The organism is Aeromonas crassostreae (genome assembly GCF_054052445.1).
In genome coordinates this window covers 108,654-150,088 of the sequence record NZ_JBSTYM010000010.1, presented here as the reverse complement: position 1 = coordinate 150,088, position 41,435 = coordinate 108,654, and the positions used below count along the sequence as shown (strand labels likewise).

Annotated in this window: 35 protein-coding genes and 1 pseudogene (1 of these 36 only partly in view); 19 read left to right on the top strand and 17 right to left on the bottom strand. The window is 65.0% G+C overall.

What is annotated here, in order from left to right; all coding sequences use genetic code 11:
- Positions 1-210 precede the first annotated feature (210 nt).
- The 3 genes from ACW5W4_RS10335 to ilvY form a co-directional block, all read right to left on the bottom strand.
- Positions 211-2,787, bottom strand: a complete 2,577-nt coding sequence (locus tag ACW5W4_RS10335; protein ID WP_456689298.1) for a bifunctional acetate--CoA ligase family protein/GNAT family N-acetyltransferase — start codon at positions 2,785-2,787, stop codon at positions 211-213.
- A gap of 76 nt (positions 2,788-2,863) precedes the next feature.
- The gene (locus ACW5W4_RS10330) at positions 2,864-3,055 is read right to left on the bottom strand and encodes a hypothetical protein (protein ID WP_456689297.1); all 192 of its coding nucleotides are present in this window, start codon (positions 3,053-3,055) and stop codon (positions 2,864-2,866) included.
- Positions 3,056-3,156: 101 nt separating this feature from the next.
- Entirely contained in the window at positions 3,157-4,050 is an 894-nt protein-coding gene (gene ilvY, locus ACW5W4_RS10325) for an HTH-type transcriptional activator IlvY (protein ID WP_408797187.1), read from the bottom strand.
- Positions 4,051-4,275: 225 nt separating this feature from the next.
- On the opposite strand from ilvY, the gene ilvC reads away from it, so the two are divergent.
- Positions 4,276-5,757 carry a ketol-acid reductoisomerase gene (gene ilvC, locus ACW5W4_RS10320; RefSeq protein ID WP_456689296.1) on the top strand — a complete coding sequence of 494 codons (1,482 nt, stop codon included), beginning with the start codon at positions 4,276-4,278 and terminating at the stop codon, positions 5,755-5,757.
- Positions 5,758-5,861: 104 nt separating this feature from the next.
- Here the strand turns inward: ilvC and pgi are convergent, their stop codons facing one another.
- Positions 5,862-7,511 (bottom strand): glucose-6-phosphate isomerase, encoded by a 1,650-nt coding sequence (pgi, locus tag ACW5W4_RS10315; protein ID WP_456689295.1) that lies wholly within the window; start codon positions 7,509-7,511, stop codon positions 5,862-5,864.
- Between the two features lie 420 nt (positions 7,512-7,931).
- On the opposite strand from pgi, the gene ACW5W4_RS10310 reads away from it, so the two are divergent.
- From ACW5W4_RS10310 to ACW5W4_RS10280, 7 genes are all read left to right on the top strand, one after another.
- Positions 7,932-10,304: a heavy metal translocating P-type ATPase gene (locus tag ACW5W4_RS10310; RefSeq protein WP_456689294.1), complete on the top strand. Its 2,373-nt coding sequence runs from the start codon at positions 7,932-7,934 to the stop codon at positions 10,302-10,304.
- Positions 10,305-10,452: 148 nt separating this feature from the next.
- Positions 10,453-10,842, top strand: a complete 390-nt coding sequence (gene cueR / locus ACW5W4_RS10305; RefSeq protein ID WP_041998926.1) for a Cu(I)-responsive transcriptional regulator — start codon at positions 10,453-10,455, stop codon at positions 10,840-10,842.
- Between the two features lie 126 nt (positions 10,843-10,968).
- The gene (locus ACW5W4_RS10300) at positions 10,969-12,123 is read left to right on the top strand and encodes a GGDEF domain-containing protein (protein WP_427262348.1); all 1,155 of its coding nucleotides are present in this window, start codon (positions 10,969-10,971) and stop codon (positions 12,121-12,123) included.
- A 30-nt stretch (positions 12,124-12,153) separates the two neighbouring features.
- Positions 12,154-12,417: a YihD family protein gene (locus ACW5W4_RS10295; protein WP_408797197.1), complete on the top strand. Its 264-nt coding sequence runs from the start codon at positions 12,154-12,156 to the stop codon at positions 12,415-12,417.
- A 196-nt stretch (positions 12,418-12,613) separates the two neighbouring features.
- Positions 12,614-14,065, top strand: a complete 1,452-nt coding sequence (gene ccoG / locus ACW5W4_RS10290; protein WP_456689293.1) for a cytochrome c oxidase accessory protein CcoG — start codon at positions 12,614-12,616, stop codon at positions 14,063-14,065.
- Positions 14,066-14,162: 97 nt separating this feature from the next.
- On the top strand, positions 14,163-15,152 hold the full coding sequence (locus ACW5W4_RS10285; RefSeq protein ID WP_041999267.1) for a serine/threonine protein kinase: 990 nt from the start codon (positions 14,163-14,165) through the stop codon (positions 15,150-15,152).
- 123 nt (positions 15,153-15,275) lie between these two features.
- Positions 15,276-15,884 (top strand): thiol:disulfide interchange protein DsbA/DsbL, encoded by a 609-nt coding sequence (locus ACW5W4_RS10280; protein WP_408797203.1) that lies wholly within the window; start codon positions 15,276-15,278, stop codon positions 15,882-15,884.
- A gap of 97 nt (positions 15,885-15,981) precedes the next feature.
- On the opposite strand, the gene phnE is transcribed toward ACW5W4_RS10280, so the two are convergent.
- The 5 genes from phnE to ACW5W4_RS10255 form a co-directional block, all read right to left on the bottom strand.
- Positions 15,982-17,541 (bottom strand): phosphonate ABC transporter, permease protein PhnE, encoded by a 1,560-nt coding sequence (gene phnE, locus ACW5W4_RS10275; protein WP_456689292.1) that lies wholly within the window; start codon positions 17,539-17,541, stop codon positions 15,982-15,984.
- Entirely contained in the window at positions 17,535-18,317 is a 783-nt protein-coding gene (locus tag ACW5W4_RS10270) for a phosphonate ABC transporter ATP-binding protein (protein WP_456689291.1), read from the bottom strand. Before ACW5W4_RS10270 ends, phnE begins: the two co-directional genes overlap by 7 nt.
- Positions 18,314-19,159 (bottom strand): putative selenate ABC transporter substrate-binding protein, encoded by an 846-nt coding sequence (locus ACW5W4_RS10265; RefSeq protein ID WP_456689290.1) that lies wholly within the window; start codon positions 19,157-19,159, stop codon positions 18,314-18,316. Before ACW5W4_RS10265 ends, ACW5W4_RS10270 begins: the two co-directional genes overlap by 4 nt.
- Before the next feature lie 113 nt (positions 19,160-19,272).
- Positions 19,273-20,451, bottom strand: a complete 1,179-nt coding sequence (pncB, locus tag ACW5W4_RS10260; RefSeq protein WP_456689289.1) for a nicotinate phosphoribosyltransferase — start codon at positions 20,449-20,451, stop codon at positions 19,273-19,275.
- A gap of 201 nt (positions 20,452-20,652) precedes the next feature.
- The gene (locus ACW5W4_RS10255; RefSeq protein ID WP_456689288.1) at positions 20,653-21,279 is read right to left on the bottom strand and encodes an isochorismatase family protein; all 627 of its coding nucleotides are present in this window, start codon (positions 21,277-21,279) and stop codon (positions 20,653-20,655) included.
- Between the two features lie 74 nt (positions 21,280-21,353).
- On the opposite strand from ACW5W4_RS10255, the pseudogene ACW5W4_RS10250 reads away from it, so the two are divergent.
- Together ACW5W4_RS10250 and ACW5W4_RS10245 are read left to right on the top strand one after the other, a co-directional pair.
- Positions 21,354-22,035: pseudogene (locus ACW5W4_RS10250) on the top strand (NUDIX hydrolase).
- 80 nt (positions 22,036-22,115) lie between these two features.
- Positions 22,116-22,586, top strand: a complete 471-nt coding sequence (locus ACW5W4_RS10245) for a DUF523 domain-containing protein (RefSeq protein WP_408797214.1) — start codon at positions 22,116-22,118, stop codon at positions 22,584-22,586.
- Between the two features lie 34 nt (positions 22,587-22,620).
- Here ACW5W4_RS10245 and ACW5W4_RS10240 read toward each other — a convergent pair whose 3' ends face one another.
- Both ACW5W4_RS10240 and ACW5W4_RS10235 read right to left on the bottom strand, forming a co-directional pair.
- Positions 22,621-23,535, bottom strand: a complete 915-nt coding sequence (locus tag ACW5W4_RS10240; protein WP_456689287.1) for an acyltransferase — start codon at positions 23,533-23,535, stop codon at positions 22,621-22,623.
- A gap of 124 nt (positions 23,536-23,659) precedes the next feature.
- On the bottom strand, positions 23,660-25,174 hold the full coding sequence (locus tag ACW5W4_RS10235) for a YifB family Mg chelatase-like AAA ATPase (protein ID WP_456689286.1): 1,515 nt from the start codon (positions 25,172-25,174) through the stop codon (positions 23,660-23,662).
- 385 nt (positions 25,175-25,559) lie between these two features.
- On the opposite strand from ACW5W4_RS10235, the gene ilvG reads away from it, so the two are divergent.
- From ilvG to ompA, 6 genes are all read left to right on the top strand, one after another.
- On the top strand, positions 25,560-27,206 hold the full coding sequence (ilvG, locus tag ACW5W4_RS10230) for an acetolactate synthase 2 catalytic subunit (RefSeq protein WP_456689285.1): 1,647 nt from the start codon (positions 25,560-25,562) through the stop codon (positions 27,204-27,206).
- Positions 27,203-27,460 (top strand): acetolactate synthase 2 small subunit, encoded by a 258-nt coding sequence (ilvM, locus tag ACW5W4_RS10225; protein ID WP_427262338.1) that lies wholly within the window; start codon positions 27,203-27,205, stop codon positions 27,458-27,460. Before ilvG ends, ilvM begins: the two co-directional genes overlap by 4 nt.
- A 12-nt stretch (positions 27,461-27,472) precedes the next feature.
- Positions 27,473-28,405 carry a branched-chain amino acid transaminase gene (locus ACW5W4_RS10220; protein ID WP_456689284.1) on the top strand — a complete coding sequence of 311 codons (933 nt, stop codon included), beginning with the start codon at positions 27,473-27,475 and terminating at the stop codon, positions 28,403-28,405.
- Positions 28,406-28,633: 228 nt separating this feature from the next.
- A complete protein-coding gene (gene ilvD, locus ACW5W4_RS10215; RefSeq protein ID WP_456689283.1) occupies positions 28,634-30,475 on the top strand; it encodes a dihydroxy-acid dehydratase in 1,842 nt (613 codons plus the stop codon).
- Positions 30,476-30,557: 82 nt separating this feature from the next.
- Positions 30,558-32,078: a threonine ammonia-lyase, biosynthetic gene (ilvA, locus tag ACW5W4_RS10210; RefSeq protein WP_456689282.1), complete on the top strand. Its 1,521-nt coding sequence runs from the start codon at positions 30,558-30,560 to the stop codon at positions 32,076-32,078.
- 215 nt (positions 32,079-32,293) lie between these two features.
- The gene (gene ompA, locus ACW5W4_RS10205; protein WP_456689281.1) at positions 32,294-33,424 is read left to right on the top strand and encodes a porin OmpA; all 1,131 of its coding nucleotides are present in this window, start codon (positions 32,294-32,296) and stop codon (positions 33,422-33,424) included.
- Positions 33,425-33,442: 18 nt separating this feature from the next.
- Here the strand turns inward: ompA and ACW5W4_RS10200 are convergent, their stop codons facing one another.
- Entirely contained in the window at positions 33,443-33,895 is a 453-nt protein-coding gene (locus ACW5W4_RS10200; protein WP_456689300.1) for an HPP family protein, read from the bottom strand.
- A gap of 94 nt (positions 33,896-33,989) precedes the next feature.
- Here ACW5W4_RS10200 and ACW5W4_RS10195 point away from each other — a divergent pair, with 94 nt between their 5' ends.
- Entirely contained in the window at positions 33,990-34,574 is a 585-nt protein-coding gene (locus ACW5W4_RS10195; protein WP_456689280.1) for a TetR/AcrR family transcriptional regulator, read from the top strand.
- A 265-nt stretch (positions 34,575-34,839) separates the two neighbouring features.
- Entirely contained in the window at positions 34,840-35,565 is a 726-nt protein-coding gene (locus tag ACW5W4_RS10190) for a head GIN domain-containing protein (protein ID WP_456689279.1), read from the top strand.
- A gap of 115 nt (positions 35,566-35,680) precedes the next feature.
- Here the strand turns inward: ACW5W4_RS10190 and ACW5W4_RS10185 are convergent, their stop codons facing one another.
- From ACW5W4_RS10185 to ACW5W4_RS10170, 4 genes are all read right to left on the bottom strand, one after another.
- Positions 35,681-36,187, bottom strand: coding sequence for a DinB family protein (locus ACW5W4_RS10185; RefSeq protein ID WP_456689278.1), 507 nt, complete (start codon positions 36,185-36,187; stop codon positions 35,681-35,683).
- A gap of 77 nt (positions 36,188-36,264) precedes the next feature.
- Positions 36,265-37,698: a hypothetical protein gene (locus ACW5W4_RS10180; RefSeq protein ID WP_456689277.1), complete on the bottom strand. Its 1,434-nt coding sequence runs from the start codon at positions 37,696-37,698 to the stop codon at positions 36,265-36,267.
- A gap of 414 nt (positions 37,699-38,112) precedes the next feature.
- Positions 38,113-38,961, bottom strand: a complete 849-nt coding sequence (fghA, locus tag ACW5W4_RS10175) for an S-formylglutathione hydrolase (RefSeq protein WP_408775731.1) — start codon at positions 38,959-38,961, stop codon at positions 38,113-38,115.
- 68 nt (positions 38,962-39,029) lie between these two features.
- Positions 39,030-40,157, bottom strand: a complete 1,128-nt coding sequence (locus ACW5W4_RS10170) for an S-(hydroxymethyl)glutathione dehydrogenase/class III alcohol dehydrogenase (RefSeq protein ID WP_427262327.1) — start codon at positions 40,155-40,157, stop codon at positions 39,030-39,032.
- Between the two features lie 127 nt (positions 40,158-40,284).
- On the opposite strand from ACW5W4_RS10170, the gene ACW5W4_RS10165 reads away from it, so the two are divergent.
- Entirely contained in the window at positions 40,285-41,190 is a 906-nt protein-coding gene (locus ACW5W4_RS10165) for a LysR substrate-binding domain-containing protein (RefSeq protein WP_456689276.1), read from the top strand.
- Positions 41,191-41,247: 57 nt separating this feature from the next.
- Here the strand turns inward: ACW5W4_RS10165 and ACW5W4_RS10160 are convergent, their stop codons facing one another.
- Positions 41,248-41,435: the end of an ABC transporter permease gene (locus tag ACW5W4_RS10160; RefSeq protein WP_456689275.1), read on the bottom strand. 778 nt of this gene lie beyond the right edge of the window; 188 of the gene's 966 nt are visible here — the last part of the coding sequence; its start codon lies off the right edge, out of view; its stop codon occupies positions 41,248-41,250.

Here is a 41,435-nt window from a genome sequence, read left to right as displayed (position 1 = left end):
TGGTAGTGTGGCATTCGCCATGCGAGAGTAGGACACTGCCAGGCACCCAATTAGCGATGATGCGACCGCATCGTCGGCCACGCGAGAGCAGGACGCTTTTAGCAGGCAGCCAACACGAAAAACCCCGCTCATCGAGCGGGGTTTTTTATTGCCTGAAATCAGTCACTTTCAGGCTATTAGTGACCAATTCTTCGCTTTTCTTACTTCTTTTCACGACTCCTGTTCGGTGCAGGGCAACGCCATATTGACCACCCCATCTTCCAGCTGGATGTCGATCTTGAAGCCGAGTCGCTTGGCCAGATTGATCATGCCGCGATTGCTGGGCATGGTCATGCCAGAGAGCTGGCCTATCTGCGCTTCCCTGGCGTAGCGCACTATCTTCTCCATCAGCAGGGTGCCCAGCCCCAGCCCTTTCATATCCGAACGCACCAGAATGGCAAACTCGGCATCTCGCTTGTCCGGGGTCGAGATGGCTCGCACCACCCCCAGGATCTGCTGGTTGCAGGCGCCGTCCTGGCCGACCGCGACGAAGGCCATCTCCCGGTCGTAATCGATCTGGGTCATGCGGGCCAGCTCCTCGTGACCCAGCTCCCCCACGTCGGCGAAGAAGCGCTTGTACCTATCCTCATCGGAGACCTTGAGCACGAACTGCTTGTGGGCCGGTTCATCTTCCGGCCGGATCGGGCGCAGCAACACATGGCTCTGATCCTTGAGCCAGGCCCCCTCTTCCAGCTCGGTGGGATAGGGGCGTATGGCCAGAGTCGTTCCCGCTTCAGGCTCCGGCTGGGCCAGGATCAGACCGGCATCGAGTACCACCATCTCGTTGCCGCAGGCCTGCAGCGGATGCAGATCCAGCTCGCGGATTTCCGGGAAGGCGAGCAGCAGCTCGGAGAGCTGGCACAGCACCTGGGCCAGCGCCGGAATGTCCAATGGCTCCGTACTGGCTTGTTCGCGGATCTTGCGGCTCTTGAGGGCTTCGATGATCTGGTAGCGGGCCAGTGCCTGGTTGAGCGGCGGCAGGGCGGCCACCATCTCCTGAGGGGCGGCGCCGGACTCCCCCAGCAGGATCACGGGGCCGAACACGGGATCCTGCTGGATGCGGATCCTCAGTTCAAGGCCACCGCTGCGTCTGGCCATGCGCTGCACCAGCAGACCTTCGATGCGGGCGCCGGGATCATGCTGGCGCACCCTGTCCAGAATGGCATCGGCGGCCTGGGCCACCTCGGCCGAGGTACGCAGGTTCAACATGACCCCGTGTACCGAAGACTTGTGGGCGATGTCGGGGGATCTCAGCTTGACCGCCACCGGGTAACCTATCTGCTCTGCGGTCAGGGCCGCCTCTATGGCGTCCGTGACGATCCAGGTTGGCAGGGTGGCGAGACCGCTGGCCTGGAGGAGCGGCTGCACCAGATGGGTATCCAGCCTCAGCTGCTTGCGCTCCAATGCCTGCTGGATCAGCTTCTTGCAAAGCGCGAGGTCCACCTTGTCTCCCTGCAGGGAGGCCGGCGTTTCCATCAGCTGCTTCTGGTTGCGGCGGTATTCCACCATGTGCATGAAGGCGTTGACCGCACTCTCCGGGGTCCGGTAGGTGGGAATGCCCGCCTCGCTGAACAGGCGGCGTCCCTCCTGGGCCGAGAACTCCCCCGCCCAGTTGGTGAGCAGGTTGAAGCGTCTGGCCCTGGGGTGCTGCTTGAGGTAATCGATCAGGCTGCGGGCCAGTTCCACTCCCCGCGCCGTGAGGGAGGGGGCATGGATCAGCAGGATGGCGTCGGCCTCGCCCCCTTGCAGCACGGCATCGAGGGCGCGGCAGTAACCCTGGATATCGGCATCGCTGCCTATGTCCTGGGGGCGCCCCGCCAGCTTGCCGCCCCGTTCTTGCAGCACGTCAGCCGCCATGTTGGCCAGGCCGCGGCCATTGGAGATGATGGCGAGGCGCTCCCCCTTGAGAGCCAGGGAGTGGCTGAGGGTCTCCACGGCGGCGAACAGCTCATGGGTATCGCGCACCCGCAGCATGCCGGCGCGGCGAATGGCCGCGTCATAGACGTTGTCGAGGCCGTTGACCGGATCATGGCGACCGCTCTTGAGCACCAGGATGGGCTTGTTGCGCGAGGCGGCGCGGGCGGCGGAGAGAAAGTGTCTGGCATCGTGCAACTTGTCCATATAGAGCAGGATGGCGCGGGTCACGCTGTCGCGGGAGAGCTGGTCGAGCAGCTGGCCGAAGTCGATGTCACAGTGATCGCCGAGGGAGACGAAGGCGGAGAAGCCCACCTCGTGTTGCTTGGCCCAATCCAGGATGGTGGTACTCACGGCCGCCGATTGGGAGAGAAAGGCCACCTGACCCGGTTTGGCGGCGATGGGGGAGAAGCTGGCGTTGATGCCCTGTCCGGGCAACAGCAGGCCCATGCTGTTGGGGCCGAGCAGGCGGATGCCGTACTGGTGGCGCAGCCGCTGCAGCTCGCGTCGCTCCTCATCGTTGAACTCCCCGGCCAGTATGATGACGGCGCCGGTGCCACGCTGGCCCAGGGCCTCTACCAGGGGCAGTACCCGCTCGCGCCGGGTGCAGATGATGGCCAGATCCGGGGCCAGCGGCAGGCTGACCACATCCGGGTAGGCCAGCACACCGGCGATGGCCTGGCTGTCGGTACTGACCGGCAGTATGGGCCCCTTGAACTGGCCCGCCAGCAGATGGCGGATCAGCACATGGCCCGCCTTCTGGGGGTTGCTCGAGGCACCGATCACGGCGATTGACTGGGGTTTGAAGAGCCGATCCAGGCCACTGGGTTTCATGGGGAGGCATCCGTTGCTGGGCACAGAGCCTGAGTCTAACCTGTCTCGGCGGCGGCTTCTGTGACCAGATGCGCCATCAGCGCTTGCCGAGCTCGGCGGCGACCAGATAGAACCTCAGTTCCCCCTGGATGCGTCGCACCGCCGCCAGATGGCGATCCTGCAGATAGATCTCCTGCTCCTGTTCCAGGCAGGCCCTGGGCAGGCCCATGCTTTGCAGATACTTCTCAAACAGCACAGGGCTCCTGATTTCGACGAGATGATCCTTCATGGGCGACTCCTTGCTCTGGTGCGGGTTGAGGGAGCCTAGTGTAGTCAAAAGGGTCAGGGGGGCTAGCTGTCAGATCTGTCACCAAGATGGCGGCTGGGCGGCTAGCCGTAGTTGTGCTGGCTCTTGGCTGTGTCCCAGAATGCCTTGACCAGAGGCTCTTCCAGCCGCTTCTTGAGTACCCCCATGCCCACATCGAAGGGTTTCAGCGCCGGCTTGGGGTCGACGATGCGCACCTTTTCCCCCATGGGGCTGTGGTCGATAACGGCGGCGGGCACCAGGCCGACACCGCAGCCGAGGGCCACCATGGCGACGATGCCTTCATTGCCTGCCACCTCGGCATAGATGTTGGGGGCTATGCCCTTGTTGCGAAACCACTGATCGCAGCGTTTTCGTGCCAAGCCCTGTTCGGAGAGGATGAGGGGCAGCCTCTCCCAATCCGGCTCACCCTGGCGAAACCACTGGCTCAGTTGTGGCGCCGTGCGGGGGGCGATAAACACCAGGGGCACCTGCTGCAGGCTGGCGAATTCCAGCTTGGCGGGCAGGGCGTCGGGGCGAGCGGCGATGGCGATGTCCACCTCCTCGCCGAGGATCTTCTCCACCGCCAGGGCCGGGTCGCCGGTCTCCAGCTTGATTTCCAGCTGGGGGTAGCGGCGGCGAAAGCGCTCCAGCACATCGGGCAACAGGAAGTAGCTGGCGGTGACCGAGCAGAACACCCGCAGCCGCCCCTGCAAGGGTTCGTCGCTGCGTTTGAGTTCCTGCTTGAGCTGGCGCCACTCCTGCAACAGGTTGCCACCGAACTCCCGCAGCTTCTCCCCGGCGGGGGTGAGGCGCACGCTGCGGTTGTCCCGCTCGAACAGCACGCAGCCGGTTTCCTGCTCCAGGCGCTGGATGGCGCGGCTCAGGGTGGAGGGGCTGACCGCCATGGCATCGGCGCTCTTGCCAAAATGAAGGGAGTCGGCGAGGTGAAGAAACAGCTCGAGATTGCGAAGGTCCATCGTTGAAATCCTGAAAAACGGCCCATGGGCCGCATATATCCGCCCGGGCAGAGTGCCAGATGTCATGCTCCGGGTGGGAAGGCGGTCTGAGATTGCGAAGAATAACATTTCAATTCCTGCAACGTACTGTTTCGAATATATCAGTTCAAGCAATATCTGTCCCGCGCTATAGTGGTTTGGTCAACGCCCATAGCGGCACGGAATCAACCGAACGGAGCAATCACCATGGCGAACTATTTCAACACCCTGAACCTGCGTCAGCAGTTGGCCCAACTGGGCAAGTGTCGTTTCATGCAGCGGGCGGAATTCGCCGATGGCTGCGAGGTACTGAAGGGCAAGAAGGTGGTGATTGTGGGCTGTGGCGCCCAGGGTCTGAACCAGGGCCTGAACATGCGCGACTCCGGGCTGGACATCTCCTATGCCCTGCGCAAGGCCGCCATCACCGAGAAGCGCGCCTCCTGGCAGAAGGCCACCGACAACGGCTTCGTGGTCGGTACCTATGAAGAGCTGATCCCGAGCGCGGATCTGGTGCTGAACCTGACTCCGGACAAGCAGCACTCCGACGTGGTGAAGACAGTCATGCCGCTGATGAAGCAGGGCGCCGCCCTGGGTTACTCCCACGGCTTCAACGTGGTGGAAGAGGGTCAGCAGATCCGCGCCGACATCACAGTCGTCATGGTCGCACCCAAGTGCCCGGGGACCGAGGTGCGTGAAGAGTACAAGCGTGGTTTCGGTGTGCCGACTCTGATCGCCGTCCACCCGGAGAACGATCCCCAGGGTGAAGGCATGGCCATCGCCAAGGCCTGGGCCTCCGCCACCGGTGGCGACCGTGCCGGCGTGCTGGAATCCTCCTTCGTGGCGGAAGTGAAATCCGACCTGATGGGCGAGCAGACCATACTGTGCGGCATGCTGCAGGCCGGTTCCCTGCTCTGCTACGACAAGCTGGTTGCCGAGGGCACCGACCCGGCCTACGCCGGCAAGCTGATCCAGTTCGGCTGGGAGACCATCACCGAGGCCCTGAAGCAGGGCGGCATCAGCCTGATGATGGACCGTCTGTCCAACCCGGCCAAGCTGCGCGCCTTCGAGCTGTCCGAGCAACTGCGCACCCTGATGCGTCCGCTGTTCGAGAAGCACATGGATGACATCATCGCCGGCGAGTTCTCCCGCGGCATGATGGCCGACTGGGCCGAGGATGACGTCAAACTGTTCACCTGGCGCGAAGAGACCGGCAAGTCCGCCTTCGAGAATGCCCCGGCCTATGCGGGCAAGATCGCCGAGCAGGAGTACTTCGACAATGGCGTGGTCATGGTGGCCATGGTCAAGGCGGGTGTCGAGCTGGCGTTCGAAACCATGGTGGCCTCCGGCATCTATGAAGAGTCCGCCTACTACGAGTCTCTGCACGAGCTGCCGCTCATCGCCAACACAGTCGCCCGCAAGCGTCTGTACGAGATGAACGTGGTCATCTCCGATACCGCGGAGTACGGCAACTACCTGTTCGCCAACGCCGCCGTGCCGCTGCTGCGCGAGCACTTTATGCCGACCCTGCAGGCCGGCGATCTGGGCAGCGCCCGTGCCGAGAGCAAGGCGGTGGACAACCTGGCGCTGCTGGCCGCGAACGAGGCGACCCGCAACCACCCCATCGAGCAGATCGGCCAGACCCTGCGCGGCTACATGAAAGACATGAAGCGCATCGCCGTCGGCGGCTGAGTGTCAATCAGGGGCGGGGGTGACGACTCCCGCCCATCCGCCAACGGGCAATAAAAAGCCCCGCTCATCGAGCGGGGCTTTTGCATTCAGAAAGGCCGGATAAATCAGGCTTTCCACGCTTTCCAGGTGTTGATCAGACCGTTGGTGGAGCTGTCGTGGCTGGTGACCGCCTCGGCAGTACCCAGCTCCGGCAGTATCTTGTTGGCCAGCTGTTTGCCCAGCTCCACGCCCCACTGGTCGAAGCTGAAGATGTTCCAGATTGCGCCCTGTACGAAGATCTTGTGCTCGTACATGGCAATCAAAGAGCCAAGCGTCTTCGGGGTCAGGCTCTTGAACAGTATGCTGTTGGTCGGGCGGTTGCCTTCGAACACCTTGAACGGCACCAGATCCTTGACCTGCTCCAGCGTCTTGCCGGCGGCCAGGAACTCGGCCTCCACCGCTTCCTTGCTCTTGCCGAAGGCCAGTGCCTCGGTCTGGGCGAAGAAGTTCGCCAAGAGCTTCGGATGGTGGTCACCGATGGGGTTGTGGCTGATGGCCGGCGCCAGGAAGTCGCAGGGGATCAGCTTGGTGCCCTGGTGGATCAGCTGGTAGAAGGCGTGCTGGCCGTTGGTGCCCGGCTCGCCCCAGATGATGGGGCCGGTCTGATAGTCGACCTTGTTGCCATTGCGATCCACGTACTTGCCGTTGGATTCCATGTTGCCTTGCTGGAAGTAGGCCGGGAAGCGGTGCATGTACTGGTCGTAGGGCAGGATGGCTTCGGATTCGGCGCCATGGAAGTTGTTGTACCACAGGCCAATCAGCGCCAGCAGCACAGGCACGTTCTGCTCATAGGATTTGGTTGCGAAGTGCATGTCCATCTCGAAGGCGCCTTGCAGCAGGGCCTCGAAGTGCTCGAAACCGAGGGAGAGAGCGATGGGCATGCCGATGGCGGACCAGGAGGAGTAGCGGCCGCCAACCCAGTCCCAGAACTCGAACATGTTGTCGGTGTCGATGCCGAACTCGGCCACGGCCTTGCCGTTGGTGGAGAGCGCAGCGAAGTGCTTGGCCACCTGGGCCTTGTCACCGGCGATGTCGACGAACCAATCGCGGGCGGTCAGGGCGTTGGTCATGGTCTCCTGGGTGGTGAAGGTCTTGGAGGCCACCAGGAACAGGGTGGTTTCCGCATCAATCTCTTTGAGAGTCTCGGCGATGTGGGTGCCATCGACGTTGGAGACGAAGTGCATCTGCAGGTGGTTTTTGTAGGGGCGCAGCGCCTCGGTGATCATCACAGGGCCCAGATCGGAGCCGCCGATGCCGATGTTGACCACGTGCTGGATCGCCTTGCCGGTGTAGCCCTTCCACTCACCGGAGATGATTTTCTCGCAGAAGCCCTTCATCTTGGCCAGCACGGCGTTCACTTCCGGCATCACGTCCTTGCCGTCGCACTCGATGGGGCGGTCGGAGCGGTTGCGCAGGGCCACGTGCAGTACGGCGCGGCCCTCGGTCATGTTGATCTTGTCGCCATTGAACATGGCATCGATCGCGCTGCGAAGATCGGTCTCTTTGGCCAGATCAATGAGCAGCTTGAGGGTCTCCTCTGTGATCAGGTTCTTGGAGTAGTCGACCAGGATGTCGCCCTGATAGGTGAGGGAGAACTTGTCAAAACGCTGGGGATCCTGTGCGAACAGATCCTTGAGTCGAGTCTCTTTGTTCGCTGCAAAATGGGCTTCCAGCGCCTGCCAGGCCTGGGTCTGGGTTGGATTGATGTTTTTCATAGACTTCCTGAGATTCCAAGTTGTGTTTGAACCTTGCAGGCAAGGCTCCCGCCAAACCTTATTATTGTGGCTAGTATACCGAGCCGGTGAGTGGACTCATGTAACAGAGTGTCTCGCCCTGGCCGCGTCCAGTGTACATTCAAAACCCTCGAATTATGAGCCTGCCCCATGACGGCGGCATTGAGCCTGCTCATCTTTTATCCCCCCTGGCTGGTTGGTGAATGAGTGAATGAGTGAATGAATGCATGATGGCCCCTCCATTGCCTGAGCCAGATCAGCGCCATGGCTGCCCGTGGCCTGACCTGAGCCGTCCTCAACCCCATCCGGTATCGTCATCTTTTATTTGGGTATGGATGCTTGAGCTTACCCTTACAGTAAAGGTTAATGTTGGTGCATGAGTCGCATCACAGGAGACTTATCATGACCACAACCATCCAGCTACCTATCCAAGGCATGAGCTGTGCCAATTGCGCGAGCCGCATTGGGGCGGCCCTCAATCGCATCGATGGCGTCGAGGCCAGGGTCAATTTTGCCCTGGAGCAGGCCGCCGTCACCCTGCAGGATGAGGCCTCCCTGCCCGAGGTGGTGGCGAGCATTCGTCAGCAGGGCTATGAGGTGCCGGGCGAGCGAGTCGAGTTTCAGGTGAGCGGCATGAGCTGCGCCGCCTGCGCCGGCCGCATCGAGCGAGCCCTTTCTGCCCTGCCGGGCGCCCTGTCGGCCGAGGTCAACTTCGCCACCGAGCGCGCGCTGATCACCTTGCTGCCCGGGCCCCTGAGCCCGGCCGCGGTACGCGACCAGATAGTCGCACTGGGCTTTGGCGCCGAGCAGGTGCGCGGCAGCGTCTCCGCCCGTCAGCAGCAGTTGCAGGCGCGGGAGCAGCAGGAGCGACAGGAGGCACGGCACGCCCTGCATCAGGTGCTGATCGCCACCCTGCTCACCCTGCCCCTGTTGGCGGGCATGGTGACCATGGCCGGCCTGCTGAGCTGGCATCTGCCGGCCTGGGCCGAGTGGGCGCTGGCCACACCGGTGCAATTCTGGATCGGTGGGCGCTTCTACCGCGGGGCCTGGCTGGCCCTGAAGAACAGGGCTGCCAACATGGATGTGCTGGTGGCCACCGGCACCAGCGCCGCCTACTTCTACAGCCTCTATCTCTGGCTGAGCCTGGGGGCGCAGGCCTCGGGTCACCTCTATTTCGAGGCCAGCGCCCTCATCATCACCCTCATCTCCCTCGGCAAGCTGCTGGAGGCCCGCGCCCGGCGCAGCACCCAGTCGGCCATTCGCGAGCTGATGGCGCTGCGCCCCGAGCGTGCCACGGTACAGCGGGGTGGGGACTGGGTCAGCGTGGCGGTGGACGAGGTGCTGCGTGGCGATCTCATCCGGGTATTGGCCGGCGAGCGGGTGCCGGTAGACGGCACCATCACCCAGGGCAGCAGCGAGCTGGATGAATCCATACTCACCGGCGAGAGCATGCCGGTGCCACGGGGCATGGGCGAGCCCGTGCTGGGGGGCGCCATCAATGGCTCCGGTGTGCTGACCATAGCGGCGACGACGGTGGGGGAGGATTCCAGCCTCAACAAGATCATCGCCCTGGTCGAGCGTGCCCAGATGGGCAAGGCGCCCCTGCAACAGCTGGTGGACAGGGTCTCCGCCGTGTTCGTGCCCCTGGTGATGGCCATCGCCCTGCTCACCCTGCTGCTGTGGTGGGCCTGGGCCGGAGACTTCGGCCATGCCCTGCTGGCGGCGGTGGCCGTGCTGGTCATCGCCTGCCCCTGCGCTCTCGGCCTGGCGACTCCGGCGGCCATCGTAACGGGCACCGGGGTGGCGGCGCGCCACGGCATCCTGATCAAGGACGTGGACACCTTGCAGAAAGCCCATGGCATCAAGGCGGTCATCTTCGACAAGACGGGTACCCTGACCGAGGGCAAGCCGGTGTTGCAGAGCTGGAGCGGTGACGCCGACTCCCTGCGTCTTGCGGCGGCGTTGCAACAGGCGAGCGAGCACCCCCTGGCCCGCGCCATGACTGCCAGCCAGGCGCAGGCCTCCCTGCCCGAGCCGCAAGGGGTCGAGGTGCGGGTCGGCAGCGGCATTGTGGGGGAGGTCGAAGGGAAAAGGGTGGCCATCGGCAATCCGGCCCTGATGGCGAGCCTGGGGCTGACCGTCGACCCCATTGAGGAGACGGATGGCGCGACCCGGGTCTGGGTGGCCATCGAGGGCCGGCTGGCCGGGGTGGCCGCCCTGGCGGACAAGTTGCGTCCAGAGAGCCGTCAGGCGGTGGCGAACCTGCGGGCGCGCGGCATCGACAGCTGGCTGGTGAGCGGTGATGCCCCCGGCCCCGTTGCCCGGATTGCCGGCGAGCTGGGGCTGACTGGGGCATTCGATTCCGTCTTGCCCGCCGGCAAGGTCGACAAGGTCGAGGCGCTGCGCGAGCAGGTGCAGGGGCGGGTCGCCATGGTCGGTGACGGGGTCAACGATGCCCCCGCCCTGGCGGCGGCCGATGTCGGCATCGCCATGGGGTCCGGCTCGGATGTGGCCATGGAGACGGCGGCCATCACGCTCATGAGAGCAGATCCCCGGCTGGTGGCCGATGCCATCGACATCTCGGCGGCGACCTGGCGCACCATACGTCAGAATCTGTTCTGGGCCTTCGCCTTCAACGTGATAGGCATTCCCCTCGCGGCGCTCGGCTACCTCAGCCCCGAGCTGGCGGGGGCCGCCATGGCCCTCAGCAGCGTGACCGTGCTCAGCAACTCCCTGCTGCTCAAGCGCTGGTGCCCCAAGGCCGGGCAGGCATGAAGGGGCGGGGAGCCAGCAAGAGGACCCTCGCCCCCTCGGCAGTCACAGACAGGAAGCGGCAGCGGCGGGCCATGGCGGACGCCCTGCATCATCCATTGTTCGGTAGCTAGTCCAGGCCCGGAAGCGGGCCCGATATCAGGAGTCATAGATGAACATCAGCAAGGCCGCCCAGGCCACCGGCCTCAGCGCCAAGACCATACGTTACTACGAGAGCATCGGCCTCATCACGGCGCCCCTTCGCAGCGATAACGGCTATCGCAGCTACGGGGAGGAGACGGTGCGCGAACTGCACTTCGTCAAGCGGGCGCGGGAGACGGGCTTCAACCTGGAGGAGTGCCAGGAGCTGCTGGCCCTGTACCGTGACAAGCACAGGAGCAGCGCCCAGGTGAAGAAGCTGGCCCAGGAGAAGATCGTCGACCTCAAGGCCCGCATCCAGGGCTTGCAGACCATGTTGAGCAGCCTGGAGGGACTGGTAACCTGCTGCCACGGTGATGACAGGCCAGAGTGCCCCATTCTCGACGAGCTGGAGCGGGGCTGAGTCGGGGTCGCTCGCCGCCCCTTGGCCCGACCCAGGCTGATGGAGTGGTTAATAAGTGGCCATTTGTTGTTGGCTGCCGGGGGCTGGGATAGACTAGGCGGCTATCGCAAACGGAGTACCTCCCCCTTGAGCCAGAGTGTGACACGACAGGTCAGGCAGGCCATCATGGTCCAGCTCTATACCCATGCCTCGTTCAGTCTGCCCTGTCTGGCGCTGTTGGCCCTGGCGTGGTCCATGCTGTTCCATGACTATTTGCCCGCCCTTGAGGCGTGGAGCTGGTTCGGCCTGGTGCTGCTGTCGCTCTGCGCCCGGGTCTGGCACCTGCGCTGGCGTCGCGCCAGGCTGGACAGCACCCCCCTGGCCCAGCTCGAGATCGAGCTGTTCGTCGGCGTCACCATCACCTCCATCATCTGGTCCCTCGGCGTGCTGCTCTACATGGGGGCGTTGCCCGACGCCTATCGCGCCGCCATGATGATGCTGGCCAGCCTGATCCTGACCGGCAGCGCCATCATGTTGTTCGGCAGTCGGCGCGCCTTCTATGGCGCCGTCTTGCCCCTGGGGCTCACCATCTTGTTCGAGCTGGGCCAGGGCAATGAGCAGGAGCGGATCGTCGCCTGCATGCTGGCCGGCTACCTGTTCATCTTCCTGCCGACCCTGCTGCGTCGCCTGCGCCGGGATCAGGCCGCGTCTCTGTACCACAGCTTCTCCAATGCCAATCTGGTGGCCGAGCTCAAGCAGGTCTCCGAACACCTCAAGCTCGCCTCCCGTCGGGACGGCCTGACCGGGATCGCCAACCGCGCCCATCTGGATCACTGTCTGGCCAAGGCGTGGCGCCGCTGCCATCGGGCCCAGGCTCCCCTCTCCCTGGTGCTGGTGGACGTGGATTACTTCAAGCAGTTCAACGACCACTATGGCCATCAATCCGGTGACGAGTGCCTGCAGCAGGTAGCGGCCCTGCTCGCCAAGGTGCCGCGGCGCGAAGACGATCTGGCGGCCCGTTACGGGGGCGAGGAGTTCGCCCTGCTGCTGCCTTGCACCAGCATGCAGGGCGCCTTGCAGGTAGCCGAGCAGGTGCGCGACGCCCTCAAGCAGATCCATATTCCCCATCAGAAGTCCCTGGTCAGCGGCCGGGTGAGCTGCAGTTTCGGAGTGGCGACCCTGGTGCCGGATAACCATGCCACTATTGCGGATTTAGTGCAGAAAGCGGATGCGGCCCTCTATCAGGCCAAGCATAATGGGCGGGATCGGATCGAAGTCGCCTTGATGGGAAAGGTGGCTTGACTCACTCCTGACAGATTAAAGAGGTCGTCTATGCAATGTCATCGTATCGAAGAGCTGCTCGAGCTGCTGCAACCCGCCTGGATCAAGGAGCAGGATCTCACTCTGATGCAGTTTGTTGCCAAGCTGGCCGGGGAGGCCGGTTTCGAGGGGCCGCTGTCGGAGCTGACCGATGACATGCTGATCTATCACCTCAAGATGCGTGAATCCGACAAGCAGGCCATGATCCCGGGGCTGGCCAAGGATCATGTGCCCGATTTCAAGGAAGCCCTGCTCAAGGCGCGCGGCATCAAGTGATCCCGAGTCCGGATTGAGGGGACGAAGAGGGTTCAATAGAATCTTGCTAAGAGGCAGGTCGTCAACCGGCGATGTGCCTTTTTTGTTGCCGTGAATTGCGAGCGCGCTCCAATATTCGACACATTAAACCCACACTGTTATCAGGCTGTTTAAGATATAATCCGCGCCATAACAACTGACGGAGTGATGGGTAGCAATGGCCGAGCAGGAGAAGATCGACATCAAGGATGTCACCGACAAGGGCGTGACCGGGACCTTCAACCCGAATGCCTTCAAGTCCGGCGATGACAGGTTCAATCCGGGCAATCGCATCTATGTGAGGGCCCAGACCGGGCGCTGGCAGCGGCTGCGCAAGCTGATGGGCTGGTTCTTCATGGTGCTGTTCGTCGCCCTGCCCTGGCTCCGTTACGATGGGCGTCAGGCCATACTGTTCGATCTTGAGCATCAGCAGTTTCATATCTTCGGCGCCACCATCTGGCCCCAGGATCTCACCCTGCTGGCCTGGGTGTTCATGATAGCCGCCTTCGCTCTCTTCTTCGTGACCACCTTCCTCGGTCGGGTCTGGTGTGGCTACCTCTGCCCGCAGACAGTGTGGACCTTCATGTTCATCTGGTTCGAGGAGAAGTTCGAAGGCTCGGCCAACAAGCGCCGCAAGCTGGATGCCGCCCCCTGGAGCACCGACAAGCTGTTGCGCAAGGGGGCCAAGCACCTGGCCTGGATCCTGCTGTCGCTGGGCACAGGCCTCACCTTCGTGGCCTATTTCCAGGATGCCACCCAACTGGTGCCCCAGTTCTTCAGCGCCGCCACCTCGGGCTGGGTCGCCTTCTGGGTCATCTTCTTCGCCGCCTGCACCTATGGCAACGCCGGCTGGATGCGCGCCATCATGTGCATTCACATGTGCCCCTATTCCCGCTTCCAGTCCGCCATGTTCGACAAGGACACCTTCATCGTCGGCTATGATGCCAAGCGCGGCGAGAACCGGGGCCCCCGCGCCCGCAAAGCGGATCCCAAGGCGCTGGGGCTGGGGGACTGCATCGACTGCGATCTCTGCGTGCAGGTCTGCCCGACCGGCATCGACATCCGCGATGGCCTGCAGTACGAGTGCATCAACTGCGGCGCCTGTGTCGATGCCTGCGACAACACCATGGAGCGGATGGGCTATCCGAAGGGGCTGATCAGCTACACCACGGAGCACAAGCTGGAACACGACAGCACCCATGTGGCGCGTCCCAAACTGATTGGCTATGGCCTGGTGATGGTGATCATGCTGGGGGTCTTCGTCTACAACGCCATGTCCATCATGCCCATGGGGCTGGACATCATCCGTGACCGCAACCAGCTGTTTCGCGAGAACAGCGAGGGGCTGATAGAGAACACCTACACCCTCAAGATCCTCAACAAGACCCTACATGACCAGGGATTCCAGCTGGATGTGGAAGGCCTGCCCGAGCACCAGTGGTTCGGCCCGCGGGAGGTGACCCTGAAGGCGGGTGAGGTCTATACCCTGCCCATTAGCCTGGCGGTGGATCCCTACAACCTGAAGCGGCCGGCCCTGGATATCCAGTTCGTGCTCAGGCGCACCGATGCGCCGGCGGAGGATGGCAAGGCCGAGCTGCGCCAGGCCAGCAAGTTCATCAGCCGGCTCTGATCCCGGGAGGCGCCGGGCGCGAGGCAGATGGCGGGCCAGTTTCGCCAATCATTTGCCGGGGGAGTGATAGAATGGGGCGCATCGGCGCCCCTTGTTCATGGTGGATTTCATGCGTTTCAACTATTCCGACCTCAATCCCGATCTCATCCTGGATGCGCTGGATCTCAGCGGCCTGCGTATCGACTCCGGCCTCATCGAGCTCAACAGCTACGAGAACCGGGTCTATCAGTTTCAAGACGAGGATCGCCGCCGCTATGTGGTGAAGTTCTATCGCCCTGGCCGCTGGAGCCGGGCCCAGATCCTGGAGGAGCACGGCTTCGCCGCCGCCCTCAGCGAGGCGGAGATCCCGGTGGCGGCGCCCATCGCCTTCGCCGGCGAGACCCTGCTCGAGCATCAGGGTTACCCCTTCGCCATCTGGCACAGCGTGGGGGGACGTCAGTTCGAGGTCGACAATCTGGATCAGCTGGAGTGGGTGGGGCGCTATCTCGGCCGCATCCATCGCATCGGGGCCGCCCGTCCGTTCCAGCACAGGGTCCGGCTCGACGTGGAGAGCATGCTCCACGAGCCCCGGGCGCTGCTGGCGGCGGGGGAGTGGCTGCCGAGCGGCCTGGCCCGGGAGTTCTTCGGCCTGCTCGATGAGCTGACCAAGCACGTCACCGACGCCCTGCGCCTCGACGTGGCCCAGATAGCCCTGCACGGGGACTGCCACCCGGGCAACATCCTCTGGCGTGACGGCCCCCTGTTCGTGGATCTGGATGACAGTCGCACCGGTCCCGCCATCCAGGATCTCTGGATGCTGCTCTCGGGGGAGCGCAGCGAGCAGCTGATCCAGCTCGATACCCTGCTGGCGGGCTACGAGGAGTTCATGACGTTCGACCACCGCGAACTGGCGCTCATCGAACCCCTGCGCGCCATGCGCATGGTGCACTACATGGGCTGGCTGGCCAGGCGCTGGGAGGATCCCGCTTTCCCCCGCCACTTCCCCTGGTTCAACACCGAACATTACTGGCGCAGCCAGATCGCCAGTCTCCATGATCAGCTGGCGGCCCTGCACGCCCCGCCCCTGGCACTGATGCCGGGCTGGTGACGTCCGTCTCGCGGGCCTGGACGCGCCCGCCTTTGCCATTGACGCCGGCAGGGGGACACAATAGGCTTGGACTGCTTCGGTTCTCCGGGCGTGCCTCACTGCTTCCCCTTAACAGGAAACATCATGAAAAAAATACTGTGCTTTCTTGCTGCCATGCTGATGATGCCCATGGTCCACGCCGCCCCTGAGTTCAAGGAAGGCGTCAACTATGACGTAGTCAAACAGACCGGCAGTGCCCAGCCCGAGGTCATGGAGTTCTTCTCCTACTTCTGCCCTCACTGCTACAAATTCGAGCCGATCGTTGCCGATCTGCAGAAGAGCCTGCCGGAAGGAGTATCCCTCAAGAAGAACCCGGTTGCCTTCCTGGGCCGCGAGATGGGCCCCGAATTGCAGCGTGCCTATGCGGTGGCCAACCTGCTCAAGGTGGAAGAGAAGGTGACTCCGGCCATCTTCGAGACCATGCACGTCAAGCGTCAGATGCCCCAGAGCCGTGACGATGTGCAGCAGATCTTCACGGCCAACGGCGTGCCGGCCGAAGAGTTCGGCGGCGCCGTGGACAGCTTCGCCGTGTCCGGCATGGTCGCCCAGTTCGACCGCAACACCGAGACCTACAATGTGCGCGGCGTCCCGGCCTTCCTGGTCAACGGCAAGTACATGGTGAAGATCGAATCCATCACCTCCCAGGAGCAGTTCAATCAGCTGGTGAAGTTCCTGCTCGCCAAGAAAGACTGATAGACGCCCCCGTGACAACACGCCCGCCGGTGCAAACCGGCGGGCGTTTTTTTATGGCGATGGGGCAAGGAAGGCACAGGCACGGCTGCGCTAAATGTCAGATCTGACAGTCCCGCTGCGGGCGAGAGACGCTGGGCAGCCGGGTGCGGCGGCTGAGCTCCTCCGCCAGCCAGACCAATAGCAGGATGGCGAGGATCAGCGTGGCGGCCTGATCGTAACGAAACAGGCTGAGGGAGACATAGAGCTGCTGCCCCAGACCGCCGGCGCCGACGACCCCGAGTATGGTGGCGGCCCTCAGGTTCATCTCGCCGCGATAGAGGCCATAGGCCAGCCACTGCTGCCACACCAGGGGCAGCAGGCCATAGCAGAAGCTGGCCAGCCGGCCCGCCCCCGCCAGTTGCAGGGCGCGGCGCGGCGCCTGGTCCGCATTCTCCAGACTCTCCACGAACAGGCGGGCCAGCACCCCTGTGGTGTGCAGGGTCAGCGCCAGCACCCCGGCGACCGGACCCAGCCCCACGGCGATCACCAGCAGGCTGGCAAAAATCAGTTCGGGCACGGAGCGCAGCAGGTTGAACAACAGGCGCAGCGGCCAGAGCTGGCGGGCCAGTACCGCCAGCGGCATGGCCAGCAGGGCGCTGAGCAGGGTGCTCAGTAGTGCCATCTGCAGGGTGTCCACCACTCCCTTGGCCACCAGGGCGAGGAAGGGGGCAGACCAGTCCGGCTGCAGAAATTCGGCCAGGAAGCGCCCCATGCCGCCGAGGGAGAGGCTCAGGCTGCGCCAGTCGAGCAGGACAAAGGCTCCCAGGCTGGCGAGCAGCAGCAGGGCGCAGAGCAGCAGGCCAGGGGCACGGCTTTGGCGCAGCCAGGCGCTCAGGCCATCGGCCAGCACCACCAGGGCCACGAAGGCGAGCAACAGGGTCGCCACCTCGCCGCCGGCGAACATGCGCAGGGAGAGCTCGAGCTGCTGGCCCAGGCCGCCGGCGCCGACGAAGCCCATGATGACGGAGGCGCGCAGGGCGCACTCCCAGCGGTAGACGGTGTAGGAGAGCAGCTCCTGGCGCACCGCAGGCAGCACGCCATAGCAGAGCGCCTGCAGCCGACCGGCCCCGCCGAGCAGCAGGGCTCGGGCCGGTTGCAGGGCCCCGCTCTCCATGATCTCGTTGTAGACCTTGGCCAGCATGCCGCCGTAGCTGACCGAGATGGCCAGGATGGCGGCCATGGGGCCCAGCCCCGACAGGCGCACGAACAGCAGCGCCCAGATGAGCTCGGGCAGGCTGCGCAGCAGGATGGCGACCAGTCGACACAGGGCGCGCAGGCCGTTGCGCAGCGGAGCGGGCAGGGCGCCTATCCGCGACAGGGAGAGGGCGCGGGAGCCCAGCAGGGCGAAGGGCACCCCGAGCAGCAGAGCCCCGAACAATCCCAGGGTGGCGACCGCCAGGCTCTCCAGGCTGGCTCTCAGGGTCAGGGCGAGAAAATCCTGATCCAGGCGCGGTGGCCAGCTCTGGGCGGCGAAGTGGCCCATCTGCCGCCAGCTGGCGGGGTCGAGCAGGGCGAGCCAGCCGTCGGCATCCTGCCAGAGACCGTAGAGTGCCAGCAGCAACAGCCAGGGCCAGGGGCGACGAAGGGCCTGGTCGAGACGGGGAGCGGACGCTAGCACGGTCGGGCCTGCTCTGCGTCCTGGCTGGCGGGCGACTCGTTGCCATAGAGCTCGGCGAGCATGGCGGGGGAGACCGCCTCGGCGGCGCAGTCGAACAGGATGCGCCCCTGGCGCAGCCCTATGATGCGAGGGAAGTGGCGCAGGGCCAGATCCACCGCATGGAGGTTGGCGATGAGGGTGCTGCCGCGCGCCCCGGCCTGCTGGTGCAGGGTGAGAATGCTGGCCTCGGCCAGCACGGGATCCAGGGCGGAGACGGGCTCGTCCGCCAATATGAGCGGCGGATCCTGATAGAGCACCCGGGCGATGCCGACCCGCTGGCGCTGGCCACCGGAGAGCTCGCCGCAAGGCTGGTGCAGCTTGTCGGCCAGAGACAATCGAGCCAGTTCGGCGCGGGCACCCTGCGGATCCCGGGGACGCAGCAGGGAGAACAGGGCCCGTGGCAGAGACCACTGGCCGAGCCGCCCCGCCAGCACGGCGGTGATGACGGGCTGGGAGTCGGGCAGGGGCGGGGTTTGCCAGATCATGCCGATGCGGCTGCGCAGCCGTTGCCGCTCTCGGCTCGACAGTTGCCAGGGATCCTGCTGCCACAGGTGCAGGGCCCCCGCCTGATCGGCCCTGAGTTCGGTGGCGAGCAGGCGCAGCAGGCTGGTCTTGCCCGCCCCGCTCGGCCCGATCACGGCGACCCGCTCACCGACCCGGATCTGCAGGCTGATGTCTGCCAGCACGGGCAGCTCACCGAACTTCAGGCTGGCCCGACGCAGGTCGACGGCGATCACTTCAGCAGGCCCGCCTGGATGGCGGCGGCTTCGATGCCCTGGTAGTTCTCGGGCCTGGTCTCGATGAAGCGGCTGGCCCGCTGCAGCTTGAGGATCTCGGCCTGGGCCGGCACGCCGGGGTCCAGGGCAAGGAAGGCTTGCTTGAGCCTGGCCTGCAGCGCCGGCTCCAGGTCGCCGCGCACCGTCCAGTTGTAGTCAAAATAGGTCGGCGTGGTCCAGATCACCTTCACCTTGCTGGTATCGACCTTGCCCTCTTCCAGCAGCTTGTCCCACACGGAGGCGTTCAGGGCGCCGGCGGGCACCTTGCCGGAGGCGACCCAGGCGACGGTGGCGTCATGGGCGCCGGAGAAGGCGACATGGGCGAAATCCTGCTCGGGCTTGATGCCCTGTTCGGCCAGGAAGTGGCGTGGCATCAGGTGGCCCGAGGTGGAGGAGGGGGAACCGAACGCGAAGTCCTTGCCCTTCAGATCGGCGAGGGTCGCTATGCCGCTGTCGGCGTTGGCGATGAACTTGGAGGTGAACTGGGCATCTTCCGCCCGCTGCACCAGGGGCACCACCTTGTCGGCGCGGCGATGGGCCTGCACATAGGTGAAGCCACCCAGCCAGGCCATGTCTATCTTGCCGGCGGCCAGGGCCTCGACCACGGCGGCGTAGTCGTTGACCGGGACGAAGACCACCTCGCGCCCGGTCTGCTCGGCCAGGTAGTCCCCCAGGGGGGCAAACTTGCGTTGCAGCTCGGTGGGCGCCTCATCCGGGATGGCGGAGACCCGCAGCGGCTCGGCGGCCATGACCCCCAGAGTGGCAAACAGGGCGGTGAGGGGAAGCATCCATTTCTTCAGCATAGGGTTTTCCTTTCATGGGGGCGGGTAGCAGGAAGGCCCGCGCCGGGGCGGGCCTGGTATCGGCATATGGTATTCATCCCGGGGCGCGGACGCCAGCGCGGCCCGCTCCGGGCTCAGCGGGGCAGGTGGAAGGCCTGCTTGAGGTGACGGACGAAGTCGGCATCCCGGCACAGGGTCTTGCCCGGGCTGTCGGAGATCTTGGCGACCGGGCCGCCATTGCACTCCATCAGCTTGAACACGATGTTCATGGGGGTCACCCCGGGCAGATCGCAGGTGAGCTGGGTGCCGATGCCGAAGCTGGTGTTGATGCGGCCGCGGAAGTGGCGAAACAGCGCCACCGCCTTGTCGAGGTTGAGGCCGTCGGAGAAGACCAGCGTCTTCCCGGCAGGGTCGATGCCGAGGCGCTGATAGTGGCTGATGGCCTTCTCTCCCCACACCACGGGATCGCCGGAGTCGTGGCGCAACCCCTGGTAGCGGCTCGCCAGATCGAAGTCGAAGTCATGGAGAAAGGCATCCATGGTGATGCAGTCGGTCAGGGCGATGCCGAGGTGGCTGCTGAACTCGTCCAGCCAGCTGGTGAGGGCGGCGCGCTGGCTCAGGGCCAGGGGGAAGCCGAGCTGCTGGTGGGCCTGGAACCATTCGTGGGCCTGGGTGCCGACCGCGGGCAGTCGGTACTTCTGGGCCAGCTGATAGTTGCTGGTGCCGCGAAAACAGGGCAGACGCTCGAGGAGGCGGCCCACCACGGCATCCTGGACGGCGTGGGAGAAGCGGCGGCGGGTGCCGAAGTCGATGAGGTGGAACTCGCTCATCTCCGCCGGGCTCAGCGTCCGCTCCAGCTGGTCTATTTTCTGATCGAGCCGCGCCAGCGCCTGGGTCACCCCGAACTGGGGATAGCGGAAGCGGTTGCGCATCTCGCTGATGGTGGCGAGCACGGGGATCTCCCACAGGATCACGTCCTGCCAGGGCCCCTCGACCCGGACATTGATGCGGCCATCTTGCTCGAACACCTTGAGCAGGGAGGCGTCCAGCGGTTTGCGGCGCAGGTGATCGAGATAGTCGGCGCCAAAGAAGGGGCGCTTGGCCAGGAAGTCGGCTTCCGCCCTGCTCAGACGCAGGGAGCCGGCCAGGCGCAGCTGTTCCTCGATCTGACCCATCATGGGCAGCAGATCTTCCTCGTTGCGGCTGTGAAACTCGGCCACTACCTCGGCATCGGGATAGCGGTGATAGACGGCCTGCTGCATATGCAGCTTGTAGGCATCGGTGTCGAGCAGGCTGGTGAGAATAGGTTGCATATCAGGCTCCCCGCAGACTGGTGGACACCATGATGCGCGCCTGCTGCCGAGGTAAGGTGCAGGCGCCGCTGTCGGGTTGGCGGATGAGAATAGGTTGCATATCAGGCTCCCCGCAGACTGGTGAGCGCCATGATGCGCGCCTGCTGCCTAGGTATGGTGCAGGCGCCGCTGTCGGGTTGGTGGGTGAGAATAGGCGGCATATCAGGCATCCAGCAGGCGTTGTACATCGATCAGGGTCTGGGCCAGCTCGGCCCCGGCTTCGATCATCTGGGTGTGAGCGCTGGCAACCGTATCCGGGGCTATGCCACGGCAGGCGGCCAGATGCACTATGACCCGAAAACCGGCCTGGCGCAGTTGCAGCACGCTGGTCTTGACGCAGTAGTCGGTGGCGAGGCCGCCGGCCAGCACTGTGGTGACGCCGCGGCTGTGGAGAAATTCGATGAGGCCGGTGCTGCGCCGCCCGGCCAGATCGTGGTAGCAGGCGCCATAGGGGTGCAGGTCGGGCTCAATTCCCTTCCAGACGAAGAAGTCGTAATCGATGGGGGCGGGCAGGCCGTCGAGCAGCTCGAAACCCGGGGTGCCGGGCACGCAGTGGCTGGGCCAGCTCAGGTCCGCATTGGCATGGGGCAGGGGGATGAAGGGCGGGCTTGTCGTCCAGATGGCGTTCGCCGAGTGGGCGTCCTTGCTGCCGACGCGCACACTGGCCAAGGCGGCCTGGGCATTGAGGGCGGCGACTATCTCATCCCCACCGGGCACGGGCAGCTCCTGCGGACAGAGGGGGGTGAATCCCTTCTGCGCGTCTATATCCAGGCTGGCGATGATTCCCATGATTGACTCCTGCACATATTATCTATGTGATATTATCTACCAAACATTAATGGAAGGCGAGCGAGACGATCGAGATGCCAAGCATGAGTCTGGACATGGTGGTGCTGCGTTTGAACGAGGAGCGGGGGGGGGGGGGTGGGCGGCCCGCGCCCCCCCCCCCCCCCCCCCCCCCCCCCCCGCCAACGCCAGCCCTTTGCCCACTGCTGGCAACTGCCGGCCCGACGCATCGATGAGGGTCGTGACAGGGATCTGGACGATGCCCTGCAGCGCTTGCTGGCCGAGTGGGGGCTGGGGGTCTGCTACAGCGAGCAGGTCTGCACCCTGGGGGATCAGGAGCGGGATCCTCGTGGCTGGTCCACCACCCTGGTCTATCTGTGTCTGGTGGGGCCCGATACGGTGCCGAGCCGGGGCCGCTGGCATCCCCTCACCGCCCTGGAAGGGCTGAGTCTGGCCTTCGACCACGCCCGTCTCATCGGCAAAGGGCTGGAGCGGCTCAAGATAAAGAGCCGCTACAGCACGCTGCCGGTGCAGTTGCTCGGCGCCGAGTTCACCCTGTCCGAACTGCAACGGGCCTACGAGATCATCTTGCAGACGCCCATGAACACGGCGGCCTTTCGCAAGCGGATCCATCGCGCCCATATCCTGGCCGACACCGGCCGCAAACGCACCGGCAAGCAGAGGCCCGCCAGCCTCTACCGGCTCGATGCCCCGCCCTGCATCCTGTTCGATCAGCTGATGCATGGCGCCGAGGCCTGAGCCGCTCGCGGGAGCGCCGTGATAGGAGAGGGGATGTGCCGAAGCCATGGGAGCGTCATCAACCGACTGGAGGTCGAACCATGAAGGAATCAAGACCCACGCAGGCCAGGGTGCTAGTCAGCGCCTGCCTGTTGGGACAACCTGTGCGCTATGACGGCCAGAGCAAGGGGATCGTCAGCGACTGGCTGGTGGCGCTGGGGGCCGAGGGGCGCTCGTTTGCCTTCTGTCCCGAGGTGGCAGGCGGTCTGCCCACCCCGCGCCCGCCGGCCGAGCGGCAGGGGGAGCGGGTGATCACAGTGACAGGGCTCGATGTCACCACAGAGTTCGACCATGGCGCCGAGTTGGCCCTGGCGCTCTGCCGGCGCGAGGGGATCCGCTTCGCCCTGCTCAAGGAGGGGAGCCCCTCCTGCGGCAGCGGCCGCATCTACAATGGCCGCTTCGAGGGCATCTCCATGGCGGGGGAGGGCAAGACTACGGCCCTGCTGCGCCGCCACGGCATCCGTGTCTTTTCCGAGGATCAGCTGGCCGAGCTGGCCCGCGCGCTGGGCTGAGCCCGCCTCTCCCATTGCCCGGCGCCGCCGGGCCTCACCCAGACTGGCCTGGGCGGCTGCCATCGGCCAGCAGCCGGGTCAGGGACTGATCCTTCTCGCGCCAGATCCCGTTTAGCCACTGCTGAAACCCTTGCTGGAATTCGGGGTCATTGAAGTAGTCCCCCACCAGACGAGGCTCTATGGGCAGGAAGCGCACCCTGACCCGAATGGTCTCTACCCGCCCGCACATGAAGTCCCAGAAGCTCGGGATCCCCCCCGGATAACCTATGGTCACGTCGACCAGCTGGTGCAGCTTGCCGCCCATGGCCGCCAGGGTGAAGGCGATGCCACCGGCCCTGGGATGGAGCAGATGGCGGTAGGGGGCGCCCTGCTTGTCATGCTTGCGGGGGGTGAAGCGGGTGCCCTCGACGAAGTTCATCACGCTCACCGGGATATGGGCGAACCTGGCACAGGCCTGTCGGGTTGTTTCTATGTCTTTTCCCTTCAGATGTGGCTTTCTTTCCAGCAATTTTCTCGAATATCGCCGCATGAAGGGGAAGTCCAGCGCCCACCAGGCCAGCCCGAGAAAAGGTACCCAGATCAGCTCTTTCTTGAGGAAAAATTTCAGGAAGGGGATCTGCCCATTGAACACCCGCTGCAGCACCAGGATGTCGACCCAGGACTGGTGGTTGGCGATCACCATGTACCACTGCTGCAGGCTGGCCTTGTCCAGCCCTGTCACCTCGAACCGGGTCCGAGTGAGGCTTTGCTGAACCAGGTTGTTGAACCGGATCCAGCAGCCGGCGCAGCCATCGAGCAGGGCGGTACATCCTCTGCGCCAAGGGGCGAGGGGCACCATCAGCTTGAGCAGGGCCAGCAACAGCACGGGGATAAACCAGAACAGGGTATTGATGAAATAGAGCAGGGTCGAGAGGCTGCCGCGCAGTCGCTCTATCAGCTTGTTTTGCATGGGGGTCGCGTCCGTCTTGCCGACTAGGGTGTGATTAAGTGGTCAGATGTGTGCCCATGTTAGCAGCCGAGTCGGGCCAGGACCAAGGGGGAGGTGGTTGGGGGCTGTGCCTGCCTCGGCAGGTTCAACCGCTGCGCAGCCGGTTGAGGAGCCGGTCCATGGCACGGTAGCCCAGGGCCTCGACCAGGTGCCCCTTCTCTATGTCCGCCTTGCCCGCCAGATCGGCCAGGGTACGGGACACCCGCAAGATGCGGTGCCAGGCCCGGATGCTGAGTCCCAGCCGCTGGATCGCCGTCTCGAGAAAGTCGGCATCTTGCGGTGATAAGTGGCAAACGTCCTCTATCTCCCGGCTATCGAGCAGGTTGTTCAGCTTGCCGCCCCGGGCCAGCATGCGTTCACGGGCGGCCAGCACCCGCTCGCGGATCTGTGCGCTGGGTTCACCGTGCTGCACCTTGCCGGTCAGGCTCCCCTTGGGCAAGAGTGGAACCTCCACCGTCAGATCGAATCGGTCGAGGAAGGGGCCCGAGAGCCTGCCAAGATAACGGAGTATCTGATCCGGGCTGGCCCGGCTCAGGCCGTCGCCGAAATGGCCGCAGGGGCTGGGGTTCATGGCGCCAATGAGCTGGAAGCGGGCGGGAAAATCCACCTGGCGGGCGGCTCGGCTGATGGTGATGCGGCCGGTTTCCAGCGGCTCGCGCAGGGCATCGAGCACCTTGCGCTCGAATTCAGGCAGCTCGTCGAGAAACAGCACCCCGTTGTGGGCCAGGGATATCTCCCCGGGTCTCGGATGGCTGCCGCCCCCCACCAGGGCCACCGCCGAGGCGCTGTGGTGTGGGGTTCGATAGGGTCTGTGATGCCAGTGGCCGGCACGTGGGGTGAGGCCGCCGATGGAGTGAATGGCGGCGGTCTGCTGCGCCTCCTGCTCGCTCAGCGGCGGCAGAATGCCGGGCAATCGGCTCGCCAGCATGCTCTTGCCGGTGCCGGGCGGGCCGATGAACAGCAGATTGTGGCTGCCGGCGGCGGCGATCTCCAGCGCCCGTTTGGCCTGGGACTGGCCGATCACATCCTGCAGATCGGCCACCAGGGGGCCCTCGCTGTCCGGCTGGGAGAGGGGCAGGGGCAGCTCGTACTGGCCCGCCAGCCAGGCGGTCACCGCCAGCAGCTGGTGGGCGCAGCGCACCTCGGCATCCTGGATGAGGGCGGCTTCGGCGCCGTTGGCGCTGGGCACCAGCAGGGTGCGGCCGACATCGCGGCAGGCGAGTACGGCGGGCAGTACGCCGTGGATGGGGCGGATCTCGCCGGTCAGGGCCAATTCGCCCAAAAATTCATGATCGAGCAGGTATGTTGCCGGTATCTGCTTGGAAGCGGCGAGAATGCCGATGGCGATGGCCAGATCGAATCGGCCCCCCTCCTTGGGCAGGTCTGCGGGGGCCAGATTGACCGTGATGCGTTTGGAGGGAAACTCGAAGTTGCCGTTGAGCAGGGCGCTGCGCACCCGATCCCGCGACTCCTTCACCGAGGTTTCCGGCAGGCCCACCATGTTGAAGGCGGGCAGGCCGTTGGAGAGGTGCACTTCCACCGTGACTTGAGGTGCCTGGATCCCCAGGCTGGCACGGCTATAAACCACAGCTAATGACATAAACCCCATCCTTGAGTTGAGTTATGTTCTGACTAACTGCAATTTGTCAGTTTTTTATGCCAGCCTTGTTCGACTGATATAGTTAAAATTAGTGGCTTGTAATGCAATAAATGCTTGCCTGATAAAAACCATCATGCTAGTTCTAATAGCCATTCGCGGTGCAAACCGCCTCAATTTCACAGGATTTCCGGTTGTAACTATGAACATGGCTTCCCGTTTCGTCAGCATTATTGTGGTCCTAGTGGTGATTATTATCACACCGCTCGGGGCTCGTTTGGCTGCACGGAACAAGGGATAGACCCACCACCGGACAGAACGAAACAAGACGACCCCCGAGCCTCACGGCCCGGGGGTTTTTTTTCGACCAAGGAACAGGATTGTTGACATGAACGGCGCGCAGTTTTTGGTACAGGCTCTCAAGAAACAGGGTGTGACCCAGGTGTTTGGTTACCCGGGCGGGGCCATCATGCCGGTCTATGACGCCCTGTATGACGGTGGTCTGGCCCATCAGCTCTGCCGCCACGAGCAGGGGGCTGCCATGGCCGCCGTGGGGTATGCCCGTGCCTCCGGCCAGGTGGGGGTCTGCATCGCCACCTCGGGCCCGGGGGCCACCAACCTGGTCACCGGTCTGGCGGAGGCGCTGCTCGATTCCGTGCCGCTGGTGGCCATCAGCGGTCAGGTCGCCTGCGCCGCCGTCGGCACCGATGCGTTTCAGGAAGTCGACGTGCTCGGCATGTCGCTTTCTTGCACCAAGCACTCCTTCATGGTCACCGACCCCGCCGATCTGGGTCGGGTCATCGCCGAAGCCTTCGCCATCGCCACCGAGGGGCGTCCGGGTCCCGTACTCATCGACCTGCCCAAGGATGTGCAACTGGCCGCCGTTCCCTGCCAAAGCCCGCTGTTTGCCGTGGAGGAGCCCGAGCCCCTCAATCCGGCCGAATTGACGGTTGCCCGCACCCTGTTGGCCGCTGCCGAGCGCCCGGTGCTCTACGTCGGTGGCGGGGTGGGCATGGCCAATGCCGAGCAGCAGCTGCGCGACTTTGCCGCCGCCACCGGCATGCCTGCGGTCACCACCCTCAAGGGGATTGGCGCGCTTGACCCCGACAGCGCCGTCTACCTCGGCATGCTCGGCATGCACGGCACCAAGGCCGCCAACTACGCGGTGCAGCAGTGCGATCTGCTGGTGGTGGTGGGCGCCCGTTTCGATGATCGGGTGACCGGCAAGCTGGAGGAGTTTGCCCCCGAGGCGAAAGTGATCCACCTCGATGTGGACGCCGCCGAGTTCGGCAAGCGTCGCGCCGCCGAGGTGGGCATCACCACGGATCTCAAGCGGCTGTTGCCCGCCCTGGCCATGGCGCTGGCCATCGATCCCTGGCGTGAGCACTGCGCCGCCATGGCCCGGGAATATGCCTTTCGCTACGACCACCCGGGGCAGCCCATCTATGCCCCGGCCCTGCTCAAGCAGCTCTCGGCGCGCCTGCCCGAGACCAGCGTGGTGGCCTGCGACGTGGGTCAGCACCAGATGTGGGTGGCCCAGCACATGCGCTTCACCAGCCCGCGCAATCACCTCTCCAGCGCCGGCCTCGGCACCATGGGCTTCGGCCTGCCCGCCGCCATCGGCGCCAAGATGTCGCGCCCCGATGACGAGGTGGTGCTGGTGAGCGGCGACGGCTCCTTCATGATGAACGTGCAGGAGCTCGGCACCATACGCCGCGCCCGGCTCAAGGTGAAGATGGTGCTGCTGGACAACCAGCGCCTCGGCATGGTGCGCCAGTGGCAGGAGCTGTTCTTCGACGGCCGTTACAGCGAGACCAACCTCTCCGACAACCCGGATTTCGTCGCCCTGGCCGCCGCCTTCGGCATCCCCGGCGAGACCATCACATGCAAGGAAGAGATAGCCCCGGCCCTGGATCGCCTGCTGGCGAGCGAGAGTGCCTACCTGCTGCATGTGGCCATTTCAGAGGAAGAAAATGTCTGGCCCCTGGTTCCGCCAGGGGTCGCCAACCACAAGATGATGGAGCAACGCCAATGAACCAGCTCAACACCAGCACCCTGCAAATCCACGCCCAGCCCAGACCCGAAGTGATGGAGCGGGTGCTGCGGGTGGTCCGCCACCGCGGCTTCGCTCTCTGCGCTCTGAACATGGAGCAGGATTGCCAACAGCTGCGGATCACGGTTACTGTCGAGTCGGTGCGTCCCATCCAGCAGTTGTGGAGCCAGCTGAGCAAGCTGGTGGATGTCTCCCGGGTCGATGCACTGGAACAGCAACCCCGGATCAGCGCTTAAGGAGCAACGCCAATGTCACAGCCTTCACACCCGCAATTCATCTGGTTCAACGGTAAACTGGTGCCCTGGCAGGATGCCCAGGTCCACGTCATGAGCCATGCCCTGCACTACGGCTCCTCGGTATTCGAAGGGGTGCGCGCCTACGACACCCCCAGGGGCACCTGCATCTTCCGCCTGCAGGAGCACACCCGCCGCCTGTTCGACTCCGCCAAGATCTACTGGATGGACGTGCCCTACAGCGAGTCTGAGGTGAATGAAGCCTGCCGCACCGTGGTGCGCGAGAACGGCCTGAAGAGCGGCTACCTGCGCCCGCTGGCCTTTGTCGGCAACGTGGGGCTGGGGCTGCATCCGCCGCTGGATGCCAAGGCGGACCTGATTGTCGCCGCCCTGCCCTGGGGCGCCTATCTCGGTGAAGAAGGGCTGAAAAACGGGGTGGATGTGTGCGTCACCTCCTGGAACCGGCTTGCGCCGAACACCATTCCCACCGGTGCCAAGGCGGGCGGCAACTACCTCTCTTCCCAGCTGATCAGCCGGGAGGCCAAGCGCAACGGCTTCGCCGAGGGGCTGGCGCTGGACGTGAACGGCTACCTGAGCGAGGGGGCCGGTGAGAACCTGTTCCTGGTGAAGAACGGCGTGCTGTTCACCCCGCCCGCCACCGCCGCCATCCTGCCCGGCATCACCCGCGACACCATCATGACCCTCGCCCGTGATCTCGGTTACGAGGTGCGCGAACAGGCCCTGCCCCGGGAGGCGCTCTATGTGGCGGACGAGATCTTCATGACCGGCACCGCCGCCGAGGTGACCCCGGTGCGCTCGGTGGATCGGATGACGGTGGGCTCTGGCAGCCGCGGCCCGGTGACCGAGCAGTTGCAGAACGCCTTCTTCGGCCTGTTCAGCGGCCAGACCGAGGACAAATGGAACTGGTTGACCCCGGTCAACGATTGAATCAGCGGGGGCAGCATTTGCCCCCATGCAACGGCCAGACCGAGGACAAATGGAACTGGCTGACCCCGGTCAACGACTGATTGAGAACGAGCGGGCGACCCGTCGCCCGCTCGCGCCAACAAGAGTCGGCTATGGCAAGGGCAGATCCCTTGCCACAACCGATTTGAAGCGACAGCTTCGCACCATAAGTTTGCCCAGTCGGGCTCATGTATTCAGGGAGTAGAGACAATGCCGAAGTTGAGATCCGCCACCACCACCCACGGACGTAACATGGCCGGGGCCCGCGCCCTCTGGCGTGCCACCGGCATGACAGATCAGGACTTCGGCAAGCCCATCATCGCCGTGGTCAACTCCTTCACCCAGTTCGTGCCCGGTCACGTCCACCTCAAGGATCTCGGCCAGCTGGTAGCCCGGGAGATCGAGGCCGCCGGCGGTGTCGCCAAGGAGTTCAACACCATAGCCGTGGATGACGGCATCGCCATGGGTCACGGCGGCATGCTCTATTCCCTGCCATCCCGCGAGCTTATCGCCGATTCGGTGGAGTACATGGTCAACGCTCACTGCGCCGACGCCATGGTCTGCATCTCCAACTGCGACAAGATCACCCCGGGGATGCTGATGGCCGCCTTGCGCATCAACATACCGGTGATCTTCGTCTCCGGCGGCCCCATGGAGGCGGGCAAGACCAAGCTGTCCGATCAGATCATCAAGCTGGATCTGGTGGACGCCATGATCCAGGGCGCCGATCCCAAGGTCTCCGATGCCCAGAGCGATCAGATAGAGCGCAGCGCCTGCCCCACCTGCGGCTCCTGCTCCGGCATGTTCACCGCCAACTCCATGAACTGCCTGACCGAGGCGCTCGGCCTCTCCCAGCCGGGCAACGGCTCCATGCTGGCGACCCACAGCGATCGGGAACAGCTGTTCAAGCTGGCCGGTCAGCGCATCGTCGCGTTGGCCAATCGCTACTACCAGCAGGATGACGAGAGCGCCCTGCCGCGCAACATCGCCACCAAGGCGGCGTTCGAGAACGCCATGGCCCTGGACATCGCCATGGGTGGTTCCACCAATACGGTGCTGCACCTGCTGGCGGCGGCCCAGGAGGCCGGGGTGGACTTCACCATGGCCGACATCGACCGCATGTCCCGCAAGGTGCCCCAGTTGTGCAAGGTGGCCCCGTCCACCCAGAAGTACCACATGGAAGACGTGCACCGCGCCGGTGGCGTGGTCGCCATCCTGGGCCAGCTGGAAAAAGCGGGTCTGGTGCACGGCGACGCCCGCAACGTGCTCGGCACCTCTCTGAGCGAATTGCTGGAGGCCTATGACGTCAGCCGCTGCGACGACAAAGCGGTGCACGACTTCTATCGCGCCGGCCCGGCCGGCATTCGCACCACCAAAGCATTCAGCCAGAGCTGCCGCTGGCCCGAGCTGGATCTGGACCGTGCCGAGGGCTGCATCCGCTCCCTGGACAACGCCTACAGCCTGGAGGGGGGCCTGGCCGTGCTCTCCGGCAACCTGGCCCTCGATGGTGCCATCGTCAAGACCGCCGGGGTGGATGACGAGAACCTCCGCTTCCGTGGCCCGGCCCGGGTGTTCGAGAGCCAGGACACGGCGGTCGCCGGCATCCTGGACGGCACGGTGAAAGCCGGTGAAGTCGTGGTGATCCGCTACGAAGGGCCGAAAGGGGGCCCCGGTATGCAGGAGATGCTCTACCCCACCACCTATCTCAAGTCCATGGGGCTCGGCAAGGCCTGCGCCCTCATCACCGACGGTCGCTTCTCCGGCGGTACCTCGGGTCTCTCCATCGGCCACGTCTCCCCCGAGGCGGCTTCCGGCGGCACCATAGGGCTGGTGGAGGATGGCGACATGATCAACATCGACATCCCGGCCCGCAGCATGGTGCTGGAGGTGGCCGACAGCGTGCTGGCCACCCGCCGCGCCGCCGTCTCGGCCCGTGGCTGGAAGCCGCTCGATCGCCAGCGTCAGGTCTCCTACGCCCTGCGCGCCTACGCCATGCTCGCCACCAGCGCCGACAAGGGCGCGGTGCGCGACCGCAGCAAGCTGGAGGAGTGATGATGAACACGACGACACATACTCTGTTCACCGTCTATCAGCCGGTTGCGGTGCGTGCCCTTGATGAGCGGGAGGCGTAACCATGGTCTCTGCGGCGGATTATCTACGCAAGGTGTTGCTCTCTCCCGTCTACGAGGCGGCGCGGGTGACACCGCTGCAAACCCTGAAAAAACTCTCCGAGCGACTCGGCAACCAGGTCTCCCTCAAGCGGGAAGACCTGCAGCCGGTGCACTCCTTCAAGCTGAGGGGGGCCTATCACAAGATCGCCACCCTGAGCGCCGAGCAGAAATCCCATGGCGTGGTGGCGGCTTCGGCCGGCAACCATGCCCAGGGGGTGGCGCTGTCGGCGGCCAAGCTCGGCATCAAGGCCATCATAGTGATGCCCAAGACCACGCCGGACATCAAGATAGATGCGGTGCGTCGCCTGGGCGGCAACGTGCTGCTGTTTGGCAACAGCTTCGACGAGGCCTACGGCGAGAGTCGCCGCCTGGCAGAAACCGAGGGCTACACCCTGATACCGCCGTTCGACGACGTCGAGGTGATCGCGGGCCAGGGCACCATCGGCAAGGAGCTGCTGGAGCAGGACACCCACCTCACCCACGTCTTCGTGCCTGTGGGGGGCGGTGGCCTGGCCGCCGGGGTGGCGGTCTACATCAAGCAGCTGCTGCCGGACGTCAAGGTGATCGGGGTGGAAGCCGAGGGCTCCGCCTGCCTCAAGGCGGCCCTTGAGGCCGGTGAGCCGGTCAACCTGGAGCGGGTCTCCCTGTTTGCGGACGGGGTGGCGGTCAAGCGCATCGGCGAGGAGACCTTCCGCCTGTGCAACCAGTATCTGGACGAGGTGGTGACCGTCTCCAACGACCAGATCTGCGCGGCACTGAAAGACATCTTCGACGACTGCCGCGCCATCGCCGAGCCCTCCGGCGCCCTGTCCCTGGCGGGCCTGAAAGCTTACAGCGAGCGGGAGCAGGTGAAAGGGGGGCGGATGGCGGCCATTCTGTCCGGCGCCAACGTCAACTTCCACAGCCTGCGCTACGTGTCGGAGCGCTGCGAGATCGGCGAGAAGCGCGAGGGCATGCTGGCGGTGACCATCCCCGAGCGCAAGGGGGCCTTCCTCGATTTTTGTCGCCAGCTTGGGCCCCGCATGGTGACCGAGTTCAACTACCGCTACGCCGATGCGGTGCAGGCGTCGCTGTTCGTCTCGGTGCGCCTCACCGGCGGTGACGAGGAGCTGGGCCAGATCATCGAACAACTGGGTGGCAACGGTTACCCCGTGGTCAACATGACAGAGAGCGAGCTGGCCAAGAACCATGTGCGCTACATGATTGGCGGCCGCCCGGCCCGGCCCCTCGGTGAACGTCTCTACAGCTTCAAGTTTCCGGAGCAGCCGGGCGCCTTGATGCGCTTTCTCGAGACCCTGGGTTGTCGCTGGAACATCAGCCTGTTCCACTACCGCAACCACGGAGCCGACTACGGCCGGGTGCTGTGCGCCTTCGAGCTGCCGGACCAGGACGTGGCCGCCTTCCACGACTACCTCTACGAGCTGGGGTATGACTGGAAGGAGGTGAGCGAGGATCCCGCCTATCGCCTGTTCCTGGCGAACTGAGCACGGATGGCGTGGCGCGCAGAGGGGGGGCACTTGCCCCCTCTCTCATGGCGGCGGGCCCGGCTTGTGCCAACTGGCTCACACTCTGACCCACCGGATCGTTTGAGACCGCGCCAGGATGGGATAGGCTGGAACGCTCGGCCCTGCGCGGCTCCCTGCTAGCGGGGGCCATGGGCCGACGTTCGCCATCACAGACTCAAGGAAGAGGCATTCACATGACAAGATCCCTGCTGGCGCTCCTGATGGGCGCCACCGGTATGAGCGGGCTGGCCCAGGCCCAGGGGCTGGACAACAGCTGGTATCTGGGGGGCAAGGCCGGCTGGTCCCACTATTTCGGGGCCGATTTCGAGCCCGGGGTCGAGCGGGCATTCGAGCTGGTGGGCGCCGATGAACAGGGTGACGCCCTCGGCCTCGGCCTGTTCGTCGGTTATCAGCTCAATCCCAACCTCGGCTTCGAGCTTGGCTACGACCACCTCGGTCGCTATCGCCTCAGCGGTCGCCAGCGCGAAGGCAGCCTCAGCGCCGGCCTGACCGGCGAGGCCAAGGGCCAGCTCGTCCAGGCCAGCATGCGCATCGGCTACCCCGTCACCCCCAGCCTGGATCTCTATGGCCGCCTCGGCGGCGCCTATGGCTGGACCGAGAGCGACGTGAGCGCAGAGATCACCACGGACAGCAGCCAGTTTCGCGACTCGGCCAATGGCAACAAGTACCATGGTGCCGCCTTCGTCGGCGCCCTCGGCGGCGAATATGCCCTCAACCCCAGCTGGGCTCTGCGCCTCGAGTATCAATACACCACCCCCCTCGGCAACACCTCTCTGGATGAGTCCGGCATAGAGCTGGACAACGGCCTGCTCGCCCTCGCCATCGTCTACCGTTTCGGCCAGGGGGAGGACGTGCAGGCCGAGATCAGCCCGGCGCCCGCCCCCGTGCCCCCCGCCACCGTCATCATCCGCCAGCGATTCTCCCTGAGCTCGGATCTGCTGTTCGCGTTCAACGAGGCGCACCTCAGAGCGGAGGCCAATCAGGCGCTGGACACCCTGTTCCAGCAGATAGTGGCGGCCAATCCCAGGGATGGGGTGGCGACCGTGGTGGGGCACACGGACCGGCTGGGGGCCGATGATTACAACCAGAGCCTGTCGGAGCGGCGAGCCCGGGCCGTGGCCGATGGGCTGATCGCCCGGGGCTGGCCGGCGGACAAGGTGCAGGTGACGGGACGTGGCGAGCAGGAGCCCGTCACCGGCAATCGCTGCAACGGCGGCAGCAAGCAGGCACTGATCCCCTGCCTGGCCCCGGATCGGCGGGTCGACATCCAACTGGACGGGGTGGGGGAGCCACCCCAGCCATAAGGCGCGGCGCCGATCCGCTCAGGCCGGGGCCGGTCGCCGGGCGAGTCGGTGATAACCCGCGGCGATCAGCACCAGCAGCAGGGCGCCGGGCAGCACTGTCTGCCAGAGGAAGGGCCAGGATTGATCCGTGAGCAGCACCAGCAGCGGGTTGGCCCCGGCGGGGGGATGAATGAGCCGCAGCCCCTGCATCAGGGCGATGACCAGCCCCACGCCCAGGGCCAGTTGCAGCGCGAATGGCAGGGGAAACTCTTGCACCAGCAGGCCCACGGTCGCCGCCAGCAGGTGACCCCCCAGCACGTTCTGCGGCCGCGCCAGCGGGCTCTGTGGCAGGGAGAAGAGCAGCACGCAGCTCGCCCCGAACGGCGCCATCAGCAGGCTCAGCTGCCAACCCAGATCCAGCCAGCCCAGCAGGGCGATAGCCAGAGCGGCTCCCAGACCCGCCAGCAGGGCACCCCATCCTCTTGCCATCATGGTTTCCATCTCTGTCTCCTTGTCGGTGCGGGTCACTTGACCCGAACTGAGACATTAGGTAGACAGATCGGTGTACTTCAAGGGGAAATCGATGATGAGCGAGAAACGACAGCAGCTGATGGCGACCGCCTATCGCCTGTTCAACCGCCATGGCTTTCACGCCACCGGCATAGACCGCATCTGGGCCGAGGCGGGCAGCACCAAGCGCACCCTCTATCGCCATTTTCCCAGCAAGGATGCGCTGATCGAGGCGGTGCTCACGGCGCGGGATGCCGAGTTCTTCGCCCTGCTTGACGCCAGGCAGGCCGGCCGCTCTGGCCGGGAGGACAGGCTGATGGCCCTGCTCGATGGCTTTGCCGACTGGTTCGGCCGCAGCGACTTCTACGGCTGCAACTTCATCAATGCCAGCGCCGAGTTCGGGGATCCGCGCCACCCGGTGCGCAAGCTGGTGGCGAGCCACAAGCGGGCATTGCGGGACTGGGTGCAGCGGCGTCTGGAGTGCGATGAGGAGGTGGCGAGCCGGCTCTGCCTGCTGCTGGAGGGGGCCGTGGTGATGACCCACAGCTATCAGGAGACGGGGGCGCTGGCGCGGGTCATCCCCATGGCCCGGGCCCTGCTCGGCCTGCCCCGGGAGGACAATGGCGGTGAGCCATGGCAGTATCACAAGCAGGATCAATGAGGTGACGACAAGGAGGCCGGCATGGGCAAGGTGGCATTACAACGGGGCGAGCCCGGCAGGGTGGCCCGCCTTGCCGTCCAGCTCCCCCTGGACTTGGTCAAACTGACCAACTTGTGGTCTAAATGACTCTTCTTTTGCCGCATATGCTGGGTGAATGAAGAGTCTTCTTATATAAATCAATCTGTTACGTTTTGGCACAGGGATTGCGATTCATCACACCTCAAGGGGAGAGCCATGGGGGCTCCCGGCAACAAGGATGAACGAGATGAAACAGATGATGGGGGTCATGGTGCTGGCAGTGGGGCTGGCGGGGTGCAGCTGGCAGGACGACGAGATCATTCGGGGCCAGGGGGCGACCGTCATTGCGCAGCTGCCCCTGGGAGACAGGGTCGACCGGATACTGGCCGTGGTGCCGGCGGATGTCAGGCTGGTGCCAGGAGTGGAGCGCGGGATCCGCTTGCAGGGTCAGGAGAATCTCTTGCCCTATCTGACCTTCAACGAGAGTGGCCGCAAGCTGGAGATAGAGGTCAAGGAGGGGTACCGGCTCGACCCCGGCGAGCGGCTCGAGGTCACCATCACCCTGCCTGCGCTGCGCGAGCTGGCCCTGGCCGGGAGCAGCCAGGGCGAGGTCGGCGCCTTCGAGGGGGATGCGCTGACCCTCTCCCTGGCGGGATCCGGGGGCATACGCACCGATCGGCTGGCGGTAAGGCGTCTGGAGGGCAACATCGCCGGCTCGGGGGATCTTGCCCTGGGGCAGGGCCATGTCGACAGCCTCACCCTCAATATCGCAGGCTCGGGGGGCATAGCCGCCGGGGAGCTGCGGGCCCGGGAGGTGGAGGTCAACATCGCCGGCAGCGGCGATGTGGCGGTGCGCGCCGCGCAGAGGCTGACGGCCACCATAGCGGGCTCCGGCAACATCGACTACTGGGGGGATCCCGAGCTGGAGAGCGAGATCGCGGGGTCGGGACAACTGGTGCGCAAAGGGGGCTGACCCCGCGCCACTTTGCAGAGACGACACGGGCCCCGACGGGCCCGTTTCGTTTATTGTGCCTGTCCGTCAGGGGAGGGGGAGCCCGGCCTGCGTCGTCCCCCACCCCGCCGGTGGTTCAGGCGAGGGGAAGCTGCAGCTCCCTGTCGGCGTTGAGCCGCATCAGCAGCCACTGCATCCCGGCGAGATGCTGGTGGTCATGACTGACCAGCAGGCGCACCAGGCCATCCAGGGTGAGCTCCCCATAGTTGCCGTAATGGGCCCGTCGCCCCCAGGCCGAGGGGGGCAGCCCCTGGAGCCAGGTGACAGTGTGAGTGCGGGCGGCGCGAAAGCGGGCCAGCTGCACGACGGGATCCTGCTGGGGATAGTCATTGTCCTGGGCCAGCTGGTAGCCATCGAGGGAGGCCAGCTCGGGTCGTGTCTCCTCCAGGGTGCGCAAGAAGCGCACCTGATAGCCTTGGGTCTCTATGTCCAGCAGGTGGCAGAGGTGGCCCAGGGCCGAGAAACGCTCGGAGGGGATGCCGGCCCAGTTGGCCGGCTCCCAGTTCAGGTGATCCTCGGGCACCTGGTCGAGCAGCTGCTGGAATCGGTCAGGCATGGCCAGCAGGGTGGTGAAGATGGGCATGTCAGCCTCCGGTGGTGATGGCGTTGGCCAGCAGGGTACCGACCGCCGCGACCAGCAGGGTGGTGAAGATGGGCATGTCAGCCTCCGGTGGTGATGGTGCTGGCCAGCAGGGTACCGACCGCCGCCACCAGCAGGGTATTGGCGAGCACCAGCCAGAAGGCGAAGCGGATCAGGCTCTGCTCCTCCTCATGGCTCCCCTTGGCCAGGCCGATGAGCAGGGCGACCATGGGCAGTGAGCCCAGGGCGGCATGACCGGCGGCACTGTTCTGGACGGCGGCCATGATGGGCAGCAGCGACTGTGCGAGGGGCAGGTGGGCGATGGAGGGCATGACGATGGCATTGCCGCCGACGTTGGAACCCGTGATATAGCCAGACAGAGCGCCGAACAGGGCGATCAGGGGGCTCAGCAGGCTGGCATTCAGCTCGCTCAGGCCCTGGTTGATGCTGGTCAGGAAGCCGGCCTTGACCAGCAGCTGGGACATGAAGAGGAAGAAGAGGATGGTGAGCAGGGGGCGCTTGGCCCGGGTGAACCAGGCCTGACCCAGCTGCTGGCTCCCCTCCCGGGCGATGAGCAGCAGGCTGACGCCAAGCAGCGCCAGACCGGGGGAGGCGAGGGGCTTCCAGCTCACCTGGTAGCCCTGAACAATCAGCAGATCGGCGATGCCAAACAGGGCGTTGAGCCCCTTGAGCAGCAAGATGGCCGCCAGCAGGGCGAGGTAGGGCCAGGCCTGGCGGGGAAAGCGGAGCCGGGCCTGCTCCTTGACGCGGGCCCAGGCCAGCCCGGCCAGCAGGATGGCGCCACCGGCGCCGACTCCCGCTATCTCGGGTCCCGCCGTGCGGCTGATGAAGTGCAGCAGCACGATGAAGAGTCCGGCCATGGCGCAGCCTGCCAGATAGACCAGGGGGTTCTTCTGCCCCATCAGCCAGAGGGCCAGACCGATGGCCAGCATGAAGACAGGGGCGCTGGTCCAGGCGGCCCAGGCACCGAGCGTCTCTGCGGGCAGACCCGCCAGGGCCGCCCCGATGACGGTGGCCAGCCCCAGGGTGCCCCAGGGCATGATGCACATGCCGGTGAGGGCGATGCGCAGCGCCACCTGGCGATCCAGCAGGGCCAGCAGCAGGGGAACCGTGGCGATGAGCGACACCCCGAAGCCGGTCATGGACTCGAGCAGGGGAGCCAGCCCGAGCACGACGAAGACCGCGAGGGCGGCCCCCCGCCAGCCGAGCCCGCTCACCCAGCCCTCCAGGGCCTGATTGGCCTTGATGCGTTCCAGATAGATGACGAACAGCAGGCCAGGGGCTATCACGCAGGCCGTGCTCAGGAAGAGCACAGTGCTGTCTTGCAGCACCCGCACCAGGGTGGCGGGGAGGAAGGGATCCGCCAGGCCGCCCAGCCACAGGGCCAGGGCCAGCAGGGAGCCCAGCAGGGCTGCCTGCACCGGCGGGCGTTTCAGCCCCATGATGAGGGAGATCACCAGCAGTATGGGGGAGAGTTGAATGAGGGCAATCATGATGGGATCTCACAGTGGGAGTCAGGGTGGCGAAAGAGTCTTGGCGATTTTCTAGCACGCTGGCAGATGAGATTCAAGGCGCTCCATCTTGTGCGTGGTTAGCATAAATATTTGTTTTTAATTGGATTAATGAAGATTAATGCTGGTGGAGTTGATCCGTGGGCGCCATCCATCGGCGCCCAGCTCGGCGTGCTGGCGGCGATGCCGTGGGGGCTTGGCTGGGGACGGGGTGAACCATATCTGCTGTGCCCGCTCGGGCTGGCAAGATTTAATGTCAGGCAAAATATCTGCGAGGGGGGCAACAAAAGGGCGCGGGAGGCCGGGGAAGAGAGGGAGAGTGGCAAAGAAGAGGCGGGCAGGGGTGAGCAGAAGCGGGGCGCGGGGCTGCCCTCGGAGCCTCGGTATGTGGGGTGATCAGGAGTGATCGAGCAGGTGCTCGGCGTGAAAGCGCAGGTGCGCCTCGATGAAGCTCGCCACGAAGTAGTAGCTGTGGTCGTAGCCGGCGTGACGATGAAGCGCCAGGGGCCAGCCCTTGGCCTCGGCGATCTCCGCCAGCGTCTCTATGCCGAGCTGCTCGGCGAGGAAGGGGTCGTCCAGGCCGACGTCGACCCGGGTCGGCAGGGGCTGGCAGTCGTGGTGGCGCAGCAGCTGGCAACTGTCCCACTCCTGCCACAGCAAGGGATTGTTGCCGAGGTAGGCCCCCAGCGCCTTCTGGCCCCAGGGGCTGCGGCTCGGGTGGCTGATGGGGCTGAAGGCCGACACCGAACGGTAGCGGCCGGGCTCGCGCAGGGCGGCGATGAGGGCCCCGTGGCCCCCCATGGAGTGGCCGCTGATGGCGCGGCGACTCGAGATGGGGAAGTGAGTCTCGATAAGGTCTGGCAGCTCCCGGGTGACATAGTCATACATCTGGTAGTGCGCCCGCCAGGGTGACTGGGTGGCGTTGACGTAAAAACCCGCCCCCTTGCCAAGGTCATAGGCGGCATCATCCGGCACCTGTTCACCCCTGGGGCTGGTGTCCGGCGCCACCAGGGCTATCCCTAACTCGGCGGCGATGCGTTGGGCACCGGCTTTTTGCATGAAGTTCTCGTCGGTGCAGGTGAGGCCCGACAGCCAGTAGAGCACGGGTACCTTCTGGCCGGTCAGCGCCTGGGGCGGCAAGTAGACGGCGAAACGCATCTCGCAGCCGAGCAGCGCCGATTCGTGGCGATACTGCTTGTGCCAGCCGTCGAAGCTCTTGTTGCTGGCGATGATATCTAACGACATCTGATCCTCCTGCGCCATGGGCGCCTGGGATGAAGAAGAGAGGGCGGGAGCTGCCCGCCCTGCCTGACTCAGTAGTGGATGACGGTGCGGATGCTCTTGCCTTGGTGCATCAGCTCGAACGCCTCGTTGATCTGCTCCAGCCCCATGGTGTGGGTGATGAAGTCGTCCAGCTTGAACTCACCCTGCATGTAGCGCTGGACATAGCTCGGCAGCTCGCTGCGACCGCGCACCCCGCCGAAGGCGCTGCCGCGCCAGACCCGGCCGGTCACCAGCTGGAACGGACGGGTGCTGATCTCCTGGCCGGCGCCGGCCACCCCTATGATGACCGACTCGCCCCAGCCCTTGTGGCAGCATTCGAGCGCCGCGCGCATCACCTTGACGTTGCCGATGCACTCGAAGGAGAAGTCGACGCCGCCGTCGGTCATCTCGACGATCACCTCCTGGATGGGTTTGTCGTAATCGTTCGGGTTGATGCAGTCGGTGGCGCCCAGCTTGCGGGCCAGTTCGAACTTGCTCTCGTTGATGTCGACGGCGATGATGCGACCGGCCTTGGCCAGGCGCGCCCCTATGACGGCGGAGAGGCCAATGCCCCCCAGCCCGAAGATGGCGACGCTCTCACCCTCTTTGACCTTGGCGGTGTTCATCACGGCGCCTATGCCGGTGGTGACGCCGCAGCCCAGCAGGCACACCTCTTCCAGCGGGGCGGCCGGGTCCACCTTGGCGATGGAGATCTCCGGCAGCACCGTGTACTCGCTGAAGGTGGAGGTGCCCATGTAGTGATAGATGGGTTGGCCGTCTTTCGAGAAGCGGGTGGTGCCGTCCGGCATCAGCCCCTTGCCCTGGGTGGTGCGGATCTTCTGGCACAGGTTGGTCTTGCCGGATTTGCAGAACTTGCACTCGCCGCACTCCGGGGTGTAGAGCGGGATCACGTGATCGCCGACCTTGACGCTGGTGACCCCCTCGCCGACGGACTCGACGATGCCGCCCCCCTCGTGACCCAGGATGCAGGGGAAGACCCCTTCCGGATCTTCACCGGACAGCGTGAAGGCATCGGTATGGCAGACGCCGGTGGCGACGATCCGCACCCGCACCTCACCGGCCTGGGGGGCCATGACCTCCACCTCTTCGATGGAGAGGGGCTGGCCCGGGCCCCAGGCGATGGCGGCCTTGCACTTGATGCTCTGTACCTGTGCCATGAAAGGATCCTCTTGTGATGGTTGTCTGGAAATGTATCAGCGTAATTTGAACCTGCCTGAGTGTAGTTTCCCGTTCATTTGGTGATAATGGGGTTAAATATCAAATCACTTTTACTCATAGGTAATAATGTTCGGCTGGGAAGGGATATGTGAGTTTGTCAGCGTGGCGGAGCAGGGGGGCTTTACCCCGGCGGCGCGCCAGCTCGGGGTGTCGGTGGCTCAGGTCAGCCGCCAGGTGGCGCAGCTGGAAGACAGGTTGCAGGCCAAGTTGCTGCTGCGCACCACCCGCCAGGTGCGGCTCACCGAGCTCGGCGAGATCTACTATCGCCACTGTCGCCAGCTGCTGGACAACCTCTACGAGGCCGAGCTGGCCCTGGGCCGCCATCAGGCCCAGCCCCAGGGGCTGCTGCGCATCACGGCCCCCGTCTCCTACGGCGAGAGCCGCATCGCGCCCCTGGTGAACGACTTCATGGTGCGCTATCCGGCCCTGGAGGTGACCCTCAACCTCACCAACCAGCTGCTGGATCTGGTGCATGACGGTTACGATCTGGCCATCCGCCTCGGCCACCTCAAGGATTCCAGCCTGGTGGCGCGGCGTCTGGCGGGGCGGGTGCCCTATGTGTGCGCCTCCCCGGACTACACGGCGCGCCGCGGCATGCCCAACAGCCTCTCCGAGCTCTCCCGTCACGCCTGCCTGCTCGGCAACGGTGACGAGTGGCACTTCACCCTGGATGGCCGCCCTTACAGCGTGCGGCTGCGCGGCCTGCTCAGGTGCAACAGCGGCCACGCCCTGATGGACGCGGCCCTCAAGGGGATAGGCATAGTGCAGCTGCCCGACTACTACGTCGGCGACCATCTCGCCGCCGGCCGCCTCATCGAACTGCTGCCGGATCTGCGGGCCCCCGAGGAGGGGATCTGGGCCCTCTACCCGCAGAACCGCCACCTCTCCCCCAAGGTGCGGCTGCTGGTGGACTATCTGGCCGAGCGGCTCGGGGAGCCGGGCCAGCCCTCCCTGATGCCCCCCATCGGCTGAGCACCATGAAAAAGAGGGCCCGACGGGCCCTCCTGGATCATGGTTGCAGCAAGCGCCTCATTCCCGCTCCTTCACATAGGGGGTGCCGAGGGCCCTGGGGGCCACGGCCCGGCCGATGAAGCCCGCCAGCAGGAACACGGTCAGCACATAGGGCAGCGCCTCTATGGCCTGCACCGGGATGGGGAAGTCCCCTATGCTGACCCCCTGCAAGCGGATGGCGACCGCGTCGAGGAAGCCGAACAGCA

Coding starts and splice junctions, on each gene's coding strand:
- ACW5W4_RS10255 (WP_456689288.1), bottom strand. CDS start 21,279: ATGGGAATCATCGCCAGCCTGGATATAGACGCGCAGAAGGGATTCACC.
- ACW5W4_RS10165 (WP_456689276.1), top strand. CDS start 40,285: ATGTTCGGCTGGGAAGGGATATGTGAGTTTGTCAGCGTGGCGGAGCAG.
- ACW5W4_RS10335 (WP_456689298.1), bottom strand. CDS start 2,787: ATGAAACCCAGTGGCCTGGATCGGCTCTTCAAACCCCAGTCAATCGCC.
- ccoG (WP_456689293.1), top strand. CDS start 12,614: ATGGCCGAGCAGGAGAAGATCGACATCAAGGATGTCACCGACAAGGGC.
- ACW5W4_RS10310 (WP_456689294.1), top strand. CDS start 7,932: ATGACCACAACCATCCAGCTACCTATCCAAGGCATGAGCTGTGCCAAT.
- ACW5W4_RS10190 (WP_456689279.1), top strand. CDS start 34,840: ATGAAACAGATGATGGGGGTCATGGTGCTGGCAGTGGGGCTGGCGGGG.
- ACW5W4_RS10200 (WP_456689300.1), bottom strand. CDS start 33,895: ATGATGGCAAGAGGATGGGGTGCCCTGCTGGCGGGTCTGGGAGCCGCT.
- cueR (WP_041998926.1), top strand. CDS start 10,453: ATGAACATCAGCAAGGCCGCCCAGGCCACCGGCCTCAGCGCCAAGACC.
- ACW5W4_RS10185 (WP_456689278.1), bottom strand. CDS start 36,187: ATGCCCATCTTCACCACCCTGCTGGCCATGCCTGACCGATTCCAGCAG.
- ACW5W4_RS10180 (WP_456689277.1), bottom strand. CDS start 37,698: ATGATTGCCCTCATTCAACTCTCCCCCATACTGCTGGTGATCTCCCTC.
- ACW5W4_RS10295 (WP_408797197.1), top strand. CDS start 12,154: ATGCAATGTCATCGTATCGAAGAGCTGCTCGAGCTGCTGCAACCCGCC.
- ilvG (WP_456689285.1), top strand. CDS start 25,560: ATGAACGGCGCGCAGTTTTTGGTACAGGCTCTCAAGAAACAGGGTGTG.
- ACW5W4_RS10280 (WP_408797203.1), top strand. CDS start 15,276: ATGAAAAAAATACTGTGCTTTCTTGCTGCCATGCTGATGATGCCCATG.
- ACW5W4_RS10195 (WP_456689280.1), top strand. CDS start 33,990: ATGAGCGAGAAACGACAGCAGCTGATGGCGACCGCCTATCGCCTGTTC.
- fghA (WP_408775731.1), bottom strand. CDS start 38,961: ATGTCGTTAGATATCATCGCCAGCAACAAGAGCTTCGACGGCTGGCAC.
- ilvM (WP_427262338.1), top strand. CDS start 27,203: ATGAACCAGCTCAACACCAGCACCCTGCAAATCCACGCCCAGCCCAGA.
- ACW5W4_RS10285 (WP_041999267.1), top strand. CDS start 14,163: ATGGTGGATTTCATGCGTTTCAACTATTCCGACCTCAATCCCGATCTC.
- ompA (WP_456689281.1), top strand. CDS start 32,294: ATGACAAGATCCCTGCTGGCGCTCCTGATGGGCGCCACCGGTATGAGC.
- pncB (WP_456689289.1), bottom strand. CDS start 20,451: ATGCAACCTATTCTCACCAGCCTGCTCGACACCGATGCCTACAAGCTG.
- ACW5W4_RS10170 (WP_427262327.1), bottom strand. CDS start 40,157: ATGGCACAGGTACAGAGCATCAAGTGCAAGGCCGCCATCGCCTGGGGC.
- ACW5W4_RS10245 (WP_408797214.1), top strand. CDS start 22,116: ATGAAGGAATCAAGACCCACGCAGGCCAGGGTGCTAGTCAGCGCCTGC.
- ilvC (WP_456689296.1), top strand. CDS start 4,276: ATGGCGAACTATTTCAACACCCTGAACCTGCGTCAGCAGTTGGCCCAA.
- ACW5W4_RS10240 (WP_456689287.1), bottom strand. CDS start 23,535: ATGCAAAACAAGCTGATAGAGCGACTGCGCGGCAGCCTCTCGACCCTG.
- ACW5W4_RS10220 (WP_456689284.1), top strand. CDS start 27,473: ATGTCACAGCCTTCACACCCGCAATTCATCTGGTTCAACGGTAAACTG.
- ilvY (WP_408797187.1), bottom strand. CDS start 4,050: ATGGACCTTCGCAATCTCGAGCTGTTTCTTCACCTCGCCGACTCCCTT.
- ilvD (WP_456689283.1), top strand. CDS start 28,634: ATGCCGAAGTTGAGATCCGCCACCACCACCCACGGACGTAACATGGCC.
- pgi (WP_456689295.1), bottom strand. CDS start 7,511: ATGAAAAACATCAATCCAACCCAGACCCAGGCCTGGCAGGCGCTGGAA.
- ilvA (WP_456689282.1), top strand. CDS start 30,558: ATGGTCTCTGCGGCGGATTATCTACGCAAGGTGTTGCTCTCTCCCGTC.
- ACW5W4_RS10235 (WP_456689286.1), bottom strand. CDS start 25,174: ATGTCATTAGCTGTGGTTTATAGCCGTGCCAGCCTGGGGATCCAGGCA.
- ACW5W4_RS10265 (WP_456689290.1), bottom strand. CDS start 19,159: ATGCTGAAGAAATGGATGCTTCCCCTCACCGCCCTGTTTGCCACTCTG.
- ACW5W4_RS10330 (WP_456689297.1), bottom strand. CDS start 3,055: ATGAAGGATCATCTCGTCGAAATCAGGAGCCCTGTGCTGTTTGAGAAG.